A 53,803-nucleotide genomic window follows, 5' to 3' on the forward strand; every position below is an offset into this window, starting at 1 on the left:
CCGAAACCTTGTCCAGCGACCTCGATCAGCCCGCACGCTGACCATCCAAACACCCTGTTGAGTTCTCAAACAACACGCCAACTCAAGTCGATCCATCAAATTGGATTCGGCCTCAGCCGGAGCAACCTCTCAACTCTAACAGTCTCAGATCGCGGTGCAATACTCAGGTCTGTTAACCTGCGTCACACTCGATCGAGCCTCTTGTGAGTCTCAAAGATTCCCGAGATTCAGCTTCCGGACCGCGCCTAAACTCTGTGAGTTTGTCGCTGGTCTCCGGTGGCTTCCGGACCAGTCCGTTTCGGCTCTGTTCCGTTCCCCCTCGGGCAAGAACAAATATACACGGGGTTTTGGGGGCACGAAACAGGGGGTCCCCTTTTCGTTCGCAACGGCGTTGAGCTGCGGCAATACTGCTGCGACGCAATCGAATCGGCCTGAAGTAGATCCGAACGGGTGCGTCGCGGCGCCGGCGCTTCTCGCTTCGTCGCGGGGTCCCTGGTTCGAACCTAGAGGAAGGGTCCGACATTCCGGGGTCGTCGCGGTGAACAACTCGTTGCGATGGGTGCTCATGTGCCGGTGCCGGCTGATGCGGTGGGGTGGAACGGAAGGCGGGTACGCGAAAGGGCCGGGCCCGTCTTTCGACGGGCCCGGCCCTTGTTCATGCTTTCGAGCGTTGCCGCTCCGGTCTTACGCCGCGACCTCGGTGGAGGCGGGGACGATGTTGACCAGCTTGCGGCCGCGCTTGGAGGAGAAGAGGACTTCGCCTTCGGCAAGAGCGAACAGCGTGTCGTCGCCGCCACGGCCGACCAGGTTGCCGGGGTGGTACTTGGTGCCGCGCTGACGGATGAGGATCTCGCCCGCGTTCACGTGCTGGCCGCCGAAGCGCTTGACGCCAAGTCGCTGTGCGTTGGAGTCACGCCCGTTGCGGGAGCTGGATGCGCCCTTCTTGTGTGCCATCTGTCCAACCCCTTACTTGGTGATGCCAGTGACCTTGACGCGGGTCAGCGGCTGACGGTGACCCTGGCGCTTGTGGTAGCCGGTCTTGTTCTTGTACTTGTGGATCTTGATCTTCGGGCCCTTGGTGTGCTCGAGAAGTTCACCGCTCACCGTGACGCCAGAGGCGTCGGTGACCACAGTGCCTTCGTCGACGAGCAACACCGCAGGCAGCGTAAGCGTGTCGCCGGGCGCGCCCTGAAGCTTCTCGACTTCGAGGACGTCTCCTTCGGCGACCTTGTACTGCTTTCCGCCAGTCTTGACGATTGCGTACATGTCGACGCGGTCTCCTTGGGTCCTCCCCGGTGCGGGGAAATGAGTTCCCCGCAGGGGAACGGTGTCTGTCAATTTCGCGGTGCCGTGCACCTGCCGACTTTCGGTTCCGCGAACGTCACCTGGGCCGGCCCGCCGATCGAGCTCCGCGTTCATCCCCGTCGTTCCGAGGAGGAAAAGCTGAGGGCTCTATAGGCCGCTCACTAGGGTACGTCATGTACCCGCTGGTTCCGGCATCGGGATGAGCTCAGCGCCGCGAACGTCACAGTCCGCGGCGCCGGGCCCTCCTAGTGCTCGGACGACGCCGATCCGGCGTCGCCGCCGGATTCGGAGTCGGCTTCCGCTGCCTCGCTGGGCGAGTCGGCGGCGGTCTGCTCCTCGGCCAGGACCTCGTCGGCGTCCGCGGGGACGGCCTCCTCGGTCGCGGCGGCGAGGTCCACGGGCTCGGTCTCGACGACGAGGTCGGCCTCGGCCGGCTCGCTCGAGGCGATCGGCTCGTCGGTCGTCTCGTCGACGATCGCGATGTCCTCGTGGTCGTCGTGCTCGTCGTGGCCGTGCTCGGGGAGCGCGGCCGCGATCTTCGCGGTCTCGGCCGCGGCGGACTTCACGTGCGGCTCGGCCTGGTCCTGCTTCTGACCCTGCTGCTGTTGCTGCTGGCCGCCCTTGGACCGGTCGCGCTTCTTCTTGCCGCCGCCCTGGTTCTGCTGCTGCCCTTGGGACTGGCTCTGGTTCTGGTTCTGGCCGGCGTTGCCGCCGCCACCGCCGCCGTTGCCCTTCTTGCGGGTGTTGCCGAGGATCTCGTCCGTGTGGACCATGACCCCGCGGCCCTTGCAGTGCTCGCAGGGCTCGGAGAAGGCCTCGATGAGGCCCTGGCCGACGCGCTTGCGGGTCATCTGGACCAGGCCCAGCGAGGTGACCTCGGTGACCTGGTGCTTGGTCCGGTCCCGGCCCAGGCATTCGGTCAGGCGGCGCAGCACCAGGTCGCGGTTCGACTCGAGCACCATGTCGATGAAGTCGATCACGATGATGCCGCCGATGTCGCGCAGGCGGAGCTGGCGCACGATCTCCTCGGCCGCCTCCAGGTTGTTCCTGGTGACGGTCTCCTCGAGGTTGCCGCCCTCACCGGTGAAACGACCGGTGTTGACGTCGATCACGGTCATCGCCTCGGTGCGGTCGATGACGAGCGAACCGCCGGAAGGCAGGTAGACCTTGCGGTCCAAGGCCTTGAGCAGCTGCTCGTCCACGCGCATCTCGGCGAAGACGTCCTTCGTGCCGGTGTGGCGCTTGAGCCGCGGCAGCAGCTCGGGCGAGACCGACTCGAGGTACTTGTGGATCTCGTCGTACGCCTCGTCGCCCTCGACCAGAAGCTCCTTGAAGTCCTCGTTGAAGACGTCGCGGACCACCCGGATGAGCACGTCCGGCTCGGAGTGCAGGACGGCCGGGGCGTTCGCCTTCTTCGACTTGGCCTGGATCTCCTCCCACTCGATCTGGAGGCGGGAGATGTCACGGGCCAGCTCCTCGGGGCCGGCGCCCTCGGCCGCGGTGCGGACGATCACGCCGGCGCTCTCGGGCACGAGCTTCTTCAGCGCCGCGCGGAGGCGGGTGCGCTCGCGGTCGGGGAGCTTGCGGGAGATCCCGGAGGCGTTGCCGCCCGGGACGTACACCAGGTGGCGGCCCGAGAGGGCGACGTGGCTGGTGAGGCGGGCGCCCTTGTGGCCGACCGGGTCCTTGGTGACCTGGACGAGCACGGCGTCGCCGGGGCGCAGGGCCTGCTCGATCGAGCGGGCCTTGCCGGCGAGGCCGGTGGCGTCCCAGTTCACCTCACCGGCGTAGAGCACGGCGTTGCGGCCGCGGCCGATGTCGACGAAGGCCGCTTCCATGCTCGGGAGCACGTTCTGGACCTTGCCGAGGTAGACGTTGCCGACCAGGCCCTGGGTGCCGGACTTCGACACGTAGTGCTCGGCGAGGATGCCGTCCTCGAGGACGGCGGCCTGGGAGCGGCCGTTGCGCACGCGCACGACCATCTGGCGCTCGACGGCCTCGCGGCGGGCCAGGAACTCGGCCTCGCTGACGACCTGGACGCGGCCCCGGCCGGACTTGCGGCCGTCGCGGCGGCGCTGGCGCTTCGCCTCGAGGCGGGTGGAGCCGGAGACGCCGCGCACTTCCTCGTTGGAGGAGGTGCGGCGCTGCGGGGTGCGGACCTTGACGACCACTTCGGCGTCGTCGTCGCTGTCGTCCGGACGCGAGCGGTCGGAGTCCTCCGAGCCGGCGCGGCGGCGGCGGCGACGGCGGCGGCGGGTGACTTCGGGGCCGTCGGACTCGGCGTCCTCGTCCTCTTCGTCGTCGGACTCGCCGTCCTCGTCGTCGGTGTCCTCGTCATCGTCGAGGGCGCCGTCGACGCCCTTGCCGCGGCCTCGGCCGCGACGGCCCCGGCGACCGCGGCGGCGACGCCCGGCCTCGGAGTCGTCATCGTCGTCGAAGTCGTCCTCGTCGAACTCCTCGGCGGCGGGCGCCTCGGCCTTCGGCTCGGGCTTCTCGGAGCCGCGATCGGTCTTCTCGGGGCCCTTGTCGGCGCCAGCCCTGTCCGCGGGCTTGTCCGCGGCGCGCTCGGAGCGGTTGCGCGTGCGCTTGCGCGACGGCTGCTGCTCCTGCTGGGGCTGGGCCTTCTTGGCCTGCGTCTTCTTCGCCTGGCCGCGGCGCGGCTCGGGCTCTTCCTCGCGCTGGTCGCGCTTGGTCTCGGCCTTGGGTTCGGCAGCCTTGGGCTGGACCTTCGGCGGGGGGGCGAACATCGGCGCGGCGGTCACGGCGGCGGCGCGGGGGCGCTCGGTCCGCGGCGGGTCCGCCGGAGGCTCGTCGTTCTTCGGTTTCTGAGGAGCCATGAAGGTCACCGCGACAACGGGAACCTGTTCGCGCGGCTCATTCTCGCGCATATGAATAAATCTCCATTCCAGCCGCCGCCCGGGCGCGTGATGCGATCTGCATCCGCTGCCGCACGGGCGCGGCATCAGCAGTGCGGTCCTCCCGGCTTGGCGATGCCGGCATCCGGCTCGCTTCGCCCAAGAGGCTGGCGAGCCATGCTCCGGCGCTCAAATCATGCCGTTCGGGCCGCACTGAAAGCCTCAACTCGCGCTGGGAATTCAACCTCTGCCCCAGCCCCGAGTGGTCAAGTCCGTCGCCGTCGTGAGGGACGCGGACAGGACATCTCCAGGTCGCACCGTCCGTAGCTGTGTCGGGTACGACAAGGTCGAGTATCGCACACTCTGCGTCATTCGCCGAGCCGGTCAGCGGACCGGTGCCGCCGCTCTCAGTCGGAGCCGTCACGAAAGGGTGAGAAAACACGACTCCTCGTGGTTGGCACGGTTCGAGCGTGGCCCGTGTCCCATGTACTCGATAAGCTGTGTCGTGGCGCGTCAGCAGCGAGCCTCTCAGTTAGGAAGACGACCATCGCACTCCAGGTGATCGACTCGGACAAGTCCGAGGAGCCCCGGGCGGACGGCAAACCGTCCACCTACCAGGGGCGGCATCGCGGTGCCGACCTCTTCCGCCAGCTCACGAGCGTGGGCTGGGTGCTCGCCGTGGTCGCGCTCCTGCTCGCGGCCGGGGCCACCGTCCTGTACTGGTCCTCCGGGAACGGGGACGAGGATCCCGCGGTCGAAGCGGGTGAGATCGGCGACCTGTGCGAACGCTCGGTCGACGCCGAACTGCTCACACCCTGGGCTGACACGGAGCAGGTGCGCAGCCCCGAGGACTCCTCGAAGGAAGCGGTGCGGACGTTCAAGTGCACCTACTCGGCCGAGTACGCCGGGGACGACGCCTACCGGCTGCTCACGCTCTTCTCCACCGTGCAGGTCTACGAGGACTCTGCGAAGGCGCGGGCCGCGTACGCCGGGGTGCTCGACTTCGAGGCCTCGGAGGGGTTCAAGACCGATGACGTAGGCGGCATCGGCGAGCGGGCGGCGATCGTGATCGTGGACGACGGCGAGGAGAGCGAGGAGACGCAGGTCCGCCTCCACATCCAGACCGCGAACGCGACCCTGAGCCTCAACGTGTTCTTCACCGGCGTCCCGCCCGAGGGCGGCGACGTGCGCCAGCTCACCGAGGACCTCGGGACGTCCCTCATCGACGCGCTACCCCGAGCGGCGAATTAGGCGGCCCCCTTTAAGCTGGCGGTGACTACCGCGGCGTCAAGTCGACACGCCGGGAATCATTCGCGGAGGATCATCGTGAGCGCCACACCACCCTTTGGCCCGGCATATGACGAGCAGCCCGAGGACGGGCAGCGGCCGGGCGCGGGCCAGTGGCGGCCCCGGGCGGGCAGACCCCAGGGCGAACCGGGACGGCACCCGAGCGGGCAGATGCCCCAGGCCGGCGGCCCGCAGGCCGGCGGACCCCAGGCCGGCGGCCCGCAGAGCGGCCAGCGCCCGATGCCGCAGGCGGGGCGTCCTTCGCAGGACCCGCGGGGCGGTGTGCCGCGCGCGGGCGGGCCTTCGGCGGGGCGCGGTCCGCGGCCGGGTCAGTCCCAGCCCGGGCAGGGCGGGCAGTTCCAGTCGCCGCAGCAGCAGTTCTCTCCGCAGTCCGGTGGTTATGAGTCGCGGCGTCCGCAGCAGGGGCCGGTGACGGGTGCGACGCCGCGCACGGAGCAGTGGGGGGCGGGGTCGCCTCCGCGGCCGGACGCCGGTTCGCCGCCGCGCCCCGGGGCAAGTGCGCCGCAGTACGGGGGTCAGGGCGCTGAGCCTGTCGGTCGCCGGGACCAGCCGTTCGAGGAGGCCGCGTTCGTCGACGAGTCGCGGAGTGAATGGGGCGGGGGGAATGAGACGACGACGATCGGGCGGCTCGGCTACATGCCGAAGGAGCCGCGGCGTCGTTCGGACTTCCAGAAGGTGCGCAGCCGGGCGCGCAAGTCGAGTCCGATTCCGAAGATCATCGTCGGGATCGTGGTGCTGGCGCTCGCGGGCGGCGGCGTGTGGTGGTTCATGAACCGCGACGAGGGCGGCGAGAGCGCGGGCGGCACGGAGACGAACCTGACGTACGGCAGCAGTGAGGAGCCTTGCTCGCTGGTCGATGCGGGACCGCTGGAATCCGTTGTGGACGGTGCGAAGCCGGAGGCCGTGGGGGACGCCGAGCAGAAGAGCACCGGCTGGGTGCAGTCGTGCTCGATGACGTACGGCGAGGCCGAGCGGGCGACCGCGCTGCTCGAGGTGGAGAGCACCTCGTTCGACTCGGACCCGAAGGCGAGCGTCAACTTCGAGCTGGGGACGAAGAGCATCGCCGAGATGGGCGAGGCCTGGACCCTGGTGGATCCGGCGCCGTCGATCGGCGACCAGGCCGCGGCGATCGCGCGCGTCCCCGACGACGGGGGCACGGCGAACTTCCACCTCCATGTGCAGGACGCCAACTCCTACACGGTGGTGCGCCTGTCGGTGACGGGTGACGCGGGGCTGGACCAGGAGGGCCTGGCGGATCTGGCGACGCAGATCGCGAACGGGTACCTGGAGAACTGGCGCGACGCGTAGAGACGTGAAGAGGAAGGGGCGGGCCGATCGGCCCGCCCCTTGTTCTATGCCTTGATCAGTACGTGCGCATCAGTACGTTCTCATGGGCGCGCCGAACATCTGCGCCTCGATCGAGGTGGGCGAGCACCACAGGTACCGCTCCTTCTGGCCCTTGCGCAGCATGGCGATCATGTCGTCGTGCAGCATCTGGAGCCATTGCAGCACTTCCTGGTTGACGCGGATCGCCGAGCGGGCGATCTGGGCCTCTTCGGCGGTGAGCCGCTGCAGGACGGTCATGTGCGCCTCGCCGGTGAGCTCGTCCGCGTAGTTGGTGAGGCGCGGCAGGACGGTGAGCTGGGTGCGCCAGGGGCCGAGGACCGGCTTGGTCTGGGAGCCGCGCTCGCCGACGTCGTAGACGTACAGCGCAGGGGAGTGCTGGCTGGCCTCGACGGTGACCGGCTGGTCGCCGTGCAGGACCGCGAGGCGGTCGTTGCGGCCGGTCGCGCTCTCGCCCAGGCCGTTCCACTCCTGCGGGCGGGTCGTGCAGACCGCGACGCGGGTGCCGATCGCCAAGGCGCGGAAGACGAGCAGGCGGGCGAGGTACACGCCGCCGATGAGGTTGATGCGCGTCTCCTCCGGGCGGAAGAACGGGGCGACGACGGGCACCTGCTCGGCGTCGCGGCCGATCACGAGGCCGGAGGGCGGGCTGGCGGAGGTCATGAGCTCCAGGGCCCGCGGGGTCGGGATCTGCGGGGCGGGCTTGACGGCCTCGACGGGCCGGCCCGCGTCGCTGGCGGTCTCGACGGCGCGGTCGGTGACCGGGAGGCCGTAGACGGTGCCTTCGGTGGGCCCGGCCGAGACCGAGCCGACGCCGAAGAGGCCGGCCGAGGTCGGCAGGGAGCTGATGGGGCCGCCGGTGATCGGGGCCGCGCCGGAGTACGGCATGCCCGAGTACGGCTGGGCCGACGCGGGCTGCGCCGAGAACGGCTGCCCGGAGACGGGGCTGCCGGAGATGGGCTGGCCCGAGATCGGCTGCGCCGAGACCGGGGAGACCGAGGGGGCGCTGACGGGCGCGGCGGAGACCGGCGCGACCGACGGCTGGGACTGCTGCGGTTGCGGCTGCCGGGTCGGGGACGCCGGCGGCTGGAACTGCGGCTGCTGGGGCCGAGGCGGTTGGGCCGCAGGCGGTTGCGGGGCCTGCCGCGCCGGCGATTGCGGGGCCTGCGGCTGCGGGGTTGGGGGCTGCGGGGTTGGAGGCTGCGAGGTTGGAGGCGGAGTCGCGCGGGCCGGCGTCGGCGGCTGGGCCGGGGGACGCTGCGGCTGCTGGTACTGCGGCGGCGAAGACGGTTGCGGCGCTTGGCCTTGCGGCGACGGCGGGCGCATCTCCGGCGGTCGCGGGACCTGCTGGTGCGGCGGCACGGGCTGGGCCGGCTGCGGCGGCTGCGCACCGCCGCGGGCGCTGGGCACCTGCGGAGGCGAGGCCGGACCGGACTGCGGCGGCGACGCCGGGCGGACCGGCGGCGCAGGAGGCTGCTGGCCCTGGCGGGCACCGTAGACGGCGCCCTGCGCGGGCTGGCTGCCGGTCTGGCCGGGCTGCGGGGCGGGCGGACTCGCTTGTCCCCCATAGACGGCGCCCTGCGGAGGCTGGGCGCCGCCGCGCGCGCTCGGCGGCGGGACGGCCGCGCCGGCCCGACCGATCTTGGTGGTGCCCGAGGCCTCGTCGTCCACAGCGCGGCGCTGGCCGCCCTGCTGCTCTTCGTCGTCGTCGGTGTGGCGGCCGGTGCGGTGGGCGCCGCTCTGGTACGTGCCCCCCTGGTAGGTGCCGCCGCCGTAGACGTTGCCGTTGCCGTTGTTGCGGTCGCTCATCGGGGGCCTCCTCCGGTCGGGGCGGATGCGTAGGCGGCGGGGCCGTGCTCGCCGTCGAGGCGCTGCAGGCGCACGCCGAGCTGGTCGGCGACGTTCAGCAGCTGGTTCTGGGCCGACTCCCAGGAGGACTGGTCGAGCGCGAGGCGCACGATACCGTCGACGGCGAGCTGGCGTCCGGTGACGCGGCCGTCGGGGTTGACCTTGCCGTTCGTGCCCGCGGTGACCACGGTCGAGACGGTCACGAACGCGGCGGGCACGCCCGAGAGCGCGTCGCCGGTGCGGTGCAGGGACGCGGCGTCGGTGGGCCACTTGGTGATCCGGTAGGCGACGTGGCGCAGCCCGTCCGCGTACCAGTGGCTCCACTCCTCGGCGGTGCGCTCGCCCGGCACCGGCGCGAACGCCACACCGAGCGACTGCGAGACCGCTTCGCGCACGCCCTCGGCGTCCAGGATCCGGTTCGGCACGCCCACGTTGCCGAGCAGTTTGCTGACGCGCTGCGAGGTCGAGGCCAGCGCCTTGTAGACGCCGTCGACCTCGCCGCCGCGCTCGGCGGTCGCCTCGCGGGCGTCGCGCGCGCCGAGGCGCACGGCGAGCCACGCCTTGTGGTGGACCACGGCGGGGTAGTCGCCCAGGAGCTCGCGGTACGAGCGCGAGGCGGGGCTGTTGTCGTAGGCACTCAAGCCGACCGGGGTCGTGTGGCCGATGAGCTGCACGGCGGTGACGGGCACGGAGGTCTCGTCGAACAGCCGCTCGAGGCGCTCAAGCGGGATGGCCTTCGTGCCTTCGTCGGTGCTGCCGATCTCGATGACGGAGAACCAGCCGCCGTTGTCGTGGCCGATGCCGACGTTCTCGTCGCGGTCCTCGATGCCCGTGATGCCCAGGTCGGGGGCGATCCGGTGCAGGACCTCGGTGAGCTGCTCGGGGTCGAGGGCGCGGATGCGCCGCTTCATGCGGGACTTGAGCGGCCAGGTCTGGTACCACCAGTAGTCGCCCTTGCGCCAGAACACGATGATGAGCACGACCAGCGCGACGCCGCCGCCCGCGGCGCCGGGGATCATGCCGAACGCGAGGCACACCAGCGCGAGCGCGAGCGCCAGCTCGATCGTGATGAGCTGCGCGACCGTGAGCGGGCCGAGCCTGCCGGTCGATCGGGTCGTGAACACGACCGACTCGCCGGGGGCCGGACCATTGCCCTGCTGGGCTTGCACGGACGCGGTGCCGCGAGCTTGCTGTTGGGCCTGCAGCATCGTCATGGGCGACGTCTCCAAGATGAAGGTGAGTGGTCGTATCCATCGTATGCGGACGAGTCCACCTCTTGGTCCCCCGCCCTTCGGGTGTTTCGCGCGGATACGGGTGTACCGGGGGCCTGGTATCGCGGCGTTAGACTGACCGCGTGCGATTCCTCCCGCGTATACCTCTCTATTCCGCCGCTGTCGCGATGACTGCGGTCGGAACGATCTTGCTGACCACCACTCCTGTTCAGGCGCAGCAGGACGGGTGGAACCTCGAGATGGCGCCGGCCGATGAGCGGGCCGCCTGCGTGCCGGTCCCCAGCGGCAGTGGCGAGTCGCTCGGCCAGGCGCCTTGGGCGCGCTCGTTCATCGGACTCGACCAGGCCCAGGAGTACAACCAGGGCACGTTCGAGAAGGGCAGCAAGAACGGGGAGCCGGTGACGATCGCCGTCATCGACTCCGGCGTCGACTCCCGGCGGGCCGAGGACGTGTTCGGCTCGCGGCTGCTCCCCGGATACGACTGGTGGGACGCGGGCTCGAAAGGGCAGTGCGATTCCTCCGAGGACGGCCACGGCACCGCGGTGGCGGCGATCGCGGCGGGGAACGTCCTCGGAAGCAATGAGGACTTCATCGGTGTCGCACCTGAGGCGAACATCCTGCCGATCCGGTTGTTCGCCGGCGGCGACGGCGGGGACGAGCAGAAGAGCCGGGTGGTCGCCAAGGGGATCAAGGACGCGGTGGACCACGGCGCCGACGTCATCAACGTGTCGTCCGTGATGGTGGCGACCGACGAACTCGCCGACGCGGTCGCGTACGCCACCGAGAACAACGTCGTCATCGTCGCGGCGAGCGGCAACGACACCAAGCCCATGGACGGCAGGGGCCTCGAGCCGAAGGACAAGACGTTCTATCCCGCCAACTACCCGGAAGTCATCGCGGTGGGGGCGCACAACCCGTACGGGAACTGGTACGAGAAGAGCAACTTCGGCGACAATCTCGACCTGCTCGCGCCCGGCGAAGACCTCCCCTACCCGTTCGCGGGGGGCGAATGGAAGTTCGGCTCCGGCACCAGCTTCGCCGCGCCGTACGTCGCCGGGGCGGCCGCGCTGCTCAAGGGCGAGTTCGGCGCCGAGGCGACCCCTGCCTGGATTCAGCAGCGCCTGCAGCAGACCGCGATCCACCCGCCGGGCGATTTCAACATCTACCAGGGCTTCGGCATTCTCAACGTGGCCGCGGCCTTGACCGCGCCGGTCGTCGAATCCGAGATCACCTCTGCCACGGTGACCGAGGTCCCGACCGAGGACCCGAGCCCGACCCCGATCGCCGAAGACGACCGCGAGCACGTCGCCTGGCTCGACCCGGACTACGACCCGCTCCGCACCGAGAAGGCCATCGCCTGGGCCAGCGTGGGCGCCTCGATCCTGTTGGTCACGCTCGTGCTCGTGCTGAAGAAGATCATCCCGAAGGGCCGCAAGCGCGCCTGGCGGCCGGGCACCCGGAAGCCGGACAGACTGCCGGTGAAGGCCGCGGCCGACTGACACGGGTCCGACGGAAGGGCGGGACCACACGGTCCCGCCCTTTCGCGTCCCATGGGTTCCTTGGGCGTGAAGAAACCCGGGCCGTCCTGGCGGACTACCCGGGTTTCCTGTCGTCTTCGAGCTCGGGGAGAAGCTGCTAGGCGCCGAAGCGAGCCGCGTTCGCGGCCTCGGTCTCCTGGTAGCGGTTCTTCGCGTTGTCGACCGCGCGGCCGACGGCTTCGAGGATGTCGTTGATCTTGTCGAAGGACGCGTCCCACTGGGCCTTGGCCTCTTCGTAGGCGGCCTTGTCGGCGCCTTCCCAGTCGAGGGCGTCGAGCTGGGTGCGGAGGTCGGCGAGCGTGCTGGTCATTTCACCAGACTGCGACGCGATCTCTGCGGTTGCAGCTTCGAGCTCCTCGTAGCTCATGGCAATACGAGAGTTACCCATGGTTCACCTCTTTCCTTAGCGTTGGGGGGTTGGTTAGAGTTCGCCGTCGAAGGCGGAGAAGTCGCTCTGCGACTCGGCGTCCTGCTCCGCCTGCTGGGCGGCGGAGGAGTCGAGGCTGTCGGCGATGTCCTGGAGCGCGTCGAGGAGCTTCGCGGCCTCGGTGTCCCACTGCACCATGACCTGGTTGAACGCAGTGGCGCCCGCACCAGTCCAGGAAGAGGCGAGCTCGTCGCACAGGGCCTTCAGTCGGTCGAGGTTGCCGTCGACCGAGAGCTTGGCGTTGACCGTGTCAGTCGCTGCTTGCGCGACTGTATCTGTGTCCATTGCGACACCGGCCATATTTCACCTCCAAGTGATTAACCGGGGGCTGAGGCGCTAGAGACCTAGGCCTGCAGGGGTATCCCAGTGAGTTTTGATCGATTCCGCAGTCACCATAACCCGTCCGTGCAAACTCACCGGGTTGGCGGTGCGCCTCTGAGTTTACAAGCATCGGGCGCGGCCGTGTATCCCCACTTTGTGCCAGCTCCGCTGGACGACCTCCCCCGATCGGGTGAGCCCCGGCGGGCGGGCGTCCGGTTGCGCGGCAAGGAGGTGAGCAAACCGGACCAACCAGGGCGAACGGTCGTTCCGGGAGGCGGGACCGGGCCGGCCGCGGGGTGTCGGCGAAGGCCGGGAACGTCCGGTGGGCGGCGTGTGTCCCGAACTCCCGCTTTCGTGCCATGCGGGACGACCTGTTCGGCCCGGGTTGCCGCAGCTCGGTATGCTTGACTCAGCACAATCGAGCGACCGTGCCCGCCGCGTCACGCCGAACGGCTCGGGTCGACATCCCCCTGTACACCCGAACTCACAGCACCGAGGTGATGACGTTGTCGGATCCCGACGCCCGCTACACAGCCAGCTACGACGCGAGCGAGAACCTGTACTCGGTCACGAACACCGCGACCGGCCAGACGACGCAGATGACCGAGGAGTCCTTCGACGAGTTCATCTCGAAGATGGACCTGACGATCCAGGACCTCGGGCTCTTCCGCAACCGGGTCCTCGAAGGCACCGTCGTCACCATCCGCGAGAGCTGGAACCAGGACTACCTCAGCATGGGCGCCATGCAGGAGGTCGACGCCCTCAACCTCAAGCTCGGCGGCTTCGACGACGCGCTCGAGCTGCAGGAGGCGTACCGGACGGTCTTCTATCCTTCCCGCGCAGAGCAACTCGACCGGGTCGTGCACGGCCTGGACACGGGCCGCGTGGTCAGCGAGGACATCAAGAACAGCTACCTCGAGAACGACGGCAACGTCTCGGCCGACGTGGTCAACATCCAGAGCGAGTTCGACAGCAAGGGCGGCAGCATCATGGCCGACGACGTCGACGAGGCCCGTTCGGAGAACGAGCGCGGCAGCGACATGCCCGCCACCGGGAACGAGACCGGCTCTGACGCCGGTTCCGAAGAAGAGCCCCGGGTCCTCTAGTCCTCGTTCACTCGCTGAAGCCCTGACCCCCTTAGGAAGGAGTCGAAGATGGCCGGCAAAGGCAAAGGTGTCGACTACTACAAGAGCACCTATACGCACCAGCAGCTTTGGGACATGCTCCACGAAGGCGACGACTACGCCGTCGAGCGTGCGGGCTCGATCTGGGTCTCCGCCGCGAGCGGTATGAAGGCCGCGCGCGAGGAGTTGACCACGCACGTCGAGTCGCTTCGGCTGCAGTGGACAGGCCCCGCCTCGGACGAGTTCCACGGCCGCATGGACCTCGTCAAGCAGTACAGCGTCGAGTCTGAAGATGGCATGAAGACTGCTGGGGAGTACAAGATCCCCGATCTCGCGAATGCCCTCAAGACCGCGCAGACCAGTTCCGAGTCGTTGAACCCGGCCTACATCGACGAGTATGAAGACTGGGTCGAAAGCACGAAGCATGTCGATCCGGCCAGCGCTGAGGCCCAATCGAAGAAGACTCAGTGGCAGCAGGAATATCAGAACGATCTGAACGCCAAGCATGGGGAACTGGCACAGATCGTCGCCGACCTCGGGGACGTATATGCAGCAGCCAAGGCCGAGGACTTCGGCGAGCTGCCGCCGCCTCCTCCGAGCGACATGCCCGGCAACAACACCTACTCGAAGCCGACGGGCGGCGTGTTCTCCGAGACCGCGCTGAACTCCTCGGACTCGAACGGCAGCGTCCCCTCGGAGCAGTCCGCGGACCTCGACGGCGACGGCTTCGCCGACTCGCCGGACGACCTCGACCCCGTTGACGCCGACTGGAATCCCGGCTCGTACGACGACGTCGACACGAACGTCACCGGTGGTCTCGCCAGCGGTGGCGTGCTCCCCGTCGGTGGTGGTGGCGGCGGCTTCTCGACCGTCGGTGGCGGTGGCGGCTTCGGCTCCTCCCTTCCCGGTGGCGCAGGGCTCTTCGGTCCCGCACAGGGCGGCGCCGGTTCGACCGGCGGTCGCGGTGCGGGCTCCAGCCCCGCGCGCTCGGGTGCGAACGGCGGCAAGCCTGGCTCGAGCCCGGCCCGTTCCGGCGCCAACAGCCGCGGCACCGGAAGCCGTCTCTCCTCGAACAGCCGCAATGCGATCGGGCGTGGCGGCAGTGGCAACGGTCCTCGTGGCGGTACCCGCTCCGGGTACAACGACGACGACGAGGAAGAGACCTACACCCGCGAGACCTGGTTGCGGGAGGACGACGTCGACTGGAGCCAGAACAACGTCCGTCGCGAAGAGCTCGATGACGACGACGAAGACTAGAAGCTGAGAGCTGAGTGAGGGGGGGGTGGGCGGGGCCACGGCCCCCCCCAACAGTACAACGCCGGAATGGGGGGGCCCCCCCCGCCCCCCCCTGGGTACCCCCAACCCCCCCCTCCCCGGCGGCCCCCGGAGCATCGCTCCGGGGCCGCCGTCTTGTCTCGCACGGGTAGAACTGACGCATGAGTCTTCGCAACGGGCCGTGGCTGGGCAGACGTGCCGCACGGCGCCTGGCCGAGTTCGGCCTGCACTCGATCATGCCCGGACTTTCGGAGCAGGAGTTCGCGCGCATCGAAGCGGAGTTCGGGTTCGAGTTCGCCGAGGACCACCGCGCGTTTCTGGCCGCCGGTGTCCCCATGGGGCCCGGGGGCTGGCCCGATTGGCGCGCAGGAGATCCGAAGCGGCTCCGCGATCAGCTCCGGTGTCCGGTCGAAGGGCTGCTCTTCGATGTCGAGAACGCCGGTTTCTGGGTCGAGGACTGGGGGAGCCGTCCCGCGGCGACGGCGGACGCGCTCGCCGTCGCGGGGCACGAGCTCGCGAAGGTGCCGACGATGGTGCCGATCGCGGGGCACCGGTACCTGCCTGCTGGTCGGGAGAACTGGGGCCACCCGGTCCTGTCGATGTACCAGTCGGACGTCATCGTGTACGGGGCCGATCTGCTCGACTACATCGGCAGGGAGTTCGGGCCGGACCGGTCGGCGGTCGGCCCGGGGGCCGAGGCGACGGTGCCGTTCTGGGCGGACGTACTGGATTGGAACAACGATCCGGAGGCGCCGAACCCGTTGAAGCTCCGGCGCCGCTGAAGGTCCGCGGCGGTTTCCTCGCGGCAGTCGCGAAGTCGGCCGCCCCCGCCGCCGTTTCGTGATGGGATGCCAAGCATGAAGGCAGTGGTGTTGCCCCGGTACGGCGGGGCGGATGAGCTCGTGGTCGCCGATGTGCCCCGGCCGCCTTGCGGCGCTGGGGAAGTGCTGCTGAAGCTGAAGGCGACGTCGGTGAACCCGGTGGACTGGAAGCTCGGGGCGGGGTACCTGGACTCGGCGATTCCGGGGGAGTTTCCGCTCATTCCGGGGTGGGACGCGGCGGGCGTCGTGGCCGAGGTCGGGGCGGAGGTCGACGGGTTCGCGGTCGGCGACGAGGTGTTCGGGTACGTGCGGCGGCCGATCGCCAAGTGGGGCACCTACGCGGAGTACACGATCGCCGAGCCGTGGATGATCGCGCGCAAGCCGCCGAACCTCGACTGGGACTCCGCGGGCGGGCTCTCGCTCGTCGGCGTGACGGCCCTGCAGGCACTGGATGCCGTGGAGGCCAAGGAAGGCGACACCGTGATCGTGCACGCGGCCGCCGGCGGGGTGGGGACCATCGCCGTGCAGATCGCCAAGGCGCGCGGGGCGCGGGTCATCGGGACCGCGAGCGCGCGCAACCACGACTACCTCGTGGCGTTCGGGGCCGAGCCGGTCGAGTACGGGCCGGGGCTGCTGGAGCGGATCAAGCGGCTCGTGCCCGAAGGCCCTGACGCGGCCGTGGATGCGGTGGGCGGGGACGCGGCCGAGGTGTCGATCGAGGCGGGGGTCGATCCGTCCCGCGTGGTGTCCGTTGTGGACCCGGCAGTGCGCGACTCGGGCGGGCGGTACGTGTTCATGAGTGTGACGCCGAAGGACCTGGACCACCTGGCGGCACTGGTCGAGAACCGCGAGCTGATCGTGCCGATCTCGGAGACGTATCCGCTGGAACGGGCGGCCGACGCATGGCGGGCCAGCCAGACCGGGCGGACCAGGGGGAAGATCGTCCTGCGGATCTCCTAGGGACGGTCACGGGTTGTAAAAGGCGCAGTCGCTATGGGGCCGTGCGTGAGTGCACGGCCCCTGTCTTTACGTGAAACCATTTCGCCATAGTCTTTACAGTGTGTGGTTTGCGTCATAGACTTATCGGGAGCGGTGCCCCAGCCGCTCCGACCGGTGACTCCACGGCGACGCTCAGGGGAGTCGCGCGGCCCCTTCCCGCCCGTTCCTCCGCACCGCTGTGTCCGGTCGACATCCACACAAGATCCCCCGTCTGTGAGGAGCGATCACACATATGTCCAACGGACAGGCCATCCGAGGCACTCGCATTGGCGCCACCCCGGGCCTCCACACCGAGCGCGGTGAGCCGGTGCCCCGGCAGCACGTCAAGTATTGGTGCGCCAACGGACACGAGACCGCACTGTCATTCGCGCTCTACGTCGAGGTCCCGCAGGAATGGGACTGCACCTGCTGCGGCTGGCCCGCCGGCCCCGAGCAGGACAACCCTCCGGAACGACGCACCGCCAAGCCGTACAAGACCCATCTCAACTACGTCCGCGAGCGCCGCAGCGAGGAAGAGGCCGAAGACCTCCTCGCCGAAGCGCTCGCCGCCCGCGCCGCCGCCCGCGGCGAACGCTCCTTGTTTTAGAAGGCGCAGCTCAGAGGCGCAGTTAGCAGGCTCAGGAGACGCGGCGGCATCGCGAGGTCGGGCGATACGCCGACACGACGAAGGGCCCGGACCGAACGGTCCGGGCCCTCGCGTCTTGCCTAGAACTCCAAGTGCTTCAGGTGCGAAGCCGCGTCCTTGTCGATGAGCCACCTGGTGTGGCCCACCGCCTGCACGCGGCCCGCCGGCAGGTCGCCCTTCGAGAGGGCCTCGTCGACCGCCTCGGCCTTCCCCTCACCCGAGGCGATGATCCACGCCGCCGTGGCGGCGTTGATCGCGCTCATCGTGAGCGAGACGCGCTCCGGCGGCGGCTTGGGGGAGTGGCGCACCCCCACGGCCGCGACGCCGTCCACGTCCAGCGCAGGGTTCCCCGGGAACAGCGACGCGACGTGCCCGTCCTCGCCGATGCCCAAGAGCAGCAGGTCGAACGCGGGCACTTCCGGGCCCAGCTCGGCCGCGTACCGCTCGGCCGCCTCCTCCGGAGTCGCGACCTCGTCCGAGGCCGCCATCGGGTGGACGCGTGCCGGGTCCACCGGCAGGTGGTCCAGGAACGCCTCGCGCGCCTGCGTCTCGTTCCGCTCCGGGTCGCCGGACGGCAGGAACCGCTCGTCGCCCCACCAGAAGTCGACCTTCGACCAGTCCACGACCGTGCGGATCGGCGAGCCCAGGATGTTCTGGTACACCTTCGCCGCGATCCGCCCGCCCGTCAGGACGATCGACGCCTCACCGCGATGCGCTTGCGCGTCCGCGAGCCGGTTGAGCAGCCGCGCCGCCACCGCCTCCGCGAGCACGTCCGCGTCGTTGTGGACGATCACCGCACCGGAACGGCTCATGCGCTCGCCCGCTCGGCCACGTAGTGCTCCTGGAAGGTGGCGAGCACCTTCCGGTACGCGGTGTCGGGGTCGATGTGCCGCAGCTCCTCGGCGAGCAGCTGGCCGAGCGTGCGGCCCTGCAACGTCTGGCGCCGCTTCGGCAGCCCCGCCTGAAGCAGCACCGTGGTGCCGTCGGCCTTCCGCTCGACCTCCATGGTCTCGCCGCCGGCCATCGTGAACGCCACGGAGGCGATCGCGGGCAGGTGCTCGGAGTTGCGCTCCACCTCGGTGTCGACGATCTCCGGCGACACGCCCAGCCGCAGGTGCAGCCACGCGGCCATGAGCTGCGCCGACGGGTCGTCGTCGTCCGCCTTGATGGTGATCTTCTCGACCGCGTGGGTCACCCCGTCGAAGGCGCTGGCGATGAGCGAGCGCCACAGGCTGATGCGGGTCCAGCAGATGTCGGTGTCGCCGGTCGAGTACGACTCGGCGCGGCGGTAGAGCGACTGCACCGGGTCGGCCGCGCGGGCCGAGTAGGTGATGCGTCGGTCCGCGAAGCTGCGCAGCTCCTGTTCGAGCCCGTAGCGCACGGGGTCGAGCAGCCACCAGGTGACGACCGGGATGTCCGAGGCCAGCATGGGCAGGACGATCGAGGTCAGGTGGGCGGCGGCGGGTCCGTCGAGGCGCAGGATGATCGCCTCGGCGGAGCCGAGCCGTTCCCCTACGGTCACTTCGGCGTCGATCCGCGGCTCGGTCGCGTCGAGGTCCCGCGGGATGGCCATGATGAGCCGGTACGGGTGCTCCTGCGCGGCGACGGAAGCGGCCCTCTCGACCTCTTCGCGCTCGTCCTCGGTGGTCAAGGCGACCAGGTTGAGGGCGAGGCCGGAGGCGCCGCCGCCCTCGTGAAGCAGCTTCGTCAGCGTCTTCATGATGTCGCCGGTGGTGGTGTCCTTCAGATGCACGTCCAGACTCCCCTTCTAGGCCCGGCGCCAGCGGCGGCCGGACGATTGCAGCATGAGATCGGCGCCCGAGGGGCCCCAGGTCCCGGACTCGTACGGTTCGGGCTTGGTGCCCGCCCAGAACTCCTCGAGCGGGTCGACGACGGCCCAGGAGGCGTCGACCTCCTGCGCGTCGGGGAACAGGGTCTTGTCGCCCAGGAGCACGTCCAGGATGAGGCGCTCGTACGCCTCGGGGCTGGACTCGGTGAAGGTCTCGCCGTAGCCGAAGCCCATCGAGATGTCCCGCAGCTCCATGCCGGTGCCGGGGACCTTCGAGCCGAACTTCACCGTGATGCCCTCGTCCGGCTGGACGCGGATGACGAGCTGGTTGTTGCCCAGCGTCTTGGTGTCGTAGTCGGCGAAGGGCATGTGCGGGGCCTCCTTGAAGACCACCGCGATCTCGGTGACCCGCTTGGGGAGCCGCTTGCCGGTGCGCAGGTAGAACGGGACGCCGTTCCAGCGCCGGTTCTGGATCCCGAGCTGGACCGCCGCGTACGTCTCGGTGGTCGAGGTCTGCGGGATGTTGTCCTCGGCGAGGTAGCCCTTGACGGGCCGCCCCTGGACCCAGCCGTCCGTGTACTGGCCGCGGATGGCGGTGGCCTCGAGGTCGTCGTGGAGCTTGATGGCCCGCAGGACCTTCAGCTTCTCGGTGCGGATCTCCTCGGCCTCGAAACCGTTGGGCTGCTCCATGGCCGCGATGGCGAGGAGCTGCAGCACGTGGTTCTGGAGGACGTCGCGGGCGGCGCCGTTGTCGTCGTAGAACCCGGCGCGGGAGCCGATGCCGACGTCCTCGGCCATGGTGATCTGGACGTGGTCGACGTAGTTGGAGTTCCAGATCGGCTCGAACATGGCGTTCGCGAAGCGCAGCGCGAAGATGTTCTGCACCGTCTCCTTGCCGAGGTAGTGGTCGATGCGGAACACGTCGTTCGCGGTGAACACCTCGTCGACGAGGTTGTTCAGCGACTTCGCGGACTCGCGGTCCTCGCCGAACGGCTTCTCGACCACGACGCGGCGCCAGCCGCCGCCGTCCTGGCGGTTGTCCGACATGCCGGTGCGCTTGAGCTGCTTGAGCACCTGCGGGAACGCCAGCGGCGGGATCGAGAAGTAGAACGCGGCGTTGCCGACGATGCCGTGCGTGATGCGCAGCTCGTCGACCGTCGCGTCGAGCCGGTCGAAGGCCTCGTCGTCGTCGAAGGTGCCCGGCACGAACTTGAAGTTGCCGGCCAGGCGGGCCCAGACCTCTTCGCGCCAGGGCGTGCGGGCGTGCGACTTGGCGGCCTCGCGGGCCATCTCCTCGAACGTCTCGTCGCCCCAGTCGCGGCGGGCGAACCCGACGATCACGAACGACGCCGGGAGCAGGCCCCGGTTGGCGAGGTCGTAGACGGCCGGGATCAGCTTCTTCTTCGCGAGGTCGCCGGTGACGCCGAAGATCACCAGGGCGCAGGGCTCGGGGATCCGCGGGAGCCGCCGGTCTTCGGGGTCCCGGAGCGGGTTGGTGGTGTGCAGGGTCTCGCCCATCTAGCTCAGCTCCCTCACGGCGTGGAGCAGCTGGTTGATGCCGCGCTTGCGGTCGGTCAGGTGCAGGCGCACGAGCGGGCGCTCGCGCGATTCGAGGGCCTGGCGGTCCCCGGCGGCCTGCGCGGCCTGGAGGCCGGCGAAGGTGTACTCGCGGCCCGGGATGTCGAGGTCGTCGTCGACCTCGCCGGTGAGCTGCAGGAAGACGCCCGTGGGGCGGCCGCCCTTGTGGAACTGGCCGGTGGAGTGCAGGAACCGCGGTCCCCAGCCCCACGTGACGGGCGCGCCGGTGCGCTCGGCGAGTTCGGCCCGGAGCTTCGCCACCTCGGCGTCGTCGATCCGGTCCAGGTAGGCCATGACGGCGATGTACGCGGTCTCGTTGTCCGCGTTGGTGAGCAGTTCACCGAGGGCGCCGGCGACGGTCTCGGCGTGCGAGCCGTAGATCTCGACGGATCCGTCCACGGCGTGCGGGCGCTCGTCGGGGAGGCCGTCCGCCAGGATGCGGTTGGTGTTGTTCTTCGACTCGGTCACGTTGGGCTGGTTGAACGGGTCGATGCCGATCAGGTAGCCCGCGTACGCGGTCGCGAGTTCCCACGCGAGGAACTGGGCGCCCAAGGGGCCGTTGACGACCACGTCGGGCATGGCCAGCGACGAACCCGAGGACGGCAGGCCCGTCGAGGAGCCCCCGACGGTGGCGTACACGCGGTCGGAGCCGCGCGCGCCCGCCGCGGCGGGTCCTTCGAGGACGACCGGGAGCGTGCCCTTGCCGTCCTTGCCGAGGGATTCGGCGATGAGCTGCTCGGCCCAGTCGCCGAGGCCCACGACGCCGGTGCCGTCGTCGGCGATGGTGATCGTCGGCTTGGCCGCGATGACCGCGCCGAGCACGACCGCCGGGTCGTCGCCCTCGCTGCCGATGGTGGCGGCGAAGGCCTCGGCCTGGTCGATCAGTTCGGCGATGTCCGCACCGGCGAGCGCGGTCGGGACGAGCCCGAACGCGGTGAGCGCGGAGTAGCGGCCGCCTACGGTGGCATCCGCGAGGAACAGGTGCGAGCCCTGCTTGGTCGCGAGCGCCTCGAGGGCGGAGCCGGGGTCGGTGACGAACACGAAGCGGCCCGCGTGCTCGGTGATCCCGATGCCCTCGAAGGCCTTCTCGAAGGCGCGTCGCTGGGAGTCGGTCTCGACGGTGGAGCCGGACTTGGAGGACACGACGACGGCGGTGCGCCGCAGGGCGTCTTCGCCGAGCTCGGCCAGGATCTGGCCGGGGTCGGTGGTGTCGAGGATCGAGATGCCCAGGTCGAGGGTGCGGGAGATGACCTCGGGGGCGAGCGAGGAGCCGCCCATGCCCGCGAGGGCGATGTGGTCGACGCCCTGCTCGTGCAGCTCGGCGCGGAGTTTGGCGAGGGGGGCGACGAGCTCCTTCGACTTGACGAAGGTGTCGACCCAGCCCAGCCGGATCGCGGCCTCTTCCTCGGCCTCGGGGCCCCAGAGGGTGGCGTCCTTGGCGGCGACCTTGGCGGGGATGCCCTCGGTGCGCAGCCGTTCGACGGCGGCGTTCACGTCGACGCCGGTGGTGACGGCGAGGCCGCCGGCTGCTTCCATCTTGCCCATCGGATCGCTCACTTCTTATTCTCCGCTCTCACTGAGCTTGGATTCGATCTGGTCCAGCAGCTGCTTCCAGCTCACGATGAACTTCTCCACGCCCTCGTCCTCGAGCACCTGCACGACGTCGGCGTAGTCGACGCCGACGCGCTCCAGGTTGAGCATGACGGTGGCGGCGTCAGCGTAGAAGGGGCGGATGGTGTCCGCCTCGACCTCGCCGTGGTCCGCGAAGTCCTTCATGGTGCCTTCGGGCATGGTGTTGACGGTGCCGGGGGCGATGAGGTCCTCGACGTACATGACGTCGCGGTAGTCCGGGCTCTTCACCGAGGTCGAGGCCCACAGCGGGCGCTGCGGGACGGCCCCGGCGAGGGCCAGCGCCTCCCAGCGCGGGGACGCGAAGGCGTTCTCGAACTCCTGGTAGGCCAGGCGCGCGTTGGCGATCGCGGCCTTGCCCTTGAGGGCCAGCGCCTCGTCGGTGCCGACGCCCTCGAGCCGCTTGTCGATCTCCGAGTCCACACGGGACACGAAGAAGGAGGCGACGGAGCGGATCTGCGACAGGTCGTGCCCGGCCGCCTTCGCGTACTCCAGGCCGGCCATGTACGCGTCCATGACCTCCCGGTAGCGCTCGAGCGAGAAGATCAGGGTGACGTTGACGCTGATGCCGGCCGCGATGGTGGCGGTGATGGCGGGGAGCCCGGCCCGGGTGGCGGGGATCTTGATCATCGTGTTCGGCCGGTCCACGGCCCACCACAGGGCCTTGGCCTCGGCGATGGTCGCCTGCGTCTCGTGGGCGAGGCGCGGGTCGACCTCGATGGACACGCGGCCGTCCTGGCCCCCGGTGGTCTCGAAGACCGGGGCCAGGACGTCCGCCGCCCAGCGGATGTCGAAGGTGGTGATGGCGCGAGCGGCCTCGTCGACGCTCACTTTGCGGACCGCGAGATCGGCGATCTGCTCGTCGTACGCGCTGCCCTTGGACAGGGCCGCCGCGAAAATGGACGGGTTCGAGGTGACGCCCGCGACGGACGACCCGGCGATGAGGTCCTTCAGGTTGCCCGTCTCCAGGCGTTCACGCGAGATGTCGTCCAACCAGACGGACACTCCCGCCGCCGACAGTCCGGCGAGGTTCTCGTTCGCGCTCATCGGTGTTCCTCCAGCTTTCCAGCTAGTTCTTCGACGTTGCTACTGCTGTGCCTTCTTGATGGAGGAGCGGGCCGCGTCCGCCACGGCGGCGGCGGTGATGCCGAACTCCTCGTACAGCTTCTCGAACGGCGCAGAGGCACCGAAGTGTTCCAGGGAGACGCTGACTCCTGCGTCACCGACGAGGTCGCGCCACGACAGGCCGATGCCGGCCTCGACGGAGACGCGGGCCTTGACGGCCTTGGGAAGCACCGACTCGCGGTAGTCCTCGTCCTGCTCGTCGAACCACTCGATCGACGGCACGGACACGACGCGGGCCTTGACGCCCTCGCCCGCGAGGGCCTCGGCGGCCTGGACCGCGAGCTGCACCTCGGAGCCGGAGCCCATGAGGATCACGTCGGGGGTGCCCTCGGTGTCGAGCAGGGTGTACGCACCCTTCGCGGCGCCCTCGGCCGAAGCGAACTTCGTGCGGTCGAACACCGGGATGTTCTGGCGGGTCAGCGCCAGCGCGGCCGGGCGGTCGGTCTTGCCGAGGAGGGTCTTCCAGACCACGGCGGTCTCGTTGGCGTCGCCGGGGCGGATGACGTCCAGGCCCGGGATGGCGCGCAGCGTGGCGAGGTGCTCGACCGGCTGGTGGGTCGGGCCGTCCTCGCCGAGGCCGATCGAGTCGTGCGTCCACACGTAGACCACGGGGGTCTTCATGAGGGCCGCGAGGCGGACCGCGCCGCGCATGTAGTCGGAGAACACGAGGAACGTGCCGCCGTACGGGCGGGTCGGGCCGTGGAGCTTGATGCCGTTGAGGATCGCGCCCATGCCGAACTCGCGGATGCCGAAGTGGAGGGTGCGGCCGTACGGGTTGCCCGGGTAGGCCTTGGTCTGGCGCGAGAGCGGCAGGAACGACGGCTCGCCGTCCATCGTGGTGTTGTTCGAGCCGGCGAGGTCGGCCGAGCCGCCCCACAGCTCGGGCAGGACCGGCGCGAGCGCCGAGAGGACCTTGCCGGAGGCCGAGCGGGTGGCGACGCCCTTGTCGGAGGCCTCCCACACCGGGAACGCGTCCGCGAAGCCCTCGGGGAACTCGCCGGCCCACACGCGGTCGTGCAGGGCCTTCTTCTCGGGGTTCTCGGCGGCCCAGTTGTTGAAGGCGGTCTGCCACGCGGCGCGCTCGGCCTGGCCGCGCTCGACGGAGCCGCGGGTGTGCGCGAGCACGTCCTCGGCGACGTAGAACGACTGGTCGGCCGGGAAGCCCAGGAGCTCCTTGGTCGCGGCGATCTCCTCGGCGCCCAGGGCGGAGCCGTGCGCGGCGTAGGAGTTCTGCTTCTTCGGCGCGGGCCAGCCGATGATGGTCTTGAGGCGGATGAGCGAGGGCTTGTCGGTGACGGCCTTGGCCTTCTCGATCGCCTCGAAGAGGGCCTTCGGGTCCTCCTTGTACTCGTCGCCGGCCTTCCAGTCGACGGTCTGGACGTGCCAGCCGTACGCCTCGTAGCGCTGGGCGACGTCCTCGCCGAGGGCGATCTTGGTGTCGTCCTCGATGGAGATCTCGTTGTCGTCGTAGATCAGGACCAGGTTGCCGAGCTCCTGCACGCCCGCGATCGCGGAGGCCTCGTGGGTCACGCCCTCCTCGATGTCGCCGTCGGAGGCGAGGACGTACACGAAGTGGTCGAACAGGCTCTCGCCCACGGCCGGTTCGGGGTCGAACAGGCCGCGCTCGCGGCGGGCGGCCATCGCCATGCCCACGGCGGTCGCCAGGCCCTGGCCGAGCGGCCCGGTGGTGGTCTCGACGCCTGCGGTGTGGCCCACCTCGGGGTGCCCCGGGGTCAGGGATCCCCACTGGCGCAGGCTCTGCAGGTCCTCAAGCTCCAGGCCGTAGCCCTGGAGGTACAACTGCACGTACAGCGTCAGGCTGGAGTGGCCGCACGAGAGCACGAAGCGGTCGCGGCCTTCCCAGTCGGGGGCGCTCGGGTCGTGGCGCATGACCTTCTGGAACAGGGTGTGCGCGACCGGAGCCAGGCTCATGGCGGTGCCGGGGTGACCGTTGCCGGCCTTCTCCACCGCGTCGGCGGCGAGCAGCCGCGCCGTGTCGACCGCCTTCTGGTCGAGTACGGTCCACTCGAACTGTGCCACTGGGATACTCCTTGATACTCGTCGTATTTGGGCCATTGACGTGTGCCTTCTGACCCTACCTACACAGGCTGAACTTTATGCGCGGTCTCTCGGAGGTCGGAATTCAGCGGCTTGTGAGCCCGCCCACGAGCCATCCTCCCATTGGAAACGCCCAGGTAGGGGCCCATGCCCCAGGCCCAGGTCACCTCCTCACGGCCCGTATGGTGAGCGGTGATGAACGAGGACCCGACCCGCGCCCTGGCCGACCGCCCCCGGCCCCAGGCCCGCAAGCGAATCGAACTGCCCGCGCCCGGCGCCGAGGCCCCTGCCAGGCCGTCCCTGCGCCAGCTCATTGGAGCCTATGTCTCCCTGACGAAACCGCGCATCGTCGAGCTGCTCCTCATCACCACGATCCCGGCGATGCTCGTGGCCGCGCGCATGGAGTACGACGGCCTGCCGTCCCTCACCGCGGTCCTCGCGACCCTCATCGGCGGCGCCCTCGCCGCGGGCTCCGCGAACGCGATCAACTGCTACATCGACCGCGACATCGACCAGCTCATGGCCCGCACCTCGCGCCGCCCGCTGGCCAAGCACCAGATCCCGCCGCGCAACGCCCTGATCTTCGGCCTCGTCATCGGCGCCGTCGCGGTCCTCGGCATGGGGCTCCTCGTCAACTGGCTCGCCGCGCTGCTCACCTTCGGCGCCATCGTCTATTACGACGTCGTCTACACGATCTGGCTCAAGCGCACCACCCCGTACAACACGGTCTGGGGCGGCGCGTGCGGCGCGGCCCCCGTGCTCATCGGCTGGGCGGCCGTCACCGGCCACATGTCCTGGATGGCCTGGGTCCTCTTCGCCGTCGTGTTCCTGTGGCAGCCCCCGCACTTCTACGTGCTCGCCATGAAGTTCAAGGACGACTACGCCGCCGCGGGCATCCCGATGCTCCCGGTCGTCGCCCCCGCCCGCCGCGTCGCGATCGAGTCCGTGGTCTACGGCTGGGCGATGCTCGCCGTCTCCCTCGTGGCCGTCCCGCTCGGCGCGACCTGGCTCTACGGGATCGTCGCCGTCGTCGCAGGCGGCCTCTTCGTGTGGGAGTGCCACAAGCTCCTCGGCCGCGTCAACCGCGGCGAGGACCCCAAGCCGATGCGGCTCTTCCACTGGTCCACCAGCTACCTCACCCTCCTCTTCCTCGCGCTGGCGGCCGACTCCTTCCTCATGTGAGACGCTGTTCGAAGGCCCGGCCGACGGCCGGGCCTTCGGCGTCTCCAACCGTGTCGCACCTCGGGCCTATCGTCGTCAGCGACGTTCCCTGACGAAGGACCCCGATGAACCACATTGCGCCCCAAGAGGACCGGCTCGAACTGCCCACGGCCTGGAAGGCCAAGCTGCTGCCGTGGCGCGGCAAGCGCGCCGGGAAGCCCTTCGAACCGGCCGGCCCCGAGGCGATCGCCCGCCAACTCCAATGGCAGGCCGACCACCGCGACCAGCTGGAGACGGCGCTGGCCGCGCCCGGCAACGCCCCCTACGCCGCGGACGCCGCCGCGTACCTCGCCGGGGAGCCCAACGCCCGGGGCGCGGCCGCCGTCGGGGCGCTCCTCGCCTCCTACGACGGGGACTTCAAGGAATCGGCCCTCACCCCCGCGCTCGACCGGTGGCTCGAGGCGCACGGCCTGCCGTTCGCCGTGTGCGCCGCCGTCGAACGTCTCGCCGTCGCCCCGGTCACCAGCGGCTACTACGGCGGGCGGCACATCGCCCAACGCACCGTGAAGGAGCACGACCCCGCCCACCCCGACACGGCCGTGCTCGGCCTTTGGCACGGCGGGATCGCCGCCGTGCGCGCCCTCCTGGCCGCCGCCTCCGATGAGGCGTACGCCGAGGTCGTGGCCGCCGTCGCGAAGCACCGTGACACCGCGACCAAGCGCATCACCGCGATGGCGCTCCTCCCGGGCGAGCAGGACTGGGTCCTGGAGGCCTGCAAGGACTTCGGGCCGAACCGCGCCTACCCCTCGAACGTCGACACGCTCTTCTGGCACTCCGCGAGCCGCCCCGAGCACCTCAAGGCGGCCGGCCTCGCGAAGGTCCTGATGTACCACAACGCCGAGATCGACACCCTCGCGTCCGTGCTCGCCGGGCTCGGCGCCGAAGCCCTCCCGTTCCTGCTCGCCGCCGACACGGACCTGCGCGCCTTCAACGACGTCGACCGCAGGCTCCTCTACCGCGCGGTCGCCATGGTCCCCACCGACGAGGCCACGGCCTTCATCCTCGAACGCCTCGAACGGCCGAACGTCTGGGAGGCCGCCGCCGAGGCCGCCGCCCGCTTCCCCGTCCGCGCCCTCCGCACCGCCGCGCGACTCGCCCCGACCGCGCCGACCGGGCTGCGCCCCTGGCTCGCCGCCGCCGTGAACCTCGCCGACCCCGGACTCCACGTCCACCTGGACGAAGCGGACCGCGCCGTCATCGCGGACCTGCTCGCCGGCACCGGCCGTGTCCCCGCCGCCGATGTCGCCGACCTCCCTGCCCTGCTCGCCGCGCCGCCGTGGACCCGCAAGCGGCCCAAGCGCAAACGCGTCGTCATCGCAGATCTCGAAGCGCCCGCCGCATCGCACTTGACTTGGACCCCAGGGGAACGCGAGGCCTGGGAAGGCGTGCGCGGCGACTACGACCTCGACGAGGGCTACTGGCGCGGGACCGAGGCCGTCGAACCCGGGGACTGGCGCATCGTCTCGTTCCTCGCCTACGCCGACCTCGACCGGGCCGAACCGCTCCTCGATGCCTGGGACGCCGGTGCGCACGCCGGCAAGCAGACCGAGCTCCAACGGGTCCTCGCCCGCTTCGGCGAGCGCGCGATCGGCCGCGTCCTCGTCCACCCCGCCGCCGAGCACACCTGCCACGAACTGCCCGGCCCGATCCTCAACCAGACCGCCGCCCGCATCGCCGCCGAACGCCTGGCCCGCTTGAAGGGCGCCCGCCCCAGCGCCGCCCGCTGGCTCGACCGGCACGGCCTCGCCGCCGTCCCGTACCTCGTGCCCGACGCGCTCGGCGCGGACAAGAAGCGCCGCGAGTACGCCGAGACCGCGCTGGCCCGCCTGGCCGCCGCCCACGGCAGCGCGGCCGTCGCGGCGGCGGCCGAGGGCTTCGGTCCCGAAGCGGCCGAGGCGATTCGCGACCTGCTCGACACCGATCCGCTCGAACCGCGCGGCAAGGTCCCGGGGCCCGCCTCCTGGGCCGTGCCGCTGATCCTCCCGCAGGTGCTCCTCAATGGCGGCGAGAAGGCGCTGCCGGACGAGGCGATCCCGCACCTGATCACCGTGCTGGCCTTGGGCACCCCCGACGACGCCTACCCCGGGGTCCGGATCGTGGCCGAGGCCTGCGACCGCGCCTCGCTCACCCGCTTCAGCCGGGCGCTGTTCCAACGCTGGCTCGCCGTCGGCGCGCCCGCGAAGGAGGGCTGGGCGTTCACGCAGCTCGTGCATTTCGCCGACGACGCCACGGTGTGGGACCTCGCGCCGCGCATCCGCGAATGGCCCGGCCAGAGCCAGCACAAGCGGGCCGTCACCGGCCTGGAGGTGCTGGGCGCCATCGGCACCGAGGAGGCGCTGCGAGCCATCCAGACCATCGCCGCGAAGGTGAAGTTCAAGGCGCTCAAGGAGGAGGCCGGCCGTCAGATCACGCTCATCGCCGAAGGGCTCGGCCTCAGCCGCGAGCAGCTGGCCGACCGGCTCGTGCCCGACTTCGGCCTCGGCGAGGCGGCCGCGCTCGTCCTCGACTACGGGCCGCGCCGCTTCCACGTGGCCTTCGACGAGCAGTTGAAGCCGTTCGTCACCGACGAGGACGGCAAGCCCCGCAAGTCCCTCCCCAAACCCGGCGCGAAGGACGACCCCGAGATCGCCGAGGAGTCCTACCGGCGGTTCACCGCGCTGAAGAAGGAGCTGCGGACCGTCGCCGCCGACCAGGTGCGGCGCCTGGAGCAGGCGATGGTCGCCGCGCGCGAATGGTCCGCCGAGGAGTTCCGGCGGTACTTCGCCGAGCACGCGCTCAACGCGCACCTCGCCCGGCGGCTCGTCTGGATCGCCGAGACCGACGGCGCGCGCTTCGGCTTCCGCATCGCCGAGGACGGCACCTACAGCGACGTGGAGGACGAGTCGGTCGACCTGCCCGAGCACGCGAACATCCGTGTGGCGCACCCGGTCCACCTCGGCGACGCGACCACCGCCTGGGCCGAGGTCCTGGCCGACTACGAGATCCTGCAACCCTTCGACCAGCTCAACCGGCCCGTCATGGCGTTCACGGACGACGAGCTCGCCACCGGCCGCCTCAAGCGCTTCGAAGGCGCCACAGTGGACGTGGGCCGCGTGCTGGGCCTGACGGCGCGCGGCTGGAACCGGGCCGCGCCCGAGGACGCCGGCGTCGCGCCCGGCATCGCCTTCCCGCTCCCCGAAGGAGGCTGCGTCACCGTCGCCCTCGAGCCCGGGATCGTCGTCGGCTACCCGCGGGAAGCCCCCGAGCAGGTGATCCAGAGCGTCCGCCTCGCCCTCTACGAGCGCTACCACTGGACTGAGGAACCCGAGGAGTTCCCCACCGGCGTCGACCCGCTCACGACCTCCGAGATCCTGGCGTCCCTCACCCGGCTCACCGGTACCGCATAGTGCCCATACCGTGACGGAACGGGAATGTCGCACGGGTTCCCTATGCTCGCTGCGACATTCCCGGCCCGCACGGAGGACGCAGATGACGGCATCGGTTGCACCCCAAGAAGACCAGGTCCACTTCCCGTCCGCGTGGGAACGGCATGTGAAGCCGACCCGCACCGCCGGGAAGCCCCGCAAGGTCGCCTCGGACGCCGACCGCGGCCGCCAGCTGCTCGCCGAAGGCGAGGCGGGGGCCCGCGGCGTCCTCGAGTCGATGCTCCACGACCGGTTCAAGCCGGCCGGCTTCGCGTTCCTCGACGGGACCGCCGACCCGGTCGGCGCGGCCGTCGCGATCGCCGTCATGTGCCACCGGCTCGGCGGCAATCCCCGCTGGAGCTCCTTCCTGGAGCAGAAGACGACCGCGTCCCGCGCCATGTTCGCGGGACTCGTCGCCGACCACGGCCTCCCGTTCGCCGCCGAGACCGCCGGGATGTTCTTCACGCTCGACACCGGCCGCGACCCCGGCGGCCAGATCCGCCTGCGCCAGATGCACCTCAACGGCAACGGCTGGGACCACGGCGTCCCCGACGGGCTCCTCGCCGACCTCCGCCACCGCATCGCCGCGACCGACGACTACCCGGCCGTCCGCGAGGCGCTCGCGCGCCGCCGCGAAAACCCGGCCGAACGCCTCGCCGCGACCCTCCTCGCCCCCGACGAGCAAGCCTGGGCCGACGAGGTCTGCGCCGAGCATCAGCGGCACCGGCCCACCCAGCAGGCCACCGAACTGCTGCTCACCCAAGCGGTCACGACCCCTGAGCAACTGGACGCCCTCGGACAGGTCCGGGTCCCCGCCTACCGCCTCGAGGCCCCCGCGCTCGCGAACCTCGCCTTCCGCCTCGGCGCCGACGCCGCGCCGATCGTCATCGACAGCGTGAAGGACACCCACCCGGTCGCCTGGCGCCGCAGGCTCCACAAGGCCCTCGCCGGGCTCCCCTCCGACGAGGTCGCCGCCTACCTCGTCGACCGGCTCCACGAATCCGACGTCATGGTCGTCGCGACCGGGTTCGCGCAGCGCTACCCGCTGCGGATCCTCCGCGCCGTCGCCGCCCGGTTCCCCGACGCGAGCGACGCCCGGCGCAAACGCCTCATCCTGCTGCTCCAGACCGACCCTGCCGTCGAAGCGGCCCTGCCGCACCTCGACGCCGCCGCCCGCGCCGTCCTCGCGCCCCTGTTCGACACGCCCGACCGCAAGCCGTACGCCGACCCGGCCGACCTTCCCCGCCTCCTCACCGCCCCGCCGTGGACCGTCAAGCGCGCCAAGCGGAAGGCCGTCGTCGTCGAAGGGCTCGTGCCGCCTCCGATCAACCGGGTCGTCTGGGCCGCAGGCGAACAGGAGGCCTTCGCCGCGACCGGATACGGCTTCGGGGACTCCCGCGACGAGGACGCCTGGCGCAAAGAGGCCCGCCGGCTCGAACTGCGCAAGCTCCCCTCCGACGAGGGCCTCCACTTCCTGGCGCACGCGCCGCGCGACATCGCCGCTCCGGTCGCCGACCGCTGGCACGCCCGGCCGCCCTTCGGCTACTGGGGGCCCGACCAGCTCAAGAGGGCCCTCGCCCGCTTCGAGACGACCGTCGCCTTCGAGATCGCGAGGGGCGCGGGCGCCGAAGCGGCCACCCGCGAAGCCGCGCTGCCGATCGCGAACCTGCCCGCCGCCCGCGCCATGGCCGAAGCCCTCGTGCGCCTCAAATCCATGCGCGCCAACGCGATCGCCTGGCTCGACCGCCACGCCGAGGACGCCGCGCCGCTCCTCGTCCCGGACGCCCTCGGCGCGGACAAGACCCTCCGCAAGCGCGCCGAGACCGCACTGGCCATCCTCGCGGCACGCCACGGCGCCGACGCGGTGCGGGAAGCAGCGAAGCAGTACGGCGAGGAGGCCTCCGCCGCGCTCGAATCCCTATTGGACGCCGACCCGCTCGACCCGGTGGGCGTCGCGATCCCCAAAGCGGTCGCCTGGGCCGCGCCGCCGCTGCTCCCGCAGGTGCTCCTGGCCGGCGGCGAGCGCGCGCTGCCGCCGTCCGCGATCGAGCACCTGCTCACCGTCCTGGCGATCGCCACGCCCGAATACCCTTACGCCGGCGTCGAAGTCGTCGCCGAGGCCTGCGACGGCCCGTCCCTGGCCCGCTTCTCGCTCGCCCTGTTCGAGCAGTGGCTGCAGGCGGGCGCGCCCACCGGCGAGACCTGGGCGATGACGCAGCTCGCCCACTTCGCCGACGACCACACCGTGCGCGTCCTCGCGCCGCTCGTCGCGGCCTGGCCGGGGGAGCACCAGCACCAGCGGGCCGTCAAGGGCCTCAAAGTGCTCGGCGCGATCGGCACCGAGACCGCGATGCGCGCCGTCCAGTCCATCGCCCGCAAGGCCAAGTTCGACGCGATCCGCTGGGAGGCCCGGGTCCAGATCGACGCGATCGCCGCGAACCTCAGCCTCACCGCCGACCAGTTGGCGGACCGGCTCGTGCCCGACTTCGGGCTCGGCGAGGGAGCCGCGCTCGTCCTCGACTACGGGCCGCGCCGGTTCGCGGTGCGCTTCGACGAGTCCCTGAAACCGTTCGTCCAGGACGGGGACGGCAAGCCCCGCAAGACACTCCCCAAGCCCGGCAAGAACGACGACGCGTCGATCGCGGAGGACGCCTACCGGCGCTTCGCCGAGCTGAAGAAGGACATGCGAACGGTCGCAGCCGATCTCGTGAAGCGTCTTGAGAGCGCCATGATCGACGGTCGGGAATGGACCATGGCGGACTTCCGTGCATACCAGGTCGCGCACCCGCTCACCGGGCAGCTCGCGCGGCGGCTCGTCTGGACCGCCGAGCACGCGGGCGCCCGCACGGCCTTCCGCGTCGCCGAGGACGGCACGTTCAGCGATGTGGACGACGAGACGTTCACGCCCGCAAGCGAAGCGACCGTGCGCCTCGCCCACCCGGCACTCCTCGCGTCTGAAGCGGTCCAGACCTGGGCGGAGCTCCTGGCCGACTACGAGATCCTGCAGCCGTTCGACCAGTTGCACCGCCCGGTCCTCGCGTTCACCCCCGAGGAGCTCGCGACCGGCCGCCTCACCCGCTTCGAGGGCGCCACGGTCGAGACCGGCCGGATCCTCGGGCTGACCTCGCGCGGCTGGGACCGGTCCGGGCCCATGAGCGGCAGTGTCGAGTCCAGCGTCTCCTACCCGCTGCCCGGCGGCGGCTCGATCACCGTCGAGCTGGACCCGGGCATCTACGTCGGCTCCGTGAGCGCCTACCCCGAACAGACCCTCGAAGGCGTCTCCCTCGCCGTGCCCGGCGGCACGCGGCCCGAAGACCTCGACCCGGCGGTCGTCTCCGAGGCGCTGGCCGGCCTCGCCCGCCTCACCGGCGGGAAGTGACCGCCGCTGCGGGACCGGAGGCTGGTGCGGAGTCGCCCGATGACGTTGCGTACCAGCGCGAACACCGTGTCGTACCCGGTCTCTAAGCTGTCGCGCATGACCGAAACCGAGACTCCCTCGATCGCAACGGCCCTCCCCGACGAGGACCGCCTGGCCTTTCCCCCGACCTGGAACCGCTTCGTGCATCCGCGCCGGGGCGCCGCGAAGTCCCGCAAGATCAAGCTCGATCCCGAGGCCGGGCGCGAATTCCTCCACAAGCACGGCGAGAAGGTCCGCAAGCGCCTCGACCTGGAGGCCAACCGCGAGTTCACGGCCGCCGGGAGGTCGTTCCTCGGCGGGAGCGCCGACGTGCTCGGCGCGGCCGCGGTCATGGCGCTCGCCAAGCCCGGCGTCGGATCGGAGGTGCCGCCCGTGCGGCCGCTGTTCGACCTGGTCGCGACCGAGCACGGCCTGCCGTTCGCGGTCGCCGCGCTCACCGAAGCCCTCACGCTCCAACCCGAGCAGGTCGCGTCCCAGGGCCTCGGCCTGACCCGGCGCTCGCTGAAGGAGTACACCTGGTCGAAGTTCCTGAACTGCAAGGACATCCGCGACGTCCGCGCACTCTTGGCCGCCGCGTCCGACGCCGAGTACGCGGCGGTCGTGGCCGCGGTCGCCGAGCGCCGCACCGGCCCTGAGCTCCGCCTGTCGGCCAGCTTCCTCATGCAAGAGGAGGAGGAGTGGATGACCGAGGCGTGCGGGGAACTGACCGCCTCGCAGGTGAACGAGGCCTGCACGAGAATGCTCCTCGAAGTGGTCACCACTCGCGAGCAGTGCGAGGCGCTCGACGTGTCCACACTGCCGCTCTACTGGGTCTACACCGCCGATGTCGCCGACCTCGTGCACCGCCTCGGCGCCGCGGCGCAGCCCGTGGTCGAGCGCTATCTCAGCGGCTACTGCAGCACCGACGAGAAGAAGGCCCTCTTCCGGGCCCTCGCGTCGATGCCCAGCGCCGCCGCTCTCGAAACCCTCCTCGACCGGCTCGACGAACCCGCCGCCATCGGCTTCGCCATGGAGGTCGCCGCGAACTTCCCCAGGCGCGCATTGGAAGTGATCGCGCGCCGCCTGCCGGCCGCCGACCCCGACGACCGCAAGCGGTTCTCGACGCTGCTCTACGCCGACCCGGTCCTGCTCGACGCGGCCCTACCGCTCGCGGACGCCGCAACGCAGGCGGCGATCGCGACGCTCACCGCCGGCCACCAGACCGTCCCCGAGGCCCCGGACGAGGCCGTCCCCGCGCTGCTCGCCTCCCCGCCGTGGGCGGCCGAAGGCACCGAGCGGCCGGCGGTCGCCGTCAAGGGCCTCGAACCGGCCCCGATCAGCCGGATGCGCTGGGCCGCAGGCGAACACGAGGCCTGGCGCGATTGCCACAGCTACGATTTCAAGCGGTACCGCCGCAGCGAGGAGTGGAGCTCCACCCGCTGGGAGGACGAGACCCGCGAGTTCGACAAGATGCTCGCCCGCGACCAGGCGGTCATGCTCGCCTTCGCGCCCCCTGAAGTCGCCGCCGGACTCCTCCCGCGCTGGAAGACGGCGAACAACTACTTCAATCTCGAGGTCCTGCAGCGGATGCTCCTCAACCTCGGCCCCGAAGCGGCCCAGCAGGTGCTGGCCGCGACCGCGTACGACCACGACTACCGCCGCACCCTCCTGCTGCCCGTCGCGAACCTCACCGTCGCCCGGTACGCCGCCGATGCGCTCGTGCGACTGAAGACCTTGCGCGCCTTCGCGATCGAATGGCTCGACCGGCACGCCGCCGACGCCGCCGCGCTGCTCGTCCCCGACGCGCTCGGCAAGCCCAAGAAGCTCCGCGCCGCCGCCGAGGCCGCCCTCCGCTACCTCGCCGCCGAGCACGGCCCCGACCTGGTGCGCGCCGCCGCCGCGCAGTACGGCGACGAAGCGGCCGAGGCGATCGGCGCGCTCGTGGACATCGACCCGCTCACGCCCGTCGGCGTCCAGGTTCCCAAGCCGAGCGCGTGGGCCTCCCCGGTGGCCCTGCCGCAGGTGCTCCTCAAGGGCCGCGAGCACGCGCTGCCCCACGCCGCCGTCCGCAACGCCATCACCGTGCTCGCCCTCGGCACCCCCGAGTACGACTACCCGGGCGTCGCGGTCCTCGCCGAGACCTGCGACCCGATGTCCTTGACGCGCTTCTCGCTCGCGCTGTTCGAGCAGTGGCTCACCGCCGGGGCGCCCTCCGAGGACGGCTGGGCGCTGACGCAGCTCGCGCACTTCGGGGACGACGAGGCCGTGCGCCTCCTCCAGCCGCTCGTCGCGCGCTGGCCGGGGGAGAACCAGCACCAGCGGTCCGTCAAGGGCCTCAAGGTCCTCGGCGCGATCGGCAGCGAGACGGCGCTGCGGGCGATCAACCAGATCGCCGAGAAGGCCAAGTTCTCCGCCATCAAAGCCGAAGCGGGCGAGCAGATCAGGGCCATCGCCGCGAACCTCGGCCTCACCTCCGACCAGCTCGCCGACCGACTCGTGCCCGACTTCGGGCTGCGCGACGAGGCCGCGCTGGTGCTCGACTACGGGCCCCGCCAGTTCAAGGTCGGTTTCGACGAGGCATTGAAGCCGTTCGTCACCGACATGGACGGCAAGCCCCGTAAGAGCCTCCCCAAGCCCGGCGCGAAGGACGACGAGCTGCTCGCCGACGCCGCGTACCAGCGGTTCGCGGCCCTGCGCAAGGACCTCCGCAGCGTCGCCGCCGACCAGGTGAAGCGCCTCGAACGCGCCATGGTCCAGGGCCGCACCTGGACGCCCGCCGAGTTCGACGAGCACTTCGTGCAGCACCCGCTGGTGTGGCACCTCGCGCGCCGCCTGGTGTGGATCGCCGAAGCGGGCGGGGAGCGGACCGCGTTCCGCCTCGCGGAGGACAAGGGCTGCACCGACGTCAACGAGGACGAGTACGCGCTCCCCGCGAACGCCGCCGTGCGCCTCGCCCACCCCGCGATCATGGGCGCCGAAGTGGACGCGTGGGCCGAGATCCTCGCGGACTACGAGATCCTGCAGCCCTTCCCGCAGCTCGGCCGCCCCGTGCACGCCTTCACCGAGGAGGAGTTGCGCACCGGCCGCCTCGCCCGCTTCGAAGGCGCCTCCGTCCCGGTCGGCAAGCTCCTCGGGCTCACGAGCAAGGGCTGGGTGCGGTCCTCCCCGCAGGACGCCGGCATCGAACCGGGCATGGCCTGCACCGTGCCCGGTCTCGGCTACGTCGTGCTCGACCTCGATCCGGGCATCTGGATCGGCGCGATCGACGAATGCCCCGACCAGACACTGCGGACGGTCGTGCTCTCCGCGCAGGACCTCGACGGCTGGCGTGTGCCCAACGCGAAGACCGACAACGGGCCCGTCGACCCCGTCGCCGCCTCCGAGATCCTGACGGCCCTCGTGAGGGTCACCGGCCAGGAGTGACCCGAGCCCGGCCCGCCGCCTGTTCGAAGGCGGCGGGCCGGAGGCGTGTCGCACCCGCCTCTTATGCTCTGCATGACACTTCCGCCCCCAGGAAAGCAGGACATGTCCGATCACCTTGCGCCACAAGAGAAGCGACTCGACGTAACCGATGAGTCGCAGTCTCCCGGCCTCCCCGAGGCGGCGCTCGCGGACCTCCCGAAGGTGCTCGTCGCTCCGCCCTGGACCGAACCGCGCCGGAGCCGCCCGCCGCGCGAGATCCCCGGGCTCAAGGCCCCCGCCCCGCAGATCGTCGGCCGCCCCGGCGAGTTCGAGGACGCCATGGCCCTCGAACCCGACCTCGTCGAATGGGACCCCGACACCTACTGGGACGAGTTCGAACGCGACGACGCCTCCACCTACCGGCCCGGATGGAACCTCGCGGACGCCGTCCTCGCCCAGCTCGCCCGCCGCGGCCCCGCCATCGCGGACAAGGCCGTGGCCCACCTCCACGACTCCCCTTGGCACGCCCGCGCGCTCATGCCGATCCGCAGCACCCCCGCCGCCGCGGCCGCCGCCCACTGGTTCCTCCGCGTCGACGCCGGACGCGGCCCCGGCCTCGACTGGTTCGACCGCCACCGCCTCCACGCCGTGCCCCTCCTCGTCCCCGAGGCCTTCGGCCCCAAGGGGTACCAGCGCACCACCGCCCGCGGCGCCCTCCGGCTCCTCGCCTGGCGATACGGCCCCGAAGCCGTCATCCGCGCCGCCGAACCCCATGGGCCCGAAGCGGTCGCGGGTATGACCGCCGTCCTCGCCGACTACCCCGACCGGCCCCTCCTCAACAACCCCACCGCCGGTGCCATCCGCGACCAGGACGAACTCCCGCGCGTGCGCACCGCCGACCGCACCGCGATCCTGCCGCCCACCGCCGTCACGCACCTCATCGAAGTGCTCTCGCAGTGGACCCCGCGCACCCCCTACCCGGCCGTCGAGACCGTCGCCGCCGCCTGCGACGCCGACTCCCTCGCCCGCTTCTCCCTCGCGCTGGCCCAGCGCTACGGCTTCTCAGGGCAGCTCGCGCGCTTCGGCGGCGCCGAGGCCGCCGAACTGCTCGAAGCCGAGGTCAAGAAGACCGGCGCGCGCTACCTCGCGCAGACCGAGTTCGCCCTCGAGACCCTCGCGGCCTTCCCCGCCGACCTCGCCTTCCCCGTGCTGTACCGCATCTCCCGCGGCAAGCTCCACAAGACCGTGCGCGACCTCGCCGCCGCGAAGGCCGCCGACGTCGCGGCCCGAGCCGGGCACGACGTGGAGCCCCTCGCCGACGCGATCGCCCCCGCTCTCGGCCTCGAAGACCCCGCCGCGCTCACCCTCGACTTCGGCCCGCGCGCCTTCCACGTCAAGCCCGACGACCGGCTCAAACTGCGGATCGCCGACGACACCGGCAAGCTCCGCGCCCGCCTGCCGCGCCCCGGGGCCCGCGACGACGCCGCCACCGCCGAGGCCTCGATCGCCCGTTTCCGCAAGCTCGCCAAGGACCTCACCGCCGAACTCGCCTTCCAGAGCGACCGCCTCAAGGACGCGATGCTCACCAGCCGCGTCTGGGACACCCACGAGTTCGCGCACCTCACCGCCCACCCCGTGCTCGCCTCACTTGCCCGCGGCCTCCTCTGGATCGGCGAGACCACCGAAGGGCCCCAAGGCTTCCGACTCGCCGAAGACGGCAGCTTCGCGGACGTCGACGACAAGCCCCTCCACCTCGCCGACGGCGGCCGCGTCCGCCTCGCCCACCCCGCCCTCCTCGGCCCCGACCTGCCACTGTGGACCGAGTTGTTCGCGGACTACGAGATCCTGCAGCCCTTCCCACAGCTCAGCCGCCCCGCCCTCACGCTCACCGAGGAAGAGGCCCGCACCGGCGTCCTCGACCGCTTCTCCGGCGCCACCGCCACGTTCGGCGCCCTCAGCGAACTCCTCGACTGGCGGACCTTCCACTGGGGCGACGCGCGCCCCCAGTACGCCACGTACGAGTTCACCCACCTCTTCGCCCGCGCACTCCCGCGCGCGGCCCTGAACGCCGAGAGCGCCGCCGTCGTCGCCGACGCCCACCTCCTCGCCGAGATCGACCCCAGCCCCGACTACCGCGAACCCCACCCCGAAGGACGCCACCGCATCCTCTGGGTCTGGTTCTCGCCCACCAAGAACCGCCGCCGCGGCGTCCCCACGCTGCGCGGCGACGCCCTCGACCCCGTCCTCGTCGCCGAGATCCTCGCCGGCCTCGGCCGCGCCACCGGCATCCACCACTGAGCAGAAAGCCGCCATGACCACCGAAGACCTGAAGACCGCGCCGAAACTCCAGCGCCCGCCCGCCGAGCAGCGCTACGCGACCGAACTCGCGAAGCTCGCCGCCGAGGACGAGTCCCCCCGCCCGCCCGGGTGGGCCCTCAGCCTCCAGGCCGCCCGCACCTTCATCGTGGGCGACGACTCGCGCGGCATCAGCCGCAAGTTCGTGGGCGACCCCTCGCTCATCGACCGCGCGCTCGTCACCCTCGCCACCAACCGCGGGCTCATGCTCGTCGGCGAGCCCGGCACCGCCAAGTCCCTGCTCTCCGAACTCATCGCGGCCGCCGTCTCCGGCGACTCCACCCTGACCATCCAAGGCGGCGCCTCCACCACCGAGGACCAGATCGCCTACTCCTGGAACTACTCCCTGCTCGTCTCCGAGGGCCCCACCGAGCGCGCACTCGTGCCCGCGCCCCTCCTGCGCGGCATGTCCGAAGGCCGCGTCGTGCGCTTCGAGGAGATCACCCGCTGCCCCCTCGAAGTGCAGGACTCCCTGCTCTCGCCCCTCTCGGACCGCGTGCTCGCCATCCCCGAGCTCGAAGGCGACTCGATGGTCTTCGCCCGCGAGGGCTTCAACATCATCGCGACCGCCAACACCCGCGACCGCGGCGTGAACGAGATGAGCGCGGCCCTCAAGCGCCGCTTCAACTTCGAGACGGTCTTCCCGATCGCCGACTTCAAGACCGAGCTCGATCTCGTCGAAGCCGAGGCCTCCGCCGCGCTGGCCCGCTCGGGCGTGCCCGCGCCGCCCTCGCGCGACGTGCTCGAAGTGCTCGTGCGGGTCTTCCGCGACCTCCGCGTCGGCGACGCGAACTCGGGCCGCCCGCAGGCGGTCATGTCCACCGCCGAGGCCGTCTCGGTCGCGCACGCCGTGGGCATCAAGGCCTGGTACCTGCGCGGCGGCACCGCCGAGGCCGGGGACATCGTGGACTGCATGGCCGGCGCGGCCGCGAAGGACAACGCCGAGGACCTGGCGCGCCTGCGCCGCTACCTCGAGCAGAAGGCCCCCAAGCGCAAAGGCCCGCACTGGGAGTCGCTGTACCAGGCGCGGAACCTGCTGCCCGGATGATCGCCCGCCTTCACGTGCAGGGCGTGCGGCACCACTCGCCCGCCTGCGCCCGCCTCGTCGCCGAGCGGATCGAGGAGCTGCGGCCCGCCGCCGTGCTCATCGAGGGCCCGGCGGACTTCAACGAACGCCTCGGCGAGCTCGCCCTGGAGCACGAACTGCCCGTGGCGATCTACTCGTACGCGAGCACCGACCTGGCGGTGCGCCGCACGTGGGCGCCGATGTGCGACTACTCGCCCGAGTGGGTCGCGCTCACCGAGGGCCGCCGGGCCGGGGCGACGGTGCGGTTCATCGACCTCCCGGCCTGGCACGGGGCCTTCGAGGGCGTCGAGAACCGCTACTCGGACGCCGAACGGCGCTACACCGAGGCGACGGACCGGCTCTGCGCCGCGTTCGCCGTCGACAACGTGGACGCCCTGTGGGACCACCTCGTGGAGGTCGCGGACGCCGCGGGCCTCGCCGAACGGCTCGACCACTACTTCGACCTGGTGCGCGGCGAGGCCGACGCCGACGGCACGGACACGGCGCGCGAAGCGTATATGGCCCAATGGATCCGGGCCACGCTCGCCGAGGTCGACGGCCCCGTGCTCGTCGTCTGCGGCGGCTTCCACGCGCCCGCGCTGCGCCGCCTCGCCGAGGACGGCGACACCGCGTTCCCGGCGCTCCCGGAACCGCCCGAGGGCACCGAGACCGGCGGCTACCTCGTGCCGTACTCGTTCAAGCGGCTCGACGCGTTCGCCGGCTACCAGTCCGGGATGCCCTCGCCCGAGTACTACCAGCGTCTCTGGGAGGCCGGGCCCGAAGCGGCCGCGGCCACGCTCGTGCAGCGCATCACCGCCCGGCTGCGCCGCCGCGGCCTGCACGTCTCCACTTCGGACCTCATCGGCGCGCGCAGCCTCACCGAAGGCCTCGCGCGGCTGCGCGGCCACGCCCGGCCCGGCCGGACCGACCTCCTCGACGGCCTCGCGAGCGCGCTCATCAGCGACGACCTGGAGCAGCCGCTGCCGTGGACGCGGCGCGGTTCTCTCACGGCGGGAACGCATCCCGTCGTGGTCGAGATGACCGCCGCCCTCACCGGCGAGCGCGTGGGCAGCCTCCACCCGGACACGCCGCGCCCGCCGCTCGTGGACGACGCCGAGGCCGAGATGGCCCGGCTCGGCCTCGACGGCGACGGCCCGCTGCGCCTCGACCTCGCCAAACCCAAGGACCTCGAACGCAGCCGCGTCCTGCACTGCGCGCGGCTGCTGCGCCTGCCGGGCGTGCGCCGCGACTCCGGCCCCACGGCCGGCGCAGACGTAACCGCCGAGGAGCACTGGACGCTCACCGCGAGCGCCGACCGGCTCCCGGTGCTCATCGAGTCCGGGGCGCTCGGCGCGACCCTCGGGGACGCCGCCCAGACCGTCCTGGAGCAGCGCGCCGACACTGAGGCCGCCCTGGATGCCTTGGCCGCCTTGCTGTTCGACGCCGCGCTGTGCGGCCGGGCGCACCTGACCGACCGGCTCGGGGCCTCCGTCGAGTCCGCTGTGGACGACAGCGGCGACCTCGGCGAGGTCGGGCCCGCGCTTTCCACGGTGCTCGCCCTGTGGCGGCACGACCACCTCTTCGGCACGGCTGGCAGCGACCTGTACGCCGCCGTCGTCACCGCGTGCGCGAACCGCATCCTGTGGCTCGCCGAAGGCCTCCACGCCGGGCCCGGCCCGGCCGAGCAGGGCCGCCTCCACGCGATGCGCGCCCTGCGCGACGCCGTGCGCCACGCGCCCTCCCTCACCCCGCCCGCGTCCTCGGTCGCTGCTGCGGCGCAACGGATCGCGGTCGACGGCCAGGCTCCGCCGGACCTGCGCGGCGCGGCCCTCGGCCTCGCCTGGGCGCTCGGCGCGCCCGCGGACGCCGCCGAGGCCGCCGCAGGAGCGGCCGACCCCGACCGGCTCGGCGACTGGCTCTCCGGGCTCTTCGCCGTCGCCCGCGAGGAGGTCATCGCCGAAGAAGAAGGCGTCATCACGGCCGTGGACGAACTCGTGGCCGACCTCAACGACGACGAGTTCCTGGTCGCCCTGCCCGCGCTGCGGCAGGCGTTCGCGATGTTCCCGCCGCGCGAGCGGGGCCTCATCGCCGAACGCCTCGTCGCGGCCCGCGGCGGCGGCGACGCCCGCGAGATCACCCGCAAGCTCGCGGTCAGCCCCGTCGCCATGGCCGCCGCCATGGCCCTCGAAGCGCGCGTCGAGGCCGCCCTCGCCCGCGAAGACCTCGTATTCGGAGAGGAATCCTGATGGGGGACCAGCACGCCGACCTCGAACGGTGGCGGCTCATCCTCGGGCCCGCCGCCGAGAGCAGCACCGGCGGCCTCAGCGACGAGAACGCCGCCCGCGACGCCGCCCTCGACTGGCTCTACAGCCGCGACGACGACCTCGCCAAGCGCGGCGTGCGCCGCGGCGGCACCTACGGCGGCGACGGCCCGCGCGGCGCGGACGACTCGCCCTCCCAGCTCACCACCGTGGACTGGCTCGACGGCATCCACCGGCTCTTCCCGAAGGAGACCATCGAGCGCCTCGAACGGGACGCGGTCGAGCGGTACGAGATCCACGACGTGCTCACCAACCCCGATGTGCTCGAACGCATCGAGCCGAGCCCGTCGCTCCTCAAGGCCGTGCTGCGCACCAAGCACCTCATGAACCCGCAGGTGCTCGCCGCCGCCCGCCGCATCGTCGAGGAGGTCGTGCAGCGCCTCGTCGAGAAGCTCTCCGTGCAGGTGCGCACCGTCTTCACCGGCAGCCGCACCCGCAAACCGAGCTGGCACCGCCGCTCGCGCGACTTCGACCTCAAGCGCACGCTCCGCGCCAACCTCAAGCACTACCAGCCCGAGTCGCGGCGCGTCGCCATCGAGCGGCCCCAGTTCCATTCGCGCACTTCGAAACGGCTCGAGCAGTGGCAGCTCGTGCTGCTGGTCGACCAGTCCGGGTCCATGACCGGCTCGGTGATCCACTCGGCCGTCACCGCCGCGTGCCTCCACGCCCTCCCCGGCCTCAAGACCCACCTCATCGCCTTCGACACCGCCGTGGTCGACATGACCTCCGATGTGGACGACCCGGTGGAGCTGCTCATGAAGGTCCAGCTCGGCGGCGGCACGGACATCGCCCGAGCCGTCGAGTACGGCGCCGGGCTCATCGACAACCCGCGCCGCTCCATCGTGGCGCTCATCAGCGACTTCTACGAAGGCGGCAGCGAAGCCCGGCTCGTGCACCTCGTCAAGCAGCTCTGCGAGCAGGGCACCCAGGTGCTCGGCCTCGCCGCGCTCGACGAGGACGCCAACCCGATCTACGACCACGCCATGGCCGCCCGCCTCGCGGACGTCGGCGCGCACGTCGGTGCCATGACCCCCTCCCACCTGGTCGAATTCGTCGCGGAAAGGCTCGGCACGTGACCCCCAGGAACGATCTCCTCGCACTCACCCCGGACGCGCTGGCGGCCCTCGCCAACCGCGGGCTCGTCAAGCGCGCCGCCAAGGACCTCGACGCGGGCACCGCCCCGGCCCTGGACCTCGCCGCCGACGGCACCCTGACGGCGACCTTCCCCGACGGCGCGATCGCCGCGCTCCCGGCCGCGGGCGGCCTCGAAGCCGCCACCTGCACCTGCGGCGCGGCGGGCAAGTGCCGCCACCGCGTCGGGGCCGTCCTCGCCTACCAGCGCGAGAACCAAGCGCCCCAAGCGGACTCGCCCGAAGCCGAACCGGCAGCGCCCGAGCCCGTGTCGAGCCCCGCCGTCATCACCGACGACGAGCTCCGCGACACCCTCGGCCACCACGCCCTCAAGGCCGCCGAGCAGACCCGCCGCGCCGGCTACACCGCCCGCCTCACCTGGCCCGGCCCCGACCGGCCCGCGGCCGCCGAACTCCCTGCGGCGACCGTGAAGTTCCTCGTCCCGGGCCTCGGCTACGTCCACACCGACGCCACCGGCCCCGCCCGCGACACCGCGATCGTCCTCGCCGTCTGGGCCTTCCGCGCCGCCATCGAAAACACCACTGCGGACAGTGCCGAACCGGCGACGGTCAGCGTCGGCGGCGCGGCCGCCACCGACGGCCTCGACGAGGCTCTCACTCTCGCCCGCCGCGTCCTCCTCGACGGCGCTGTCGGCGCGGACGGCGTCCTCCGCGCCGCCCTCCAACGCGAATCGAAGGCCCTCACCCGCCGCCGCGCCCACTGGCCCGCCGGTGCCGTGGACGACCTCATCTACCAGCTCGAACGCTACGAGGACCGCTCGGCCGCCTACGATCCGCAGCGCCTCGCGGCCCTCCTCGCCGAACTCCCCGCCCGCGCCCGCGCCGCCCGGCACCCCGAAGGCACGCCCGCCGCGCAGGTCCTCGGCAGCGAGGAGGCCGACGCCACGCCGCTCACCCTGGTGCGCCTCACCGCCCTCGGCGCCCGCGTCGCCGCCGCAGGGGACACCCGCACCCTCGAGATCTACCTCGCCCAACCCGAGACCGGCATGGTCCTCGCCGTCCAACGCGACTGGCCCGCACCGGAGGACGGCGCCCTCACCGGCGCCGACCTCGCCTCCCGTCGCCTCGCCGGCTGCAAGATCGGCGCGCTCGCCTCGGGCAACACCGTCACCGAAGCCGCGTCCCGCACGGCCGCCCGCGCGCTCAAGCTCGGCACCGGCCGCCTCGCCAAGACCCAGGTCCTGCCGCTGGGCCTGGCCTGGCACGACCTCCCGGACTCCTTGCGCGCCACCAATCTCGACGCGCTCGCCGAAGAGCTCGCGGCCCGCCCGCCCGCGCTGGTGCGCCCTCGCGTCACCGCCGAGTCCCTGCGCGTCATCGCCGTCGAAGCGGTCGAGCTCTACGGCTACGACCCGGCCTCGCAGTGCCTCGAAGCGAGCGTCACCGCCCCGAAGGGCGGCACGGCACTGCTGCGCGTCCCGCACCGGTCCGCCGCGCCCGGCGCGCTCGAAGCCGCCGAGAAAGCGCTCCGCAAGGGCGTCACCGCCGTCGCCGGGCACGTCCACCGCCACCGCGGCGCGCTCATCGTCGAGCCGACCGCGCTCCTCACCGAGGACGGTCCGGTCGTGCCCGACTTCGCGCCCGGGGACGACTCGGCCGAGCTCGCCGCCGCCGAAGAGGCCGCCGGGACCGATCCCGTGTCCGCCGCGATCGAGGGTGCGCTCGTCGCGTGCGCCGATCTCGCGCACCAGGGCCTGCGTGGCGCGCGCGAGCCGTCCCGCCGCCGCGTCGAAGCCGCCGCGGCCGAACTCAAGCGCGTCGGACTTCTAAGGGCCGCAAGCGATTTCGTTCACCTGTCCAAAGCGTTGGCGGCCGAGGACGACGCCGCGAAATGCGACGCCTGGACCGCCGCCGCTGTCCGAATGCTGGTCACCGCTGAGCTACACTGATGCCCTGGGCAATCCCCAGCTCTTTACTCCAGCCACTCGTATCTCAGCCGGAGCATCAGTTCGGCGTTCGCGGAGTCGGCGATCATCATCGAAGCAATGAGGCTTGACCAATGATCGACCTGCAAGACCCGATCTTCATCGCCCACGAGGGCGGCAAACTGCGCACCTCCTCCACCGTCCCGCTCGAGAGCCGCGAGGACCTGTCCGTCGCGTACACGCCCGGCGTGGCCCGCGTCTGCGAGGCCATCGCCGCGGACGAGTCCCTGGCGCGCACCCACACCTGGCGCTCGAACCTCGTCGCCGTGGTCACCGACGGCACCGCCGTCCTCGGCCTCGGCGACATCGGCCCTGCCGCCTCACTGCCCGTCATGGAAGGCAAGGCCGCCCTGTTCCGCCAGTTCGCCGGCGTCGACGCCGTCCCGATCTGCCTGGACACCAAGGACCCCGACGAGATCGTGGCCGCCGTCGCGGCCATCGCGCCGTCCTTCGGCGGCATCAACCTGGAGGACATCGCCGCCCCGCGCTGCTTCGACATCGAGGACCGCCTCAAGGCCCTCCTCGACATCCCGGTGTTCCACGACGACCAGCACGGCACCGCCGTCGTCGTCCTCGCCGCCCTTACCAACGCCCTTCGCCTCCAGGACCGACGCGCCGAAGACCTCACCGTCGCCGTCGTCGGCGCGGGCGCGGCCGGCGTCGCGATCACCAAGATCCTGGGCGAGGCCGGTGTCGGCGACCTCATCGTCTGCGACTCCACCGGCATCATCCACGAAGGACGCGACCGCCTCAACCCGGTGAAGGCCCGCCTCGCCGAGGCCACCAACCGGTCCGGGCGCAGCGGCGGCGTCGCCGAAGCGCTCAAGGGCGCGGACGTGCTCGTCGGCGTCTCCGGCGGCACCGTCCCCGAATCGGCCCTGGAAGGCATGGCGGACAACGCGATCGTCTTCGCCCTCGCCAACCCGACGCCCGAGGTCGCGCCCGAGGTCGCCGCCAGGCACGCCGCGATCGTCGCGACCGGCCGCAGCGACTACCCGAACCAGATCAACAACGTCCTCGCGTTCCCCGGCATCTTCCGCGGCGCCCTCGACGCCGCCGCCCCGCAGATCACCGAGGCGATGAAACTCGCCGCGGCCCGCGCCATCGCGGACATCGCCGCCGAAGACCTCGCCGCCGACCGCATCGTCCCGTCCCCGCTCGACCCCCGGGTCGCGCCCGCGGTCGCCGCCGCCGTCGAGGCCGCCGCCTAGCGACGACGTGCAAGGGCGGCCCGGCGACACGCCGGGCCGCCCTTCCGTTTGCGAGGCAAGCCCTCACCGCGCTTTGCTGCCATACTGCGGAGACGGGGGCGACCACAGTGCTGCGCGAGAGGACCCCCGGTGACCCAGCCCCCCCAGAATGATCCGGGCAAACCCGCCAAGGACGACAGCCTCTTCACCCGCGTCTCCACCGCCATGCTCGCCGTCGTCGCCGTCCCCCTGCTGCTCCCCGCCGCCGAACCCTGGTTCCAGGGCCACCTCGTCCTGCGCATCGCCGTCGTCGCGATCCTCGTCCTGCCCTTCGTCTTCCTCAGCACCCGCCGCGCCATCCGCCGCAAAGGACGCCCCGAAGACCCCGCCGACCCCGTCCGCCTCGGCACCGCCGCCGACCGCCTCGCCACCGCCGTCCGCGACCAGTGGCACAGCGAGGCCACCCTCCTCAAACTCAACCGCGCCAAAGACCGCATCGACCTCGATTGGGAACCCGCCGCCGGACGCCGCGCCCCCGGCGGCCGCCGCAAGCGCACCCTCAACCAACTCCCCGGCCTCTTCGACGACCTCGCCGCGAACGGCGGCTCACCCCGCCTCGTGATCCTCGGCAGCCCCGAGAGCGGCAAGAGCGCCAGCCTCGTCCACCTCACCCTCGAACTGCTCAAGACCCGCGGACCCGGCGCCGAACGCGTCCCCGTCCTCTTCACCCTCGCCGACTGGAACACCCCCGACAGCTTCGAGGACTGGCTCATCGACCGCCTCACCGACCAGCACCCCTGGCTCACCGCCGAGGACTACGGCCCCGACCTCCCCGCCCTCCTCATCCGCGGCGGCTACATCCTCCCCGTCCTCGACTCCTTCGACGAGATCAGCGTCAAGGCCGCCGAACCCGATCCCGCCACCGACACCTCGCTCGAGATGCGCGAGCACCTCATCGCCTCCATCAACGAGACCGCCCTCGAACTCCCCGGCCTCATCCTCTCCTCCCGCATCGCCGAATACCTCGAAGCCGAAGGCCGCGGCGACGCCCTCGACGACGCCATCGCCATCGAACTCAAACCCCTCACCGCCAAGCAGATCCGCGCCTACCTCGAACGCGTCATCCCCGAATCCGCACGCGGCGAATGGAAACCCGTCGTCAACGCCCTCGGCGGCGGACCGTTCCGCCGCCGCAACCCCGCTCTCCTCGCCCTCGCCTCCCCGCTCGTCCTCTCCCTCACCATCGAGATCATCGCCAAGACCGACCTGAAACCCGCCGCCCTCACCGACCGCGACCGCTTCCCCGACGCCGAAGCCGTCACCGCCTACGTCCTGCGCAGATTCGCGCCCACCCGCTTCAAGCAGAGCCCCAGCAAGATCGAACGCGGCAAAGGCCGCCTCGCCCGCGGCGACGCCATGCACTGGCTCCAATACCTCGCCGAGCACACCCGCAACGGCGACACCTGGGACGCCATCCGCTGGTGGGAACTCTCCCTCCTCGCCCGCACCCCCACCCGCATCGCCGCCGGCGCCATCGGTTTCATCCTCAGCCTCGCCGCCGTCGGCCTCGGCGGCCGCATCGGCTTCGAACAGGCCGGACTCAGCCCCGCCCACGCCTGGCTCGTCGGCGGCCTCCTCGGCCTCCTCGCCGCCTGCCTCCTCGGCTACTTCTGCTACCGCAACCTCCCGCCGCTCCCCGCCGAGACCCAGGTCCGCACCGACGGCAAGCAGCTCATGGTCGCCCTCAAGAGCGGCGTGCCGATCTTCCTCTTCGCCACGGTCGCCGGCGTCGCCATGTTCGGCCCCGAACGCGGCCCCCTCATCGGCTTCGGCTTCGCCCTCCCCATCGGCTCCATGTACGCCCTCGTCACCCCCGACCCCGCCGCCCGAGCCACCAACCCGCGCCTGCTCCTGCGCCGCGATCTGCGCGTCGGCTACGTCTTCGGCACCGCCTACGCCATCCCCGCCTTCGTCGTCGGCTACGTCGTCACCGACCAGGTCTGGCTCAGTGCCGCCTTCGCCCTCTCCTGCGCCCTCGCGGGAGCGCTGCTCTACGGCGCCCAATGGGCCCTCGCCCTGCGCGGCGGCAAGGCCGGGGCCGTCGCCTTCGTCCACCTCGCGCTGGCGATCCTCGTGCTCGCGCCGAAGCACCACCTGCCGCGCCGGGTCATGCACCTGCTCGAGGAGGCCCACAAATGCGGCATCCTGCGGCGGCAGGCGGGCGGCACCTACGAGTTCCGCCACGCGAACATCGCCGCCGCCGTGGCCCGCTGGAGCGGCGACCGCGAACTCGAGCGGAGCTAGCCCTTCCACGTCCCGGTGTCGAACCGGAACGACCGGAGCCGTTGGCGCACATCGAGACCGGCGGTCGAAACGCCCAAGGCCCGCAGGTATGCCGTCGCGCGTTCGAGGCCGCGCGGTACGCGCGCGCCCTCGCGCGGGAACGGCAGGATCCGCGAGGCGACCGGTTCTGACGGCGTTTCCCGCAGCCCGCGCAGTTTCCGCTCGGCGGCCTCGCGCCACAGCGCCGCCCAACCTCCTTCGGGGCGAACGACGTCGGCCTCCGCGAGCCCGAGGTGCTCGGCCCACAGCCGCCGCCGCAGTCCCGCACCGAGATCACGGACGGCCGCGCCGTCCGTACCTTCGAAGTCGGCGATGGACAGGTCGACCTCGGTGGCGCGCACCAGCTCCGGGGCCTCGGGCCCGAACGCGCCGGTGAGCCGGCCGGCCCAGCGGACGGGGAGCGAGGCCCGGCGGCGGTGGTCGGAGGCGAGCGTCGAGAGGCCGTCCAAGTTCGCCGAACCCACGGTCACCCACCGGTCGTCCACGATCGCGACCTTCGAGTGGATGTGCGTGCGGATGATCGACCGGCCCTCGTGGCTCCAGGCCGTGTACACGCCGACCTGTTCGGCCGCACCGGCTCCGAGCGCGCCCGACCAGAGCCGTTCAAGCGCTTCGGCCTGCCAGCGCGGGTAGCCGGGGATGTCCGGGCGGCTGTTGAGGAGCGCGATCACCTGGAGGCGCGGGCGGAGGCGCAGCGCGGCGACGAGGTCGTCCACGATCGCGGTCGAGGTGAGGTACTGGTTCTCGAGGTAGACGAAGTCCTCGGCCTCGGCGAGGGCCTGCCGGTAGGACTCGAGGACGCCCGTCTCACCTTGGGGTGCTTCGGGAAAGCGGCCGCCGTGGAGGGTGCGCACCACCTGCACCGGGACCGCGCCGGTGGCCTCGTCGGGCTTGCGCTCGGGGAGGTCGGCGGGTCCGCAGTGGTCCCAGTGGAGCCGGAACACGGCGTCGAGGTCGGTGGCGGCGGGGCCGGTGACGCGGGCGGAGACGTCGTGGTTCGGGGCGAGTATCGAACTGCGCCAGCGGAGGTGCCCGCGGCGCGGGTCGTCCACGGCGTGTCCGGAATCGTCGAAGTACTCCTGGGCGAAGATCGAGCCGATGGAGTACGCGGTCGCGTCGTCGATGATGAAGAGCTTCGCGTGGATCGGGGCGGCCTGCGGTGTCGTGAAGCGCCGCAGGTGGATGCGCCCGGTGTCGTCGTGTCGCGCGAAGTACCGCTCAGCGACTCGGGCGGTGTTGGCGGGGGACCAGCGGGGCCGCACATCGTTGAGCAGCACGTCCACCGAGGCCCCGCGTCTCGCGGCGGTCAGGAGCGCGGTTTCGAGCCGGACGCCGCCCGGCGCGCCGGGGCGACCCTCGAGGTCTCCGGCGAAGCCCATTCGGACATGCGGCAGGTCGAGCATGAACAGCATGCAGCGCACGGAGGTCCGCGCGTTCTCGACGTCTTCGGCGAGGCGTCCCCAGGCGGCCTCGTTGTCGATCAGGAACTCGACGGTGTTGCCGCGGCTCGGGCGCGGCCCCTGTGCGACCGCCTCGGTCATGCCGTGGTCGTCCCGGGTGCCGCCCACAGGCCGCGGCAGCGCCAGGCGATGAAGGAGGCGATGGCCGCGGCGACGATCCCCCCGGCGAGGTCGGCCAGGTAGTGCTGGTGCACGAACACTGTGGACATGACCACGAGCGCACACCATGCGGTGCAGACGATTCCGGCGCGGCCGCCGAAGCGGAGCCAGTGGATCGCGAAGACCGTCGAGAACCCGGTGTGGAGGCTCGGGAAGGCGTTGTAGGGCTCGTCGTTGCCGTAGACGAGCCGCAGGCCGTCCCACAGGAGACCCGTGCCGAGCTCGTCGGGCCGGGGCACGTACGTCTGGGCCGTGAGGTAGACGGCATAGGCGATGAGCAGCAGCACGACCCCCGCGAGCAGGGTGCTCAGCAGCAGGTCGGCGGAGCGCAAGGCGAACACCAGGAAGGTGAGGACCGCGAGCGGGAACACGGACAGGTACGGGATGACGAACGCGGGCACGAGCGGGATGCGCTCGTCGAGGGGCGTGCGCAGCACCATGACCTCGGGGCCGTGGTTGAGCGCGCCGTAGCAGGCGGCCAGGCCGGCGAGGGCGGCCGCGAGGACCAGCGCGGCGATGATCTGGCGCCGGGTCCGGAGGGGGTGTGCGGTCATCCGTTCAGCTTGGCACAGGTCGGCCCGATCCGCCGGTTCCGGTTTCAGCCGAAGGGTTCCATCATGGCGGCGAGTGCGGCGACGGTGTCCCGTCCTTCCACTTGGGAGGCCCATTCCTTCGGCAGGGCCGCGTGGCCGTACGCGGCGCCGTAGAGGTTGCCGAGGATCGCGCCGGTGGAGTCGGAGTCGCCGCTGTGGCTCACGGACGCGGTGAGGCCCTTGCGCACGTCGTCGGTGCCGAGGAAGCAGTAGACGGCGATCGCCAGCGCCTCTTCGGCGATCCAGCCTTCCCCAAGGGGCGCACAGGTATTGGGCCCGGGCGTGACGTTCCCGGCGAGCCGGTAGGCGGCCTGGAGCGCGTCGGCGGTCTCGGAGGGGTCGATGCCGCTGCGCAGGTGCAGCATCGTCGCGGACACGGCCCGCTGCGGCGTCTCGCCGTTCATCAAGTGCGCCACGATCATCGCGAACGCGCCCGCCGAGGCCCCGGCGGTCGGGTGGCCGTGGGTGAGCGCCGAGCACCGTTCGGCCAGCACGAAGGCCGCGTGAGGTCCGAAGTGGAGCCCGAACGGCGCCGAGCGCATGACGGTGCCGCAGCCCTTCGAGTCCGGGTTGACGCCCGGCCGCGCGCCTTCGCGGAGCCCGGACAGGCAGGCGTTCCCCGGTGCGCGGCGCGCATAGAGCCACGGCTCGGCCGCGAGGCCCTGCGCGCCTGCAGGAGGGAGGTATTCCTTCTGTGTCGCATACCAACGCAGATAAGCGCTGCGGACCGACTCGTACTCGTCTCCCGCCGACGCCTCCAGCAGGCCCTCGGCGGTGAACAGGGTCATCTGGGTGTCGTCGGAGATCTGGTTGTAGCGCAGCTCGGTCACCCCGTCGGGCCCGAACGCGGCCTTGATGGAGTCCCAGTGGTCGAACTCGACCTGGTAGCCGAGGGCGTCGCCGACCGCCCCGCCGATGAGGCATCCGAGCACGCGGTCGTACCGCGAGAGCGCTTGAGTCACGCCGGGATTGTATGGCGTCCATGCCGTCACGGTCGCTCTCGGCAGCGGCCCCTTGGCGAAGTGACCGATAACATGCACAATACATCGACAAGTTTCGACCCCCTACATCAGAAACGGGAGGCGATGAAGCCTCCAGCCAGAACGAGAGCGGTGACCGTCGCGGCAGCGGCGCGTCGTTCCTCCTCCCCGGCTGGAAGCAAGCGCGAAGGGGCGGCGTCCCGGGACGCCTGGACCGCGTCGCGTGAGCCCCGCCACTCTCGTTTGCGTTCGAGCGCGCTCGAAGCCATAGCGTTCAGGCCATGCAGCACCTGACCTGGATCATCACCGGAACCACCCGCGGCCTCGGCCGCTCCATCGCCGCCGCCGCGCTCGCGGACGGCCACAACGTGGTCGCGGCGGTCCGCGACCCGGCCCGCATGGCCGACCTCGCCGCCGCCCACCCCGACCGTTTCGCCGCCGTCGCTTACGACGCCACCGACTCCAGCGCCGCCGCCGGCCTCGTGCAGGCCGCACTGGAGCGCTTCGGCCGCATCGACGTCCTCGTCAACAACGCGGGCCGCGCCGTCGTCGGCGCCGTCGAGGAGGTCGACGACGCCCAGCTCCGCGACCTCATGGACCTCCACCTCTTCGGCCCCGCCTCGCTCGTCCGCGCCGCCCTCCCGGCCATGCGCGCCCAAGGCAGCGGCACCATCGTCCAGATGAGCAGCCAGGGCGGCCGCATCTCCTTCCCGGGCGTCTCGGCCTACTCCGCGTCGAAGTTCGCGCTCGAAGGCTGGTCCGAATCCCTTGCGGGCGAAGTGGCCCCGTTCGGCATCCGCGTGATGATCGTCGAACCGAGCCGCTTCCGCACCGGCTTCCACGGCTCGCTCGAGTTCACCGCGACCGCCGACGCCTACGGCGACAACCTCGCCGCCCTCCGCGCGGACATGGCCGGCGTCGACGGCCGCCAGGAAGGCGACCCCGACAAGGCCGCCCGCATCATCGCCGACCTCGTGAACGGCGACGAGCTCCCGCTGCGCCTCCCGCTCGGCGCCGAGGCGATCGAGCGCCTGGGCAACGCCCACCGCGACGGCCTCGCCGAGATCGAACGCCTCGCCGACCTCGCCCGCAGCGCCGACTTCGAGGGTGTGGCGCCCTCGGCCCGCCCGGTCTAGGTTTGCGGCATGGCCACCGACGAACTCCTGACGCGAGCGCTCGAGCTCATCGGCGACGACCCGGTGTCGGTCGAGGCGATCCACCGCCTCACCGACACGGCCGTCACCGCCGAGTCCATGACGATCGCCGAGGTCGCCGACCTGCTCGACATCACCGCCCACACGCTCCGCTACTACGAGCGCGAAGGCCTCGTCGAGGTCGGCCGGGACAGTCTCGGCCACCGCGTCTACGACGCCGCGGCCGTCCGCCGCCTCGTGTTCCTCACACGGATGCGCTTGTCCGGCATGCCGATGCGCGACCTCCAGCACTACATCTCGCTCGTCGACGAAGGAGACGGCACCGTCCCCGAACGCCTCGACATGCTCATCGAGCACCGCGACACCATCCGCCGCCGCATCCGCGAACTCACGCTCTCCCTCGCCGCCACCGAGTTCAAGATCGCCACCTACGGCGGCACCGCGGCGCCGGACTCCATGGACTGAAACGCCGAGCGGCCCC

General features: G+C 71.4%; 37 protein-coding genes. 21 read left to right on the forward strand and 16 right to left on the reverse strand.

Annotation, left to right across the window (positions count from 1 at the left end; genetic code table 11):
• Positions 1-684 precede the first annotated feature (684 nt).
• The 3 genes from rpmA to O2L01_RS24420 form a co-directional block, all read right to left on the reverse strand.
• On the reverse strand, positions 685-954 hold the full coding sequence (rpmA, locus tag O2L01_RS24410; protein WP_270124662.1) for a 50S ribosomal protein L27: 270 nt from the start codon (positions 952-954) through the stop codon (positions 685-687).
• A 12-nt stretch (positions 955-966) separates the two neighbouring features.
• Positions 967-1,266, reverse strand: coding sequence for a 50S ribosomal protein L21 (rplU, locus tag O2L01_RS24415; protein ID WP_208496630.1), 300 nt, complete (start codon positions 1,264-1,266; stop codon positions 967-969).
• A gap of 284 nt (positions 1,267-1,550) precedes the next feature.
• Positions 1,551-4,142 (reverse strand): Rne/Rng family ribonuclease, encoded by a 2,592-nt coding sequence (locus tag O2L01_RS24420; protein WP_270124663.1) that lies wholly within the window; start codon positions 4,140-4,142, stop codon positions 1,551-1,553.
• 576 nt (positions 4,143-4,718) lie between these two features.
• Between O2L01_RS24420 and O2L01_RS24425 the strand changes: the two genes are divergently transcribed.
• On the forward strand, positions 4,719-5,411 hold the full coding sequence (locus tag O2L01_RS24425) for a hypothetical protein (protein ID WP_270124664.1): 693 nt from the start codon (positions 4,719-4,721) through the stop codon (positions 5,409-5,411).
• Positions 5,412-6,104: 693 nt separating this feature from the next.
• Positions 6,105-6,776, forward strand: coding sequence for a flagellar basal body-associated FliL family protein (locus O2L01_RS24430; RefSeq protein ID WP_270124665.1), 672 nt, complete (start codon positions 6,105-6,107; stop codon positions 6,774-6,776).
• 69 nt (positions 6,777-6,845) lie between these two features.
• On the opposite strand, the gene O2L01_RS24435 is transcribed toward O2L01_RS24430, so the two are convergent.
• A complete protein-coding gene (locus O2L01_RS24435) occupies positions 6,846-8,621 on the reverse strand; it encodes a hypothetical protein (protein WP_270124666.1) in 1,776 nt (591 codons plus the stop codon).
• Entirely contained in the window at positions 8,618-9,874 is a 1,257-nt protein-coding gene (gene eccE / locus O2L01_RS24440; protein WP_270124667.1) for a type VII secretion protein EccE, read from the reverse strand. Before eccE ends, O2L01_RS24435 begins: the two co-directional genes overlap by 4 nt.
• A gap of 206 nt (positions 9,875-10,080) precedes the next feature.
• Here eccE and O2L01_RS24445 point away from each other — a divergent pair, with 206 nt between their 5' ends.
• Positions 10,081-11,391 (forward strand): S8 family serine peptidase, encoded by a 1,311-nt coding sequence (locus O2L01_RS24445; RefSeq protein ID WP_270124668.1) that lies wholly within the window; start codon positions 10,081-10,083, stop codon positions 11,389-11,391.
• 136 nt (positions 11,392-11,527) lie between these two features.
• Here O2L01_RS24445 and O2L01_RS24450 read toward each other — a convergent pair whose 3' ends face one another.
• Both O2L01_RS24450 and O2L01_RS24455 read right to left on the reverse strand, forming a co-directional pair.
• Positions 11,528-11,818: a WXG100 family type VII secretion target gene (locus O2L01_RS24450; RefSeq protein ID WP_333490297.1), complete on the reverse strand. Its 291-nt coding sequence runs from the start codon at positions 11,816-11,818 to the stop codon at positions 11,528-11,530.
• 33 nt (positions 11,819-11,851) lie between these two features.
• Positions 11,852-12,142 carry a WXG100 family type VII secretion target gene (locus tag O2L01_RS24455; RefSeq protein WP_270124669.1) on the reverse strand — a complete coding sequence of 97 codons (291 nt, stop codon included), beginning with the start codon at positions 12,140-12,142 and terminating at the stop codon, positions 11,852-11,854.
• Positions 12,143-12,684: 542 nt separating this feature from the next.
• On the opposite strand from O2L01_RS24455, the gene O2L01_RS24460 reads away from it, so the two are divergent.
• The 5 genes from O2L01_RS24460 (at position 12,685) to O2L01_RS24480 (ending at position 16,983) form a co-directional block, all read left to right on the forward strand.
• On the forward strand, positions 12,685-13,284 hold the full coding sequence (locus O2L01_RS24460; RefSeq protein ID WP_270124670.1) for a hypothetical protein: 600 nt from the start codon (positions 12,685-12,687) through the stop codon (positions 13,282-13,284).
• Between the two features lie 48 nt (positions 13,285-13,332).
• The gene (locus tag O2L01_RS24465) at positions 13,333-14,559 is read left to right on the forward strand and encodes a hypothetical protein (RefSeq protein ID WP_270124671.1); all 1,227 of its coding nucleotides are present in this window, start codon (positions 13,333-13,335) and stop codon (positions 14,557-14,559) included.
• A gap of 179 nt (positions 14,560-14,738) precedes the next feature.
• Positions 14,739-15,359 (forward strand): hypothetical protein, encoded by a 621-nt coding sequence (locus O2L01_RS24470; RefSeq protein WP_270124672.1) that lies wholly within the window; start codon positions 14,739-14,741, stop codon positions 15,357-15,359.
• Positions 15,360-15,434: 75 nt separating this feature from the next.
• Positions 15,435-16,358, forward strand: coding sequence for an NADP-dependent oxidoreductase (locus O2L01_RS24475; RefSeq protein ID WP_270124673.1), 924 nt, complete (start codon positions 15,435-15,437; stop codon positions 16,356-16,358).
• A 271-nt stretch (positions 16,359-16,629) separates the two neighbouring features.
• Positions 16,630-16,983 (forward strand): RNA polymerase-binding protein RbpA, encoded by a 354-nt coding sequence (locus O2L01_RS24480; protein WP_270124674.1) that lies wholly within the window; start codon positions 16,630-16,632, stop codon positions 16,981-16,983.
• Between the two features lie 119 nt (positions 16,984-17,102).
• On the opposite strand, the gene pgl is transcribed toward O2L01_RS24480, so the two are convergent.
• From pgl to tkt, 6 genes are read right to left on the reverse strand one after another with little or no spacing between them, the layout of a single operon-like run.
• Positions 17,103-17,834, reverse strand: a complete 732-nt coding sequence (gene pgl, locus O2L01_RS24485) for a 6-phosphogluconolactonase (protein ID WP_270124675.1) — start codon at positions 17,832-17,834, stop codon at positions 17,103-17,105.
• On the reverse strand, positions 17,831-18,775 hold the full coding sequence (locus O2L01_RS24490; protein ID WP_270124676.1) for a glucose-6-phosphate dehydrogenase assembly protein OpcA: 945 nt from the start codon (positions 18,773-18,775) through the stop codon (positions 17,831-17,833). Before O2L01_RS24490 ends, pgl begins: the two co-directional genes overlap by 4 nt.
• A 15-nt stretch (positions 18,776-18,790) precedes the next feature.
• Positions 18,791-20,329, reverse strand: coding sequence for a glucose-6-phosphate dehydrogenase (gene zwf, locus O2L01_RS24495; RefSeq protein WP_270124677.1), 1,539 nt, complete (start codon positions 20,327-20,329; stop codon positions 18,791-18,793).
• Positions 20,330-21,946: a glucose-6-phosphate isomerase gene (locus O2L01_RS24500; protein WP_270124678.1), complete on the reverse strand. Its 1,617-nt coding sequence runs from the start codon at positions 21,944-21,946 to the stop codon at positions 20,330-20,332.
• Between the two features lie 3 nt (positions 21,947-21,949).
• Entirely contained in the window at positions 21,950-23,065 is a 1,116-nt protein-coding gene (gene tal / locus O2L01_RS24505; protein WP_270124679.1) for a transaldolase, read from the reverse strand.
• Positions 23,066-23,104: 39 nt separating this feature from the next.
• A complete protein-coding gene (gene tkt, locus O2L01_RS24510; RefSeq protein WP_270124680.1) occupies positions 23,105-25,183 on the reverse strand; it encodes a transketolase in 2,079 nt (692 codons plus the stop codon).
• A gap of 213 nt (positions 25,184-25,396) precedes the next feature.
• Here tkt and O2L01_RS24515 point away from each other — a divergent pair, with 213 nt between their 5' ends.
• The 11 genes from O2L01_RS24515 to O2L01_RS24565 all read left to right on the forward strand — a co-directional run bounded on the left by O2L01_RS24515 (position 25,397) and on the right by O2L01_RS24565 (position 48,937).
• On the forward strand, positions 25,397-26,383 hold the full coding sequence (locus O2L01_RS24515) for a heme o synthase (RefSeq protein WP_270124681.1): 987 nt from the start codon (positions 25,397-25,399) through the stop codon (positions 26,381-26,383).
• Positions 26,384-26,487: 104 nt separating this feature from the next.
• The gene (locus tag O2L01_RS24520) at positions 26,488-29,808 is read left to right on the forward strand and encodes a DUF4132 domain-containing protein (RefSeq protein WP_270124682.1); all 3,321 of its coding nucleotides are present in this window, start codon (positions 26,488-26,490) and stop codon (positions 29,806-29,808) included.
• An 82-nt stretch (positions 29,809-29,890) separates the two neighbouring features.
• Complete coding sequence (locus O2L01_RS24525) at positions 29,891-33,205, forward strand: DUF4132 domain-containing protein (protein WP_270124683.1); 3,315 nt, start codon at positions 29,891-29,893, stop codon at positions 33,203-33,205.
• A 96-nt stretch (positions 33,206-33,301) separates the two neighbouring features.
• A complete protein-coding gene (locus O2L01_RS24530) occupies positions 33,302-36,646 on the forward strand; it encodes a DUF4132 domain-containing protein (RefSeq protein WP_270124684.1) in 3,345 nt (1,114 codons plus the stop codon).
• A gap of 102 nt (positions 36,647-36,748) precedes the next feature.
• Entirely contained in the window at positions 36,749-38,923 is a 2,175-nt protein-coding gene (locus O2L01_RS24535) for a DUF4132 domain-containing protein (protein WP_270124685.1), read from the forward strand.
• Positions 38,924-38,936: 13 nt separating this feature from the next.
• Positions 38,937-40,028, forward strand: coding sequence for an ATP-binding protein (locus O2L01_RS24540; RefSeq protein WP_270124686.1), 1,092 nt, complete (start codon positions 38,937-38,939; stop codon positions 40,026-40,028).
• Entirely contained in the window at positions 40,025-42,292 is a 2,268-nt protein-coding gene (locus O2L01_RS24545) for a DUF5682 family protein (protein WP_270124687.1), read from the forward strand. Before O2L01_RS24540 ends, O2L01_RS24545 begins: the two co-directional genes overlap by 4 nt.
• Positions 42,292-43,443, forward strand: coding sequence for a VWA domain-containing protein (locus O2L01_RS24550; protein ID WP_270124688.1), 1,152 nt, complete (start codon positions 42,292-42,294; stop codon positions 43,441-43,443). The genes O2L01_RS24545 and O2L01_RS24550 overlap by 1 nt, the downstream gene beginning before the upstream one ends.
• Complete coding sequence (locus tag O2L01_RS24555; protein ID WP_270124689.1) at positions 43,440-45,407, forward strand: hypothetical protein; 1,968 nt, start codon at positions 43,440-43,442, stop codon at positions 45,405-45,407. The genes O2L01_RS24550 and O2L01_RS24555 overlap by 4 nt, the downstream gene beginning before the upstream one ends.
• Before the next feature lie 110 nt (positions 45,408-45,517).
• Entirely contained in the window at positions 45,518-46,654 is a 1,137-nt protein-coding gene (locus O2L01_RS24560) for an NAD(P)-dependent malic enzyme (protein ID WP_270124690.1), read from the forward strand.
• A 129-nt stretch (positions 46,655-46,783) separates the two neighbouring features.
• Positions 46,784-48,937, forward strand: coding sequence for an NACHT domain-containing protein (locus tag O2L01_RS24565; RefSeq protein ID WP_270124691.1), 2,154 nt, complete (start codon positions 46,784-46,786; stop codon positions 48,935-48,937).
• Here the strand turns inward: O2L01_RS24565 and O2L01_RS24570 are convergent.
• Genes O2L01_RS24570 through O2L01_RS24580 form a run of 3 tightly spaced genes read right to left on the reverse strand, consistent with a single transcriptional unit; the run spans position 48,934 to position 52,150 of the window.
• Positions 48,934-50,517: a phospholipase D-like domain-containing protein gene (locus O2L01_RS24570; RefSeq protein WP_270124692.1), complete on the reverse strand. Its 1,584-nt coding sequence runs from the start codon at positions 50,515-50,517 to the stop codon at positions 48,934-48,936. The two genes, O2L01_RS24565 and O2L01_RS24570, sit on opposite strands and share 4 nt — an antisense overlap.
• A complete protein-coding gene (locus tag O2L01_RS24575) occupies positions 50,514-51,149 on the reverse strand; it encodes a phosphatase PAP2 family protein (RefSeq protein ID WP_270124693.1) in 636 nt (211 codons plus the stop codon). Before O2L01_RS24575 ends, O2L01_RS24570 begins: the two co-directional genes overlap by 4 nt.
• 44 nt (positions 51,150-51,193) lie before the next feature.
• Positions 51,194-52,150: an ADP-ribosylglycohydrolase family protein gene (locus O2L01_RS24580; RefSeq protein WP_270124694.1), complete on the reverse strand. Its 957-nt coding sequence runs from the start codon at positions 52,148-52,150 to the stop codon at positions 51,194-51,196.
• A gap of 299 nt (positions 52,151-52,449) precedes the next feature.
• Between O2L01_RS24580 and O2L01_RS24585 the strand changes: the two genes are divergently transcribed.
• Together O2L01_RS24585 and O2L01_RS24590 are read left to right on the forward strand one after the other, a co-directional pair.
• The gene (locus tag O2L01_RS24585; RefSeq protein ID WP_270124695.1) at positions 52,450-53,304 is read left to right on the forward strand and encodes an SDR family oxidoreductase; all 855 of its coding nucleotides are present in this window, start codon (positions 52,450-52,452) and stop codon (positions 53,302-53,304) included.
• A 9-nt stretch (positions 53,305-53,313) separates the two neighbouring features.
• Positions 53,314-53,787 carry a MerR family transcriptional regulator gene (locus tag O2L01_RS24590; RefSeq protein WP_270124696.1) on the forward strand — a complete coding sequence of 158 codons (474 nt, stop codon included), beginning with the start codon at positions 53,314-53,316 and terminating at the stop codon, positions 53,785-53,787.
• Positions 53,788-53,803 lie beyond the last annotated feature (16 nt).

It is taken from the genome of Glycomyces lechevalierae (genome assembly GCF_027622945.1).
Classification (GTDB): domain Bacteria; phylum Actinomycetota; class Actinomycetes; order Mycobacteriales; family Micromonosporaceae; genus Glycomyces; species Glycomyces rutgersensis.

Coding starts and splice junctions, on each gene's coding strand:
- rpmA (WP_270124662.1), bottom strand. CDS start 954: ATGGCACACAAGAAGGGCGCATCCAGCTCCCGCAACGGGCGTGACTCC.
- rplU (WP_208496630.1), bottom strand. CDS start 1,266: ATGTACGCAATCGTCAAGACTGGCGGAAAGCAGTACAAGGTCGCCGAA.
- O2L01_RS24420 (WP_270124663.1), bottom strand. CDS start 4,142: ATGGCTCCTCAGAAACCGAAGAACGACGAGCCTCCGGCGGACCCGCCG.
- O2L01_RS24430 (WP_270124665.1), top strand. CDS start 6,105: ATGCCGAAGGAGCCGCGGCGTCGTTCGGACTTCCAGAAGGTGCGCAGC.
- O2L01_RS24435 (WP_270124666.1), bottom strand. CDS start 8,621: ATGAGCGACCGCAACAACGGCAACGGCAACGTCTACGGCGGCGGCACC.
- eccE (WP_270124667.1), bottom strand. CDS start 9,874: ATGACGATGCTGCAGGCCCAACAGCAAGCTCGCGGCACCGCGTCCGTG.
- O2L01_RS24450 (WP_333490297.1), bottom strand. CDS start 11,818: ATGGGTAACTCTCGTATTGCCATGAGCTACGAGGAGCTCGAAGCTGCA.
- O2L01_RS24455 (WP_270124669.1), bottom strand. CDS start 12,142: ATGGACACAGATACAGTCGCGCAAGCAGCGACTGACACGGTCAACGCC.
- O2L01_RS24465 (WP_270124671.1), top strand. CDS start 13,333: ATGGCCGGCAAAGGCAAAGGTGTCGACTACTACAAGAGCACCTATACG.
- O2L01_RS24470 (WP_270124672.1), top strand. CDS start 14,739: ATGAGTCTTCGCAACGGGCCGTGGCTGGGCAGACGTGCCGCACGGCGC.
- O2L01_RS24475 (WP_270124673.1), top strand. CDS start 15,435: ATGAAGGCAGTGGTGTTGCCCCGGTACGGCGGGGCGGATGAGCTCGTG.
- O2L01_RS24480 (WP_270124674.1), top strand. CDS start 16,630: ATGTCCAACGGACAGGCCATCCGAGGCACTCGCATTGGCGCCACCCCG.
- pgl (WP_270124675.1), bottom strand. CDS start 17,834: ATGAGCCGTTCCGGTGCGGTGATCGTCCACAACGACGCGGACGTGCTC.
- zwf (WP_270124677.1), bottom strand. CDS start 20,329: ATGGGCGAGACCCTGCACACCACCAACCCGCTCCGGGACCCCGAAGAC.
- tal (WP_270124679.1), bottom strand. CDS start 23,065: ATGAGCGCGAACGAGAACCTCGCCGGACTGTCGGCGGCGGGAGTGTCC.
- O2L01_RS24515 (WP_270124681.1), top strand. CDS start 25,397: ATGAACGAGGACCCGACCCGCGCCCTGGCCGACCGCCCCCGGCCCCAG.
- O2L01_RS24520 (WP_270124682.1), top strand. CDS start 26,488: ATGAACCACATTGCGCCCCAAGAGGACCGGCTCGAACTGCCCACGGCC.
- O2L01_RS24525 (WP_270124683.1), top strand. CDS start 29,891: ATGACGGCATCGGTTGCACCCCAAGAAGACCAGGTCCACTTCCCGTCC.
- O2L01_RS24530 (WP_270124684.1), top strand. CDS start 33,302: ATGACCGAAACCGAGACTCCCTCGATCGCAACGGCCCTCCCCGACGAG.
- O2L01_RS24535 (WP_270124685.1), top strand. CDS start 36,749: ATGTCCGATCACCTTGCGCCACAAGAGAAGCGACTCGACGTAACCGAT.
- O2L01_RS24540 (WP_270124686.1), top strand. CDS start 38,937: ATGACCACCGAAGACCTGAAGACCGCGCCGAAACTCCAGCGCCCGCCC.
- O2L01_RS24545 (WP_270124687.1), top strand. CDS start 40,025: ATGATCGCCCGCCTTCACGTGCAGGGCGTGCGGCACCACTCGCCCGCC.
- O2L01_RS24550 (WP_270124688.1), top strand. CDS start 42,292: ATGGGGGACCAGCACGCCGACCTCGAACGGTGGCGGCTCATCCTCGGG.
- O2L01_RS24560 (WP_270124690.1), top strand. CDS start 45,518: ATGATCGACCTGCAAGACCCGATCTTCATCGCCCACGAGGGCGGCAAA.
- O2L01_RS24570 (WP_270124692.1), bottom strand. CDS start 50,517: ATGACCGAGGCGGTCGCACAGGGGCCGCGCCCGAGCCGCGGCAACACC.
- O2L01_RS24575 (WP_270124693.1), bottom strand. CDS start 51,149: ATGACCGCACACCCCCTCCGGACCCGGCGCCAGATCATCGCCGCGCTG.
- O2L01_RS24585 (WP_270124695.1), top strand. CDS start 52,450: ATGCAGCACCTGACCTGGATCATCACCGGAACCACCCGCGGCCTCGGC.
- O2L01_RS24590 (WP_270124696.1), top strand. CDS start 53,314: ATGGCCACCGACGAACTCCTGACGCGAGCGCTCGAGCTCATCGGCGAC.